Source organism: Streptomyces sodiiphilus (genome assembly GCF_039529215.1).
Taxonomy (GTDB): domain Bacteria; phylum Actinomycetota; class Actinomycetes; order Streptomycetales; family Streptomycetaceae; genus Streptomyces; species Streptomyces sodiiphilus.
In genome coordinates this window covers 1-57671 of the sequence record NZ_BAAAMJ010000012.1, presented here as the reverse complement: position 1 = coordinate 57671, position 57671 = coordinate 1, and the positions used below count along the sequence as shown (strand labels likewise).

Annotated in this window: 47 protein-coding genes and 1 tRNA gene (1 of these 48 running past the window's edge); 29 read left to right on the top strand and 19 right to left on the bottom strand. The window is 72.0% G+C overall.

Translation table 11 applies throughout. The annotated features are described in order from the left end of the window. Window positions 1–197 carry the start of an ABC transporter substrate-binding protein gene (locus tag ABD299_RS08140; protein WP_344259871.1) on the bottom strand. It extends 790 nt beyond the left edge of the window, so the window shows 197 of its 987 coding nt (coding positions 1–197); it begins with the start codon at window positions 195–197; its stop codon lies off the left edge, out of view. Between the two features lie 115 nt (window positions 198–312). Between ABD299_RS08140 and ABD299_RS08135 the strand changes: the two genes are divergently transcribed. Then, on the top strand, window positions 313–1578 hold the full coding sequence (locus ABD299_RS08135) for a hypothetical protein (RefSeq protein WP_425581283.1): 1266 nt from the start codon (window positions 313–315) through the stop codon (window positions 1576–1578). Between the two features lie 39 nt (window positions 1579–1617). Here the strand turns inward: ABD299_RS08135 and ABD299_RS08130 are convergent, their stop codons facing one another. From ABD299_RS08130 to ABD299_RS08120, 3 genes are all read right to left on the bottom strand, one after another. Next, window positions 1618–2046 carry a DUF7144 family membrane protein gene (locus ABD299_RS08130; protein WP_344259867.1) on the bottom strand — a complete coding sequence of 143 codons (429 nt, stop codon included), beginning with the start codon at window positions 2044–2046 and terminating at the stop codon, window positions 1618–1620. Between the two features lie 246 nt (window positions 2047–2292). Continuing rightward, window positions 2293–2889, bottom strand: coding sequence for a hypothetical protein (locus ABD299_RS08125; RefSeq protein ID WP_344259866.1), 597 nt, complete (start codon window positions 2887–2889; stop codon window positions 2293–2295). A 1155-nt stretch (window positions 2890–4044) separates the two neighbouring features. Beyond that, on the bottom strand, window positions 4045–4413 hold the full coding sequence (locus ABD299_RS08120; RefSeq protein ID WP_344259865.1) for an ArsR/SmtB family transcription factor: 369 nt from the start codon (window positions 4411–4413) through the stop codon (window positions 4045–4047). A 65-nt stretch (window positions 4414–4478) separates the two neighbouring features. Here ABD299_RS08120 and ABD299_RS08115 point away from each other — a divergent pair, with 65 nt between their 5' ends. The 3 genes from ABD299_RS08115 to ABD299_RS08105 all read left to right on the top strand — a co-directional run bounded on the left by ABD299_RS08115 (window position 4479) and on the right by ABD299_RS08105 (window position 10130). Then, a complete protein-coding gene (locus tag ABD299_RS08115) occupies window positions 4479–6440 on the top strand; it encodes a heavy metal translocating P-type ATPase (RefSeq protein ID WP_344259864.1) in 1962 nt (653 codons plus the stop codon). 103 nt (window positions 6441–6543) lie between these two features. Then, entirely contained in the window at window positions 6544–8352 is a 1809-nt protein-coding gene (locus ABD299_RS08110) for an ABC transporter transmembrane domain-containing protein (RefSeq protein WP_344259863.1), read from the top strand. After that, on the top strand, window positions 8349–10130 hold the full coding sequence (locus ABD299_RS08105) for an ABC transporter ATP-binding protein (RefSeq protein ID WP_344259862.1): 1782 nt from the start codon (window positions 8349–8351) through the stop codon (window positions 10128–10130). The genes ABD299_RS08110 and ABD299_RS08105 overlap by 4 nt, the downstream gene beginning before the upstream one ends. Window positions 10131–10203: 73 nt before the next feature. Here ABD299_RS08105 and ABD299_RS08100 read toward each other — a convergent pair whose 3' ends face one another. Further along, on the bottom strand, window positions 10204–10992 hold the full coding sequence (locus tag ABD299_RS08100; protein WP_344259861.1) for a metal-dependent hydrolase: 789 nt from the start codon (window positions 10990–10992) through the stop codon (window positions 10204–10206). 121 nt (window positions 10993–11113) lie between these two features. Between ABD299_RS08100 and ABD299_RS08095 the strand changes: the two genes are divergently transcribed. After that, window positions 11114–13627: a DEAD/DEAH box helicase gene (locus ABD299_RS08095; RefSeq protein ID WP_344259860.1), complete on the top strand. Its 2514-nt coding sequence runs from the start codon at window positions 11114–11116 to the stop codon at window positions 13625–13627. A gap of 69 nt (window positions 13628–13696) precedes the next feature. On the opposite strand, the gene ABD299_RS08090 is transcribed toward ABD299_RS08095, so the two are convergent. Then, window positions 13697–14089, bottom strand: coding sequence for a roadblock/LC7 domain-containing protein (locus tag ABD299_RS08090; protein ID WP_344259859.1), 393 nt, complete (start codon window positions 14087–14089; stop codon window positions 13697–13699). A gap of 137 nt (window positions 14090–14226) precedes the next feature. On the opposite strand from ABD299_RS08090, the gene ABD299_RS08085 reads away from it, so the two are divergent. Next, a complete protein-coding gene (locus tag ABD299_RS08085; protein WP_425581282.1) occupies window positions 14227–15060 on the top strand; it encodes a hypothetical protein in 834 nt (277 codons plus the stop codon). A gap of 42 nt (window positions 15061–15102) precedes the next feature. Here the strand turns inward: ABD299_RS08085 and ABD299_RS08080 are convergent, their stop codons facing one another. The 5 genes from ABD299_RS08080 to ABD299_RS08060 form a co-directional block, all read right to left on the bottom strand. Then, window positions 15103–15285: a hypothetical protein gene (locus tag ABD299_RS08080; RefSeq protein WP_344259858.1), complete on the bottom strand. Its 183-nt coding sequence runs from the start codon at window positions 15283–15285 to the stop codon at window positions 15103–15105. Window positions 15286–15538: 253 nt separating this feature from the next. After that, complete coding sequence (locus tag ABD299_RS08075; RefSeq protein ID WP_344259857.1) at window positions 15539–16339, bottom strand: SGNH/GDSL hydrolase family protein; 801 nt, start codon at window positions 16337–16339, stop codon at window positions 15539–15541. 355 nt (window positions 16340–16694) lie between these two features. Further along, window positions 16695–17504, bottom strand: coding sequence for an SAM-dependent methyltransferase (locus tag ABD299_RS08070; protein WP_344259856.1), 810 nt, complete (start codon window positions 17502–17504; stop codon window positions 16695–16697). Window positions 17505–17584: 80 nt separating this feature from the next. Then, window positions 17585–17821 (bottom strand): DUF397 domain-containing protein, encoded by a 237-nt coding sequence (locus ABD299_RS08065; protein WP_344259855.1) that lies wholly within the window; start codon window positions 17819–17821, stop codon window positions 17585–17587. A gap of 4 nt (window positions 17822–17825) precedes the next feature. After that, window positions 17826–18692, bottom strand: a complete 867-nt coding sequence (locus ABD299_RS08060) for a helix-turn-helix domain-containing protein (RefSeq protein WP_344259854.1) — start codon at window positions 18690–18692, stop codon at window positions 17826–17828. Between the two features lie 195 nt (window positions 18693–18887). Between ABD299_RS08060 and ABD299_RS08055 the strand changes: the two genes are divergently transcribed. From ABD299_RS08055 to ABD299_RS08045, 3 genes are all read left to right on the top strand, one after another. Further along, a complete protein-coding gene (locus tag ABD299_RS08055; RefSeq protein WP_344259853.1) occupies window positions 18888–19289 on the top strand; it encodes an ATP-binding protein in 402 nt (133 codons plus the stop codon). Between the two features lie 158 nt (window positions 19290–19447). Then, window positions 19448–21784 carry a glycoside hydrolase family 95 protein gene (locus ABD299_RS08050; protein WP_344259852.1) on the top strand — a complete coding sequence of 779 codons (2337 nt, stop codon included), beginning with the start codon at window positions 19448–19450 and terminating at the stop codon, window positions 21782–21784. Between the two features lie 251 nt (window positions 21785–22035). After that, entirely contained in the window at window positions 22036–22356 is a 321-nt protein-coding gene (locus tag ABD299_RS08045; RefSeq protein WP_344259851.1) for an SGM_3592 family protein, read from the top strand. Window positions 22357–22449: 93 nt separating this feature from the next. Here ABD299_RS08045 and xylA read toward each other — a convergent pair whose 3' ends face one another. Beyond that, entirely contained in the window at window positions 22450–23622 is a 1173-nt protein-coding gene (gene xylA, locus ABD299_RS08040) for a xylose isomerase (RefSeq protein ID WP_344259850.1), read from the bottom strand. Between the two features lie 110 nt (window positions 23623–23732). Between xylA and xylB the strand changes: the two genes are divergently transcribed. Genes xylB through ABD299_RS08020 form a run of 4 tightly spaced genes read left to right on the top strand, consistent with a single transcriptional unit; the run spans window position 23733 to window position 29205 of the window. Next, on the top strand, window positions 23733–25166 hold the full coding sequence (gene xylB / locus ABD299_RS08035) for a xylulokinase (RefSeq protein WP_344259849.1): 1434 nt from the start codon (window positions 23733–23735) through the stop codon (window positions 25164–25166). A 46-nt stretch (window positions 25167–25212) separates the two neighbouring features. Next, the gene (locus tag ABD299_RS08030) at window positions 25213–26382 is read left to right on the top strand and encodes an ROK family protein (protein WP_344260011.1); all 1170 of its coding nucleotides are present in this window, start codon (window positions 25213–25215) and stop codon (window positions 26380–26382) included. 31 nt (window positions 26383–26413) lie between these two features. Then, on the top strand, window positions 26414–27859 hold the full coding sequence (locus ABD299_RS08025; protein WP_344259848.1) for an acyl-CoA synthetase: 1446 nt from the start codon (window positions 26414–26416) through the stop codon (window positions 27857–27859). Further along, window positions 27856–29205 carry a carboxyl transferase domain-containing protein gene (locus ABD299_RS08020; RefSeq protein ID WP_344259847.1) on the top strand — a complete coding sequence of 450 codons (1350 nt, stop codon included), beginning with the start codon at window positions 27856–27858 and terminating at the stop codon, window positions 29203–29205. Before ABD299_RS08025 ends, ABD299_RS08020 begins: the two co-directional genes overlap by 4 nt. Here the strand turns inward: ABD299_RS08020 and ABD299_RS08015 are convergent. The 5 genes from ABD299_RS08015 to ABD299_RS07995 form a co-directional block, all read right to left on the bottom strand. Then, window positions 29195–29848, bottom strand: a complete 654-nt coding sequence (locus tag ABD299_RS08015; protein WP_344259846.1) for an ABC transporter ATP-binding protein — start codon at window positions 29846–29848, stop codon at window positions 29195–29197. The two genes, ABD299_RS08020 and ABD299_RS08015, sit on opposite strands and share 11 nt — an antisense overlap. Next, entirely contained in the window at window positions 29841–30743 is a 903-nt protein-coding gene (locus ABD299_RS08010) for an ABC transporter ATP-binding protein (RefSeq protein ID WP_344260009.1), read from the bottom strand. The genes ABD299_RS08015 and ABD299_RS08010 overlap by 8 nt, the downstream gene beginning before the upstream one ends. Before the next feature lie 77 nt (window positions 30744–30820). Further along, the gene (locus ABD299_RS08005) at window positions 30821–31693 is read right to left on the bottom strand and encodes an ABC transporter permease (RefSeq protein WP_344259845.1); all 873 of its coding nucleotides are present in this window, start codon (window positions 31691–31693) and stop codon (window positions 30821–30823) included. A 5-nt stretch (window positions 31694–31698) separates the two neighbouring features. Then, window positions 31699–32667, bottom strand: coding sequence for an ABC transporter permease (locus ABD299_RS08000; RefSeq protein WP_344260007.1), 969 nt, complete (start codon window positions 32665–32667; stop codon window positions 31699–31701). 44 nt (window positions 32668–32711) lie between these two features. Then, window positions 32712–34313 carry an ABC transporter substrate-binding protein gene (locus tag ABD299_RS07995; protein ID WP_344259844.1) on the bottom strand — a complete coding sequence of 534 codons (1602 nt, stop codon included), beginning with the start codon at window positions 34311–34313 and terminating at the stop codon, window positions 32712–32714. A 199-nt stretch (window positions 34314–34512) separates the two neighbouring features. Between ABD299_RS07995 and ABD299_RS07990 the strand changes: the two genes are divergently transcribed. Continuing rightward, window positions 34513–35781: an extracellular solute-binding protein gene (locus ABD299_RS07990; RefSeq protein WP_344259843.1), complete on the top strand. Its 1269-nt coding sequence runs from the start codon at window positions 34513–34515 to the stop codon at window positions 35779–35781. Window positions 35782–35808: 27 nt separating this feature from the next. Here the strand turns inward: ABD299_RS07990 and ABD299_RS07985 are convergent, their stop codons facing one another. After that, window positions 35809–36786, bottom strand: coding sequence for an acetylxylan esterase (locus ABD299_RS07985; RefSeq protein WP_344259842.1), 978 nt, complete (start codon window positions 36784–36786; stop codon window positions 35809–35811). Window positions 36787–36948: 162 nt separating this feature from the next. Between ABD299_RS07985 and ABD299_RS07980 the strand changes: the two genes are divergently transcribed. From ABD299_RS07980 to ABD299_RS07940, 9 genes are all read left to right on the top strand, one after another. Further along, window positions 36949–38148 (top strand): thiolase family protein, encoded by a 1200-nt coding sequence (locus tag ABD299_RS07980; RefSeq protein ID WP_344259841.1) that lies wholly within the window; start codon window positions 36949–36951, stop codon window positions 38146–38148. A 25-nt stretch (window positions 38149–38173) separates the two neighbouring features. Beyond that, window positions 38174–39610, top strand: a complete 1437-nt coding sequence (locus ABD299_RS07975; protein WP_344259840.1) for a lipase maturation factor family protein — start codon at window positions 38174–38176, stop codon at window positions 39608–39610. An 87-nt stretch (window positions 39611–39697) separates the two neighbouring features. Beyond that, window positions 39698–39771 (top strand) — tRNA-Pro (locus ABD299_RS07970). Window positions 39772–40311: 540 nt separating this feature from the next. After that, window positions 40312–41682 (top strand): helix-turn-helix domain-containing protein, encoded by a 1371-nt coding sequence (locus ABD299_RS07965; protein WP_486388909.1) that lies wholly within the window; start codon window positions 40312–40314, stop codon window positions 41680–41682. 13 nt (window positions 41683–41695) lie between these two features. Beyond that, window positions 41696–42451: a toll/interleukin-1 receptor domain-containing protein gene (locus ABD299_RS07960; protein WP_344259839.1), complete on the top strand. Its 756-nt coding sequence runs from the start codon at window positions 41696–41698 to the stop codon at window positions 42449–42451. Continuing rightward, window positions 42448–44448: a hypothetical protein gene (locus ABD299_RS07955; RefSeq protein WP_344259838.1), complete on the top strand. Its 2001-nt coding sequence runs from the start codon at window positions 42448–42450 to the stop codon at window positions 44446–44448. The genes ABD299_RS07960 and ABD299_RS07955 overlap by 4 nt, the downstream gene beginning before the upstream one ends. Beyond that, entirely contained in the window at window positions 44445–45536 is a 1092-nt protein-coding gene (locus ABD299_RS07950; RefSeq protein ID WP_344259837.1) for a hypothetical protein, read from the top strand. The genes ABD299_RS07955 and ABD299_RS07950 overlap by 4 nt, the downstream gene beginning before the upstream one ends. 9 nt (window positions 45537–45545) lie before the next feature. Then, window positions 45546–46049 carry a hypothetical protein gene (locus ABD299_RS07945; protein WP_344259836.1) on the top strand — a complete coding sequence of 168 codons (504 nt, stop codon included), beginning with the start codon at window positions 45546–45548 and terminating at the stop codon, window positions 46047–46049. 293 nt (window positions 46050–46342) lie between these two features. Continuing rightward, the gene (locus ABD299_RS07940; RefSeq protein WP_425581281.1) at window positions 46343–47131 is read left to right on the top strand and encodes an eCIS core domain-containing protein; all 789 of its coding nucleotides are present in this window, start codon (window positions 46343–46345) and stop codon (window positions 47129–47131) included. A 132-nt stretch (window positions 47132–47263) separates the two neighbouring features. Here ABD299_RS07940 and ABD299_RS07935 read toward each other — a convergent pair whose 3' ends face one another. Beyond that, window positions 47264–48610, bottom strand: coding sequence for a COG1470 family protein (locus ABD299_RS07935; RefSeq protein ID WP_344259835.1), 1347 nt, complete (start codon window positions 48608–48610; stop codon window positions 47264–47266). A gap of 206 nt (window positions 48611–48816) precedes the next feature. On the opposite strand from ABD299_RS07935, the gene ABD299_RS07930 reads away from it, so the two are divergent. From ABD299_RS07930 to ABD299_RS07905, 6 genes are all read left to right on the top strand, one after another. Then, entirely contained in the window at window positions 48817–49464 is a 648-nt protein-coding gene (locus ABD299_RS07930) for a helix-turn-helix transcriptional regulator (protein ID WP_344259834.1), read from the top strand. Between the two features lie 375 nt (window positions 49465–49839). After that, window positions 49840–52587 (top strand): HYR domain-containing protein, encoded by a 2748-nt coding sequence (locus tag ABD299_RS07925; protein WP_344259833.1) that lies wholly within the window; start codon window positions 49840–49842, stop codon window positions 52585–52587. A 51-nt stretch (window positions 52588–52638) separates the two neighbouring features. After that, window positions 52639–53400 (top strand): Pvc16 family protein, encoded by a 762-nt coding sequence (locus ABD299_RS07920; RefSeq protein WP_344259832.1) that lies wholly within the window; start codon window positions 52639–52641, stop codon window positions 53398–53400. Between the two features lie 56 nt (window positions 53401–53456). Further along, window positions 53457–55574, top strand: a complete 2118-nt coding sequence (locus ABD299_RS07915) for an AAA family ATPase (protein WP_344259831.1) — start codon at window positions 53457–53459, stop codon at window positions 55572–55574. 797 nt (window positions 55575–56371) lie between these two features. Beyond that, window positions 56372–57250 carry a helix-turn-helix domain-containing protein gene (locus tag ABD299_RS07910; RefSeq protein ID WP_344259830.1) on the top strand — a complete coding sequence of 293 codons (879 nt, stop codon included), beginning with the start codon at window positions 56372–56374 and terminating at the stop codon, window positions 57248–57250. Beyond that, on the top strand, window positions 57247–57432 hold the full coding sequence (locus tag ABD299_RS07905; RefSeq protein WP_344259829.1) for a DUF397 domain-containing protein: 186 nt from the start codon (window positions 57247–57249) through the stop codon (window positions 57430–57432). The genes ABD299_RS07910 and ABD299_RS07905 overlap by 4 nt, the downstream gene beginning before the upstream one ends. Window positions 57433–57671: the final 239 nt, after the last annotated feature.

Sequence of the window (57671 nt, the reverse complement as noted above, 5' to 3'; positions counted from 1 at the left end):
ACGCCCTTGGCGTCGGTGATCTCCCGGGCGGCACTGATCGGTTCGGCGGTCACCTCGGGGCCGGGCGAGGCGGCCTCCCCGCCGTCCGGGGCGGACTCCCCCGACGAGCCGGCGGCACCTGAGCACCCCACGAGGACGGCGGCCGCCAGCACGGCGGCGGTCACGCGCCGGACGGAGCGGAACGATGTGCGCGACATCGGCGACTCCCATTTCTGTGTCGGTGCCGGGGCGCGGTCAGGCACGTCGGAGGTCCCCCGGCTGTTCCCTCCGGCCGCAAATACTAGTCATGAAAACCGTTATCATTGCAATCCTTTGCCCTACTTCCCAGGGGAGACCGCCGTGCACCCGCCCCTCCGCCTCGTCGTCGCCGACCACGTCGCAGGCTCCGTGACCGTGCTCGAACCGGACGGCGGCACCGTCGTCCGCCTGACCGGCCGCCACCTGTCCGAACACGCGGGGCTCCTGCGGCTGCCCGGTGACCGGCTGGCTCTCGTCGACGACCGCGCCGGAGAACTCGTCGTCCTCGATGTCTTCGGTGACACCGCGGGCAGGCCCGCGGTGTCCGCGACCGTCCCGGTGGCGGTGCCCGCCGAGCAGCTGGCGGCCGACCCGGCGGGCCGCCGTCTGGCGGTCACCACGGGGCTGGGCGCCAATGCCGAGCCGTGGTCGGATGTGTGCACCGTGGTGGATCTGGAGGCACCGGGCGGCGCCGCGGCCGTCCGGTTCCGCACCCGGGCCGGGGAGCCCGGTGTGACACTGCCCGGCTCCGGCGACCCGCTGGTGGTCCTGCGGCACCGGGAGCCCGGCTTCTTCGAGTCGTACCGCTTCTCGGACCTGCTGGCCACCGCTCCGGGCTGTCCGCCCGCCGAGCCGCTGGAACGGCTCGCGCTTCCGGACGACGGTCACGGCGATGCCCACGACCCGGCCGGCGGACTGCTGTTCGCCGCCACGGGCGAGGGCGTGCACCGGGCCCGGCCGGAGGGCAGCGCGCTGCGCCCCGAACCTCCGCTGTCCTGGGACGCCTCCGGGCGCACCGGGGGGCGCGGGTACTTCCTGCGGCTCGATACCCGGCACCGCGTCCTGTGGTCCTGCCTGCGCGGCGGGCCCACGGATCCGGGGCAGTGGCCGCTGTGGACGAACGACGCCTGGTGGCACCGCCTGGACACCGGGGAGACCGGACGGCTGGAGATCGGCCCCGGCCTGGTCTTCCGGATGGGTCTGGCGGCCCGTCACGCGGCCTTCGCCCGCTGTCACCCGGACGGCGACGAACTGGTGCTGGTCTCCACGGACCTCGGCACCCCGGCCGTCAGCGCCCGGCTTCCCCTGCCGGCCATGGACGGCGCGCCCCGGCGCGGCGGCACGCCCTGGGACGGAGTGCAGCGCCGGGCTGTCGCCGCGTCACCGGCCGCCTCGCTGGTGGCGGTGACCAGGGGCGGTCACGGGGAGATCCAGCTCTTCGACGCCGGAACAGCCACCGTGACGGGCCTGTTGAGGCTGCCCACCCCGCTCGACGAGGGTGGCCGGCTGGCCGTCGTGGCCCAGGGCGACGACGGCCATCTGGACCCCGCCGGGCGCTGAGCACCCCCGGAGCCCACGGAGCCGGGGCGCGGCCACCTCTCAGAGCCCGGTGGCGCCCTCCGGCGGAACGGACAGGGCGTAGATCACCAGGACCGCCAGTCCGATCACGATCACCGACCAGAGCGGGAAGGCGGCGAGGAACGCCACGTGGGCCACCGCGGTGAGTACCGCCAGGGCGATGCCCGTCAGGCGGGCCCAGTCCCGGCCGGTGTACACCCCCGCGCCCACCGCCACCTGCAGAAGGCCGAGGAGGAAGAGGATCCAGCCCCACGCGGTGTAATCGAAGACCAGCAGGCCGTCGGAGGTGACCAGGTAGTAGTCGTCGCGGGTCCAGGCCGCCAGGCCGCCCACGATGTGGAAGATGCCGAGGGTGAGGATCAGGATGCCGGCGAAGGTGAGCCAGCCGGACAGCGGCCGGACCCGCGCTGCGGTGCCCGGCTGTCCTGCCCCTGCGGAGGGTCGGGTCATGACGCGGCCCCTTCCTGCGGTTCGGGCGTCGTTCCCGCTCACCGGCCGCGGCCGGTGAGGGCCGGCCGCAGGGCTTCCGGGTCACGGTGACCGTTCCCTCTCAGGATGGCACCGGCACCGGGCGCGCGCCTTCCGGCATCAGCGCGCGGAGCGGGGACCGGGCACTTCCCCGGTTCCCGCTCCGCGCATCCCCGCCGGCGCGGGGCGTCCCCGCGCACCGGCGGGCCCACGGTGGCCTGCGGCGGATCAGCGCAGCCAGCGGTGCGTGCTCACCACCGGCAGCCGCGACCAGTACCGGCCCAGCCCCCATACCCGCCCGGCGGAGCACAGCGCGAGCGCGATCATGGCCAGGGCATAGACGACGTGCTGGTCCAGCAGCGGGTTGGTGGACATGCTGGGCGACCCGTCGGACAGTTCACGCCCCGGCGGCCACTGACCGAGCCACATCATGGCCATCATCAGCGTGCCGGAGGCCGCGGTGACCCTCAGCGCCACCCCGGCGAGCAGGGCCAGCCCCAGACCGAGCATTCCGGCCATGTAGAGCCAGTCCACCCAGACCGCGCCCGCCCACCCGTGATAGGTGGAAGCCATCGGTCCGTCGACGTGAGCGAGATAGCCCCCGGCCGGGGAGCCGCCGTTGCCCCAGGCCGTCTCGGCCCGGGTGGCATAGCCGAGCCCGAAGGTCTTGTCCAGGAAGGCCCACAGGAAGATCCCCCCGAGGGCAATCCGTAAGGCGGCCAGCGCCTTCGCTCCGGCGTCGGCGGGCTCCGCCCCGTTCTCGCCCGCGGAGCGGGCCCGGGGGTGCGGCCCATGGGCGGCCTCTGGTTCGTGCCGGACACTCATGCCCGTCTCCCTTCGTCAGTAAAGGTCTATACCATTACTGCCATGCAGTGAACCCCCCGCACGCCTCGCCACAGGGGCGCCGCACCCCTCGGCCCGCCGCCCCCGGGCGGACCATTCGACGAAACCGCCGCCGGGTGGCGACCACCTCATCGCCCGAGCGATGCGGCAGTCTGGTTGGGAGCGCTCCCACCCGGCGGCGGCTCCACACATCCTGGCGGCCAGTCATGCGCACGTCAATACTTCGATGAGTTTCACTTCCGAACGGAAAAACCCCGCATCCCGGAGAGCCTCCCCGGACGACTCCATGGACTGTCGCCATGGGCCGGCCGGGGAGGCCTCGCCGCCCCGCCCTCCCGTCCCTGACAAGGCGGGGCGGCTCACGCTTCCCGTCCCCCGCCGGACTCCCCCACGACAGGGGTCCGGACAGGTCGGCGCCACCACGGACGACGGGAAGCGCAACGGCCGGCACGCCTCGACGGGCCGGCCGCGAACCGAAACCGGGGACCCTAACACTCCTCACCCCGGCTTCGACGGTTGAACGTACTGCGGCGGTTGGCCTCCCGGTTCCTCGCACGGAGCCTGAGGCGCCGGTCCGCGTCGCAGTCCGGGAGTTCTTCGGTCCGCCCGGCCGGGGCCGGACGTGCGGCAGAGGCTGACATGAGCGGCCCTTCCCGAGGCTGGCCATGGGCTGCGGAACCACCGCCGGGCGGAAGCGCCCCCACCCCCGGACACCGGAGGAGGGGCGCCGGAATGGGAGCGCTCCCACTCGACGGCCATGACCTTATGGTGGGAGCGCACCGGTCTCCCGTCAATCGCCTGGAGCGTTCCAACTTCGAACAAAAAACTGCACACTTCGGGCCTCCGTCCGCGTGCCGGCCTCGAATCCCGAAGGCTCGCCCCGCCGGAGAGAACCGCCCGGCCGCGGGCCGCGGCGATCCACCGACGGCGGCCCGCGCCCGATCACCCCAGGTGAAGGCGGGGCCCGACCGCCCCGCACGACACCCGTCCGGCGACAGCACTCACCCCCGGCGGGGCCGTGTCCGCCCTTCGAGCCCGGCGCTCACTTCGCGGCCGGAAGAATCCGCCGCACCCCGCCGGACGTCCACGACCACCCGTCTCAGGCGGGACCGACCGGGCGCGGCGCCCGGTGCCGGCTCAGGGCTCCCCGTCGCGGGCGGCACCGTCCCGGAGTCCGAGCTGCAGGTGCTCGACGTGATAGACGGCCTCGTCCAGGAGCTGGGCGACGTGGCTGTCGTGCAGCCGGTAGACGATCCGGCGCCCCTCGCGGCTGCCGCTCACCAGGCCGAGCGCCCGGAGCAGCCGCAGCTGATGGGAGACGGCGGACTGCTCCATTCCCACGTGGCGGGCCAGTTCGGTGACGGGCAGCGCCCCCTCGCGCAACCGGGCCAGGATCAGCAGCCGGGAGGGGGTCGCGAGCGCCTGGAGCGTGGCCGCGACCGTGACGGCGCTCTGCGCGTCCAGTTTCGCCGAGGGGGTGCCGTGGCTGCCTGCTCCGTGTCCCATTCCCGCATGGTACGGTGCCGCCCACACATGAAGAAGTATTCATTCATTCATATGGAGGTGGCGACATGACCCTGACCCCCCTCGACCGGGAATCCGGCTCGCCTGCCGCTCCGGCACCCGGTCCGCTGCCGCGGCGCACGCCCCTGCTGCGGCTGCCCGAGGCGCGGTGGGCCGCCGCGGCCCTCGCGGCACTGCTGACCGGACTGGTGCTGGATCTGGCCGGAGCGCCACCGGCCACATGGTGGTCCTGCTACGCCGTCTGCTACGCGGCAGGCGGCTGGCAGCCGGCCCGGGACGGGCTGGCTGCCCTGCGGGAGAAGTCCCTGGACGTGGACCTGCTGATGGTGGCCGCCGCGCTGGGCGCCGCCGCCATCGGGCAACCGCTGGAAGGGGCACTGCTCATCGTCATCTTCGCCACCTCCGGAGCACTGGAGGCCTACGCCACCCAGCGCACCGCCGACTCCGTGCGCGGCCTGCTGGATCTCGCTCCGCAAAGCGCCACCCGGCTGCGGCCCGGCGGCGGCGAGGAAACCGTGCCGGCCGTCGTCCTCGCCCCGGGCGATGTCGTCCTGGTGCGGCCCGGGGAGCGGATCGGGGCCGACGGCATCGTGACCGAGGGTTCCACCGAGGTGCAGCAGGCCTCCATCACCGGGGAACCGCTGCCGGTCCCCCGGGCAACGGGCGACGAGGTCTTCGCGGGCAGCCTCAACGGCACCGGCGCATTGCGCGTGCGCGTGAGCCGGGCTGCCCGGGAGTCCGTCATCGCCCGCATCGCGGCACTGGTGGAGGAGGCCAGCGAGGCCAAAGCACCCCGCCAGCTGTTCATCGAGCGGATCGAGCAGCGGTATGCCGTGGGCATGGTGGCGGCCACCCTGGCGGTGTTCACCGTCCCCCTGGCCCTCGGTGCCGACCTCTCCTCGGCACTGCTCCGCGCCATGACCTTCATGATCGTCGCATCGCCGTGTGCCGTGGTGCTCGCCACCATGCCGCCCCTGCTCGCGGCGATCGCCAACGCCGGACGCCACGGCGTGCTGATCAAGTCCGCAGCCGTGATGGAGCGGCTGGGGACCGTGGACCGGGTGGTCTTCGACAAGACCGGCACCCTGACCGAGGGGACGCCCCGGCTGGAGGAGATCCGGCCGCTGCCGGACGGCCCCGCTCGTGAGCGGCTGCTGGCACTGGCCGCCGCGGCGGAGCAGGCCAGTGAACACCCCCTGGGACGTGCGGTACGGGAGGCCGCCGAGGACCTCCCGCCCGCGGTCGCCACCGGATTCCGCTCCGCGCCGGGTCACGGGGTGTCGGCCCTGGTCGGCGGGGTGCTGGTGGAGGTCACCCGGCCGGGCCGGCAGCCGGCGGCAGAGGCCGCCGGGGCGGTGGCGGAACTGGAGGAGGCCGGTCTCACCACAGCGGTGGTGAGCCTGGACGGCACCCCCGCCGGAGTGCTCGGCTTCAGCGACCGGCTCCGTCCGGAGGCCCCGGACTCCGTCCGCCGGCTCACCGCGCTCACCGGCTCGGCCCCCGTACTGCTGACCGGCGACCACGCGCGCGCCGCCGCCGGCATCGCCTCCCGGACCGGCATCACCGAAGTACGCGCCGCCCTGCTGCCGCACGAGAAGGCGGAGACCGTGGCGGACCTGGAGCGCCGCGGACACCGGGTCCTGGCCGTGGGGGACGGAGTCAACGACGCCCCGGCGCTGGCCGCCGCGCACACGGGTCTGGCCATGGGACGCGGCGGGGCCGATCTGACCCTGGAGACCGCGGACGCGGTGCTGGTCAGGAACCGGCTGGATGCCGTGCCGGCAGTGGTGGAACTCTCCCGCAGGGCGCGGCGCCTGGTCACCCAGAATCTGGTCATCGCGGGCGGGGCCATCATTGTGCTGGTCACCTGGGACCTGGTGGGACACCTGCCGCTGCCGCTGGGAGTGGCGGGGCACGAGGGGTCCACCGTTCTGGTGGCGCTCAACGGTCTGCGGCTGCTCCGCCGGAGCGCGTGGCCGGAGCACGGACCGGACCGGGTCGGAAACTGAGCGGTTCTGTCCGACCACGGGAAAACCCGGTTGCCTCCCCGCGGGCGCGGCCTGGAGTCTGTGGGGGCTGTCCGGTTTCTCCTCGCACCGACCCTGGGATGTCATGCAGATTCGCGACCTTCCGCACGCCGATCCCGGCGATCCCGACGTGCGGTCCGGATTCCGTTTCCTGGTCTGGCTGTTCCGCCGCCAGCTCGGCGGCCAGGCCAGGGCACTGATGTGGGGCACCCTCCACATGAGCGGCGTCGCCGCCCTGCCGGTCGCCATGGGCCTGGCGGTCCAGGCCGTGGTGGACGGCTCCGGACGGCGGCTGGCCGCCGCCGGTCTGGTGATGCTGGGTGTCGCCGTCACCGTCGCGGTGGCCGACACCATGCTGCACCGGGCCGCCGTCACCAACTGGATCACCGCCGCGGCCCGGGTCCAGCAGCTCCTGGCCCGCCGCACCGCCGAGCTCGGCGCCCTGCTGACCCGGCGGGTGGCCGCCGGGGAAGTGGTCAAGGTGTCCACCGGGGACGTGGAGAAGATCGGCTGGTTCGTCGAGTCGTTCTCCCGGTTCGCCGCCGCCGCGGTGGCGACGCTGGGCGTGTGCGCCGGGCTGGTGGTCTTCGAGCCGGGACTGGGGCTGCTGGTCGGCGCCGGTGTCGCCGTGGTGGTGCTCACCGTCTTTCCGCTGCTTCCGGCCGCCACCCGGCGCGCCGACCGGGAACGGGCCCGGTCCGGCCGGGCCACGGAGCTGGCCTCGGACACCGTGGCGGGCCTGAGGGTGCTGCGCGGCATCGGCGGAGAGGAACTGTTCCTCGACCGCTACCGGAGGGCCTCGCAGGAAGTGCGGGCGGCGTCCGTGCACAGCGCCAGGATGTGGGCGCTGATCGACGCGCTCCAGGTGGTGGCCCCGGGCCTGCTGCTGCTGACGGTGGTCTGGCAGGGTGCCCAGCTCGCCCTGGCAGACCGGCTGAGCCCCGGCGAACTGGTCACCGTCTACGGGGCCGTGATGTTCCTGATGTTCCCGCTGCGACTGTTCCAGGAGGCCGCGATGGCCTTCACCTTCTCCCGCCCCTCGGCCCGGCGGGCCGTCCGGGTACTGAGCCTGCGCCGCGAATCCGGGGCCGCTCCGGCCGCGGGGTCCGCCGGACCGCCCCCGTCCGGGGATCTCACGGACCCGGCCAGCGGGCTGCGCGCGGCCCAGGGCCGGCTGACGGCTGTGGTGTGCGGTGACCCGGACGCCGCCGAGCGGCTGGCCGAGCGGCTGGGCGGCCATCCGGCCCGCGGCGGGGACGCCCCCTCCGCCGAACTGTGCGGGACCCCGCTGGACCTGCTGCCGCTGGAGACGGCCAGAGCCGCCGTGCTGGTCCAGGACAAGGACCCGGTGCTGCTGTCCGGCACCCTCACCGGACTCCTGGACGTCCCCCGCTCGGGCCGGGTCACGGTGAGCCAGGCCCTGGAGGCCGCCCGGTGCGGGGACGCGCTGGACGCCCTGGCCCGGGCCGCGGCCGGCCGGGACGGGGGCGACCCGATGCGCGCGCACATCACCGAGCGGGGCCGTTCGCTCTCCGGCGGCCAGCGGCAGCGGCTGGCGCTGGCCCGCTCGCTGATCACCGACCCGCAGGTGCTGGTGCTCGACGAACCGACCTCGGCGGTCGACTCGCACACCGAGGCGAGCATCGCCGAAGGGGTGCGTGAGCTGCGGGCCGGCCGGACCACCGTGGTGTTCACCTCCAGCCCGCTGCTGCTGGACCGCGCCGACGAGGTGGTGTTCCTCCAGGACGGTTCGGTGGCCGCCGCCGGCACCCACCAGGACCTGCTGGCCACCCACCCCGGGTACCGGGCCGTCGTCACCCGGGAGACCGGGGACGGCCCGGGCACGCCCCCCTCCCCCGCCGGCCCTCTCGCCTTCGCACAGGAGACCGCATGATCGGCGTCCGCCCTCCGGACCACGACCCCTCCGGCGCGGAGCACGCCACCACGCTTCCGGTCGCCGGCCGGGAGACCGTGCGCGCCTACGTGCGGGAGCTGCTGAGGCGGCACCGCCGGGCCTTCGTCCTCCTGGTCGTGGTCAACACGGTCGCGGTACTCGCCTCGATGGCCGGGCCCTACCTGCTCGGCGGTGTCGTGCAGGACCTGGCCGACGGCGTCCGGGAGCTGAACCTGGGGCAGACCGTGGCCCTCTTCGCAGCCGCCCTCGCCGTGCAGGCGTTCTTCGTCCGGCTGGTGCGGCTGCGCGGGGCGGGCCTCGGCGAGCGGATGCTGGCCGACCTGCGTGAGGACTTCCTGGTGCGCTCGGTGGCGCTGCCCCCCGGCGTGCTGGAACGGGCGGGCACCGGGGACCTGCTGGCCCGCATCAACACCGACATCGACCGGCTGGCCCAGGCCATGCGGGAGGCGGTGCCGCAGCTGGCCATCGCCACAGTGTGGGCGGCGCTGCTGCTGGGCGGCATCGTGCTGACCGCTCCCCCGCTCGCGCTGGGCGTGCTGATCGCGTTGCCCGTCCTGCTGGCGACCGCCCGGTGGTACTACCGCAGGGCGCCCGCCGGATACCGGGCGGAGGCCGCCGGGTACGCCGCGGTGGCCGGGGCTCTGGCCGAGACCGTGGACGCCGGGCGCACGATCGAGGTGCACCGGCTGGAACCGGCCCGGGTCCGGCTCTCCGAGCAGCGGATCCGGAACTGGACCGCGTGGGAACGGTACACGTTGTGGCTGCGCTCGGTCCTGATCCCCGCGGTCAACGTGTACCACTCCCTGATCATCGGCGGTGTGCTGCTGATCGGCGGCGCGTTCGTGCTCCAGGGCTGGTTGACGGTCGGCCAGCTGACCACCGGGGCTCTGCTGGCCCAGATGCTCGTCGAACCGGTCGGCATGATCCTGCGCTGGTTCGACGAGCTCCAGGTCGCCCGGGTCTCGCTGGCCCGGCTGGTGGGTGTCCGGGAGATCGAGGACGGGCCGGGCGACGGCGCCGCGGAGCCCCAGGGCCGCGAGGTGCTCGCACGGACGGTGCGGTTCGGCTATGCGCCGGGCTCCGACGTGCTGCACGGTGTCTCGCTGGACGTGCCGCCGGGCACCCGGGTCGCGCTGGTGGGGCCGTCGGGAGCGGGCAAGTCGACGCTGGGGCGGCTGCTGGCCGGCATCTACGCACCCCGGGCCGGCGCCGTCACCCTGGGAGGTGCCGAACTGGCCGCGATGTCCCCCGAGCGGGTGCGGCGACACGTGGCCCTGGTCAACCAGGAACACCATGTGTTCGTCGGACCGCTGCGCGACAATCTGCTGCTGGCAAGGACGGCCGCGACCGACGCCGAACTCCGAGCCTGTCTCGGCGCGGTGGGGGCCGACGGCTGGGTGCGGGCCCTCCCGCAGGGCCTGGACAGCGAGGTCGGCTCCGGCGGGCTGGCCGTCACCCCCGCTCAGGCCCAGCAGATCGCGCTGGCCCGGCTGGTGCTGGCGGACCCGCACACGCTGGTGCTGGACGAGGCGACATCGCTGCTGGACCCCCGGGCGGCACGGCACCTGGAGCGCTCACTGGCGCGGGTGCTGGAAGGCCGCACGGTGATCGCGATCGCCCACCGGCTGCACACCGCGCACGACGCGGACGTGATCGCGGTGGTCGAGGACGGACGGATCAGCGAGCTGGGCAGCCACGCCGAACTGGTGGCCGCGGGTGGGGCGTACGCCAGGCTGTGGCGCTCCTGGCACGGCTGAGGCCCTCCCGGGGCGCGCGACGGCTGCGGCTGCCGCCCCCGGGGCCCGGTGGGGCGGCAGCCGGACGTTCCCCTCAGGCGGCCATGACCAGGGCACCCACGCCGCTGGCCGCGCCGACCACCATGAAGACGGGCATGAGCACCTTGTTCTCCACCCAGGCACCGGCCCGGAACCGCATGAACCGCGGCGTGCCCAGCGGGTACCAGCGGCGCCCCTTGACCGGCAGCGGCCACAGCATCGGGCAGCCGGAGATCGTGAGTGAGTCCCCGATGGTGTGCACCACGGCGCCCAGCACGATCGGCAGCCCCAGCCAGAGATAGGCGTGGTCGGGGAAGAGCCAGTGCGATCCGTTGCCCGGCTGGTCGAGCACCGAGGCCAGGGTCCAGGCGCTGGTGGCGCCCAGGAGCCACACCAGGACGTCGCTGGAGGTGCGGGCGTGGCGCCACAGCAGCCCTTCGACGGCCAGCACCATGTGGATGAAGAGAATGACCAGAACCGCCCACCGGCCCCAGGCGACCGCCGCGGCCGAGAATCCGGCGCCGATCGCCACGGCCCACACCCAGGTGTGCGTGAGGGTCCGGTGTCCTCCGGTGCGCCGCCGCTCGCCCTTGCCGCGGGTCGCGTTGTAGACGGCGGCCGACAGTTTGTCGATGACACCGGCCAGCCAGCGGGAGACGGGCCCGAAGGCCCTGGATATGGTCGCCGACTTCTGGTCCAGGTCGGGAGCGAGCGCCGCGCCCGCGCAGATCAGCGTGCCGGCCAGCAGTACCGGCCACGGCATGGGGTTGCCGGCGGCCGCCACGGCCGCCCCCACCCCCAGCCAGGCCATCGCTCCGGACAGTGAGTGCGCCGGTCCCATCATGGCCTCGGCCCCCGTCTCATCCTCGTGTGCAGTTCTGTGTGACCGGCACAGCGTAGTGCCAATGATCTTCGTATCAACGGCCGGTTCCCCCTCCGGGCTTCCGGACGGGCAGTATGGGGGCGTGACCCTTATCGATCAGATGCCGAGCGACAGTGACCCGGACGCCCTCTTCGACGCCTTCTCGTCGTGGACCGAGCAGCGGGGCCTCACGCTCTACCCCGCGCAGGAGGAGGCACTGATCGAAGTGGTCTCGGGGGCGAACGTCATCCTGTCCACTCCCACCGGCTCGGGGAAGTCCCTGGTGGCGGCCGGCGCGCACTTCGCCGCGCTGGCGGCGGACAAGGTCACCTTCTATACCGCGCCGATCAAGGCGCTGGTGTCGGAGAAGTTCTTCGAGCTGTGCAAACTCTTCGGCACCGAGAACGTGGGCATGCTGACCGGTGACGCCTCGGTCAACGCCGACGCGCCCGTCATCTGCTGCACGGCCGAGGTGCTCGCCTCGATCGCCCTGCGCGACGGAGCGGACGCCGACATCGGCCAGGTCGTCATGGACGAGTTCCACTTCTACGCCGAGCCCGACCGCGGCTGGGCGTGGCAGATCCCCCTGCTGGAGCTTCCGCAGGCCCAGTTCGTCCTGATGTCGGCGACGCTCGGCGACATGTCGCGTTTCGAGGAGGACCTCACCCGGCGCACCGGACGCCCGACCACCGTGGTGCGCTCGGCGACGCGGCCGGTCCCGCTGAGCTACGAGTACCGCACGACCCCGCTGACCGAGACGCTGACGGAGTTGCTGGAGACCCGCCAGTCCCCGGTGTACATCGTCCACTTCACTCAGGCGCAGGCGGTGGAGCGGGCACAGGCGCTGATGAGCATCAACATGTGCACCCGGGCCGAGAAGGACGAGATCGCCTCGCTCATCGGCAACTTCCGGTTCACCACCCGGTTCGGCCGCAATCTCTCCCGGTACGTCCGGCACGGGATCGGCGTGCATCACGCCGGGATGCTGCCCAAGTACCGGCGGCTGGTGGAGAAGCTGGCCCAGGCCGGCCTGCTGAAGGTCATCTGCGGCACCGACACCCTGGGCGTCGGCGTCAATGTCCCCATCCGCACGGTGCTCTTCACGGCGCTGACCAAGTACGACGGCAGCCGGGTGCGCACGCTGCGGGCCCGGGAGTTCCACCAGATCGCCGGCCGGGCCGGCCGGGCCGGCTTCGACACATCCGGCTTCGTGGTGGCACAGGCGCCCGAGCATGTCGTGGAGAACGAGAAGGCACTGGCCAAGGCCGGCGACGACCCCAAGAAGCGCCGCAAGGTCGTCCGCAAGAAGGCGCCGGAGGGCTTCGTCAGCTGGAACGAGAACACCTTCCAGAAGCTGATCGCCTCCGACCCCGAGCCGCTGACCTCCCGCTTCCGGGTCACCCACGCCATGCTGCTGTCGGTCATCGCCCGGCCGGGCGACGCCTTCCAGGCGATGCGGCGCCTGCTGGAGGACAACCACGAGCCGCGCAAGCAGCAGCTGAAGCACATCCGCCGCGCCATCGCCATCTACCGCTCGCTGCTCGACGGAGGGGTGGTGGAGCAACTGGACGAACCGGACGCGCAGGGGCGGCGGGTGCGGCTGACCGTCGACCTCCAGTCGGACTTCGCGCTCAACCAGCCGCTGTCCACTTTCGCCCTTGCCGCCTTCGAACTGCTGGACCCCGAGTCCCCCTCCTATGCCCTGGACATGGTCTCGGTGGTCGAGTCCACGCTGGACGATCCGCGGCAGATCCTCGCCGCGCAGCAGAACAAGGCCCGCGGCGAGGCGGTCGCCGAGATGAAGGCCGACGGCGTGGAGTACGAGGAGCGCATGGAGCGGCTGATGGACATCAGCCACCCGCAGCCGCTGGCCGATCTGCTCTTCCACGCCTACGGGGTCTACCGCAAGAGCCACCCGTGGGTCGGTGACCATCCGGTCTCCCCCAAGTCCGTGGTCCGCGACATGTTCGAGCGGGCCATGACGTTCTCGGAGTTCGTCTCGCACTACGAGCTGGCACGGACCGAGGGGATCGTGCTGCGCTATCTGGCGAGCGCGTACAAGGCGCTGGAGCACACGGTTCCGGACGATCTCAAGTCGGAGGACTTCCAGGACATCACCGCGTGGCTGGGCGAGCTGGTACGCCAGGTCGACTCCAGCCTGCTGGACGAGTGGGAGCAGCTGGCGAATCCCGAGGAGGAGGACGCCACGCAGGCCCAGGACCGGGCCGACCAGGTGAAGCCGGTCACCTCCAACGCGCGGGCCTTCCGGGTGCTGGTCCGCAACGCCTTGTTCCGCCGGGTGGAGCTGGCGGCGCTGGACAAGGTGGAGGCGCTGGGCGAGCTGGACGACGCCTCGGGCTGGGACGCGGATGCCTGGGCGGAGGCGCTGGACGCCTATTGGGAGGAGTACGACGAGATCGGCACCGGCCCCGATGCCCGAGGTCCCAGGCTGCTGCGGATCGAGGAGCGGCCCGAGGACGCCCTGTGGCGGGTACGGCAGACCTTCGCCGACCCGCGGGGGGACCACGACTGGGGCATCTCCGCCGAGGTCGATCTCACCGCCTCGGACGCGGAGGGCCGAGCCGTGATCATGGTGACGGACGTCGGGCAGCTCTGAGGCCACGCGCCGTCCCCGGCCGCCCGAGGCGGCGGCCGGCCGGGGACGGCGCCACGGCGCCGCCGTCGCTCAGGAGGTCTCCCGGGCCGCCAGGCCCATGTGCTCGCCCACCTTGTTCACCAGCAGGGTCATCTCGTAGGCGACATGTCCCACCTCGGCCTCGGGCCCGGTGAGGACGCACAGGCAGCTGCCGTCACCGGCTGCGGTGACGAACAGGACTCCGTCGTCGAACTCGATCATCGTCTGGCGGACCGCGCCGCAGGCGAAGTGTTCTCCCACCCCCTTGGCCAGGCTGTGCAGACCGGAGGAGACCGCGGCGAGGTGCTCGGCGCTGCTCCGGTGGAGATCCTTGCTCGCCGCGGTGACCAGTCCGTCGCTCGACAGCAGCAGAACGTGCCGCACCCGCGGTACTCGTTGTGCCAGATCGTCCAGCAACCAGTCGAGTGTGGTGCTCAGTGCCATCCCCGGCTCCCCCTTCTCGTCAGACGACTGCGGTGTCAGCCTTCCCCACCGGGGCTCCGTCGGCAACCACCCGAGCGGTTCCGCGAACCTTCCGATGTCGCTACTCTTCGGTCACCTGGCCGAAAGAGGAGGTCCCCGTGGGCGCGACGGACCCGGACACCGGGGCGGAGGACGAGCTGTTCGTCCTGACCGCCCTGATGCTGACTCCCGAGCGTTTTCCCGCCGTGCTCGGGGACGACTATCCGCAGGCGTGCGCCGCACTGGGGCTCGCGCCCTACGCCGAGGGCTACGGCCTGCTGCTCGGCCAGGACGGCGAGGGCGCGCGGTGGACGGTGGCGACGGAGGACGTCCCGCTGACCGCCTGTGCGATCGCCGCCTGGGACTGCGGCATGCCGTACGACCTGTCGCCCGACGAGCGCACGGTGGCAGCCGTGCTCGCCGGCTGGCCGGTCGAACTGGAGGTGGCGGCCCCCGGGCTGCCCGCTCCGCACGATCCCCCGCTGCCGGAAGAGGCCGGCCCCCCGCTCCTGTCGGCTCCTGACCCCGAGGGCTGGGGCCCGGCCCAGCGCCGGCTGGGGGCCGACGAGATCGCCCTGCAATGGGCGCAGTGGCGGCGGCAGGTGGACGAGGACGTGGAGTTCACCGAGCCGGAGGACACGGCCGGCGAGGCGGCCGTCAGCGGTTCCGCGGAAGAACCCCGCGCGGCGGTGCACCGGGTCCTGGAAGCGGCGCGCGGCTACCTCGATACGCCCCCTCCGCCCGGACGGGTGCGCTCCTCCTTCGCCTCCGGTGAGGCCCGGACACTGCGGGTGGACGGGCCGGGGTGGAGCCTGGTGGCACGCACCGACGACATCGCGTTCGTGCTGGTGGACGACCAGCCGCGCGAGGTCCTTCCGGTCGGCCGGGGGCCCGAGCTGCCCGCGCTGCTGGAACGCCTGGACGCCCTGGCACGCCGGCCGGCCGACGGCTGACCCCGCCCGGACGGCGGAGTCAGCGGCGTGGTCGGAGGGCCGTCAGCGGCCCAGCTCCCGGCGGTTGATCCGGCGCAGCCTGCGGCGCTGCCCGGGGTCGAGCATCAGGTACGCGGCGGCCGGGATGCCGAACATCACCAGCGCGGCGATCCAGAAGTTGGTCAGCCACCACAGCAGCAGGCCGGCGGCCACACCGGCGACGGCGACCTTGGCTCCGTTGGACATCTGTCTACCTCCTCGCGGCGGCAGCCGCCGCCTCNCGGGGCCGCCCCCCCCCGCCTCACCTTGGGGACGTCGTACCCGCTTCCGGGGTTGCCTGCCCGGGCGGGCCGGGCACCCGCGGGAGGGTCTCCCCGGCAGCGTATGCCCTTCCCGGGGTCCCGTGCCCGTCCGGAACCGTATACGGCCGCCGCCCCCGCCGCTCCCGCGGCGGGGGCGGCGGCCGGGGCTCAGGGTGCCCGGTAGCGCGTGGTGCGGATCAGGCGAGGCTGCGCAGCACGGGGTAGTAGCCCCCGGACTGGCCGGCCTTCTTCGGGTGGTAGGAGTTGTCGAGCGGCCACGCGACGCTGTGAATCCACTCGGTGAGGTTCCCGCAGATCTCGTGGCCGGCGAAGGTGCCCCGGACATCGCCGTAGACGAAGCCGTGCGCCGCGGCGCGCTGGCTGGTGACCGCGTGGATGTTGTCCGCGGCGCCGTTGATGGCCGCCCGGGACGTCTCGCTGATGCCGACCCAGCACGAGCCGTTGAGCTTGTACATCCGCGGGTAGCCCAGGACCACGACGCGGGCGTTGGGGGCCTTGGCGCGGATCTGGGAGTACACCGCGTCCAGCCGGGCCGGCAGCTGGTTGGCGATGTAGGCGTTCGCCTGGTTGACCCGGTTCACGCAGGAGCTGGTGCCCTGCAGGACGCAGGTGATCATCGCGTCGGCGAAACCGGCGTCGTTGCCGCCGATGCTGATGCTGACCAGCGTGGTGCTGGAGTTCAGCGGGCCGAGCTGGTTGTTGATGACGTCGTTGGTCTTCGCACCGGAGCAGGCGGTGAAGTGGAACGCGGCGGGGTTGTTCGCGTTCGCCCACAGACGCGGGTAGGCGTTGTTGCTCCGCTTGCAGCTGCCGCTGCCGCTGTCGTAGCTCCCGGCTCCGACACCGGAGGAGTAGGAGTCGCCCAGGGCCACATAGACCTGGGACTGGGCCGCCGGGTCGGCCGCGGCCGTGCTGACGGAGATGCCGAGGAACAGTGCCGCGGCGGCGGCCACTGTCGCGAGTCGGCGCAACTTCATAGGTTCTCCCGAATGAGAGGTGGGGGACGGCTTTTACGCACCCATTACTTATCAGTAACCACGACCCAGGAGAAGTGTTCATGCCAAAGATTCCTGTATCGATCACGAGGTTGAACGACAAAGAACGTTTCAGGTGCCGGCCGGGCGGGAGATCCGACGGGATGTCACCCGATTTTGACCGCGACACCCCTGAAAGGACGGAAGAAGACTGCTATCAGCCGCCATGGGAAGCAGGCTCGCGGGAACAGCCGCGGCCGGCGCACAGCAGGCCGCCCCGGCCCGGTGGACACCGGACCGGGGCGGCATTCCGCACCGCCCCCTCCCCCGCGGGGCGCGGCGCGGACACCTCAGAGGGTCAGCGCTTGACGCCGACCGCGCCGTACAGAGCGACCTGACGCAGCTTCTCCCCCTCGGGGACAGGACCGTCCGGACGCCACAACGGGACCTGCACCACGCCCGGGTCCTGCACGTCGAAGCCCTCGAAGAGGCGCAGCACCTGGTCGCGGGAGCGCAGATTCATGGAGGCCGTGGCCCGCCGGTAGACCTCGGTGCCTTTGCGCAGGTCCTCGTCGTCGTGCAGGTCCCCGGTGGCGTGGGACAGCACCAGCCGGCTGCCGGCGGGCAGCCGCTCGGTGAGCGCCGCCACGAGCGCGGCGGGGTCCTCCTCGTCGCGGACGAAGTGCAGGACGGCGACGAGCAGAAGCGCGACCGGACGGCCGAAGTCGACGAGTTCGCGGAGGACGGGGTGACCGAGCAGCACGTCCGGCTCACGCAGGTCCCCGAGAATGAACCCCGTTTTCCCGGTGTTGGTGAGTTTCGCCCCCGCATAGGTGGCAACAATCGGATCATTGTCCACATACACCACACGCGCATCCGGTGTAACGGAACGGGCGATTTCGTGGGTGTTGGGGGACGTGGGGATACCGGTGCCGATGTCGATGAACTGGTCGATGCCGTCCTCGGCGACCGCGCGGACCGCCCGCTGCAGGAACTCGCGGTTGCCCCGGGCGCTGGCGACGACCCCGGGGCCGAGCTGGAGCAACTGCTCGGCTGCCTGCCGGTCGACCTCGTAGTTGTCCTGGCCCCCCAGGAAGTAGTCGTACATCCTGGCCGGGTGCGGCCTGCTGGTGTCGATCCGGTCGGCAGAGAAGCCCTGCTCGGTCACGACGGTCTCCGTTCGTGGGGGTCGTAGTGGTGGGGACGCCGGGGGGTGGACGAAAGAACGGGTGTGGGGGATCCCGGCGGTCAGACCAGCAGGAAGTCCGCGTCGCCCGACTTCACTCCGGCGATGAATCGTTCTATCTCGTGCCGGGTGTAGATGAGCGCGGGCCCGTCGGGGTCGGTGGACTGACGCAGCGCCACCCTGCCGTCCCGCAGCCGCATCGCCTCGACACAGCTGCCGCCGTTGCCGCCGCTCCAGGGCTTGCGCCAGCCCTCCGTCCCGAGCTGCGCGGCGGGCATGCCGTTGTATATGCGATCCATCGGTTCAGATCTCCTTGCGAATACCACCGAGGAGAGCCTCGGTGCGGTGCACTGGCGCTGCCTGGGCGCACATCCGGTCCAAAGCCTCCCGGAACGCCGACACATCGTCGCGCTGGTCGAAGTAGGCGGCGCCGACCAGGCTCTCGGCACACGCGACATCGGGCAGTTCGGGAAGCGGGAACCGGAAGAGATGGAAGGGCCCGTACATCGCCGGGTGCAGCCCGGCGGAGAACGGCATCACCTGCAGCCGCACGTCGGGGCAGGCACAGACCTCGATGAGCCGGGAGAGCTGGGCCCGCATCACGTTCGGGCGGCCGACGGGCCTGCGCAGTACCGTCTCGTCCATCACCACCCACAGCAGGGGTGGCTGCTTGCGGACGAGCAGGTCCTGCCGCGCCATGCGCAGCGCGACGAGCCGGTCGATCTCCTCCGACGGCGCGTTCGGCATCCCGGCCCTCAGCACCGCCGCCGCATACGCCTCGGTCTGCAACAGGCCCGGGACGTAGTGCGGTTCGTAGGCACGGATCTGGTCGGCCTCCGCCTCCAGGCTCACGAAGCCGCTGAACCAGTCCGGCAGCACGTCGCGGTAGCGGTGCCACCAGCCGGGCCGGTTGGCCTCGCGTACCAGCCCGAGGAAGCTGTCGATCTCCTGCTGCGGACTCACTCCGTAGAGCCGCAGCAGCTTCTCGACGTACGGCACCTTGAGGCCGACCTGCGCCTTCTCCATCCGCCGGACGGTGGCGTGGGTGACATCGAGCGCCCGGGCGGCCTGTTCGTAGGACAGCCCGGCCGACTCCCGCAGGTCCTGCAGCCTCCGTCCGAGGACGACACGCAGAGCGGTCGGCGCGCCGCCGGTCTGGCCAGTGGCCACGTCTCACCTCCAAGTGCCGCCCCCCGCACGAGAGTCTGCCATGTCACGGACAGAAGCAACAGAGTGAGACGAACGATTCTGCAAATGACAGAATGGCTCTTGCCGGATGTGAGGGACGGCACTCACAGTAGGGGGGTGGCTTCCTCCTCCCCCGCTCAGCCGATAGAGCGTCATGACAGTTCCGTACTGCGGAGCGTGCAGCACACCTTCCGCCTGCCCGCCGTGAGCACCTCGGCCGCGGAGGCCCGCAGACGTGTGCTGCGTCAGCTCGTGAAGTGGCGCACGCCCACCGAGACCTGTGACAACGCACAGCTCATCGTCTCCGAGCTGGTCACCAACGCCCTGCGCTACACCGACAGCGAAACCCTGGACTGTGAGCTGCACATGCTCGGTCCGCTGCTGCGGGTGGCCGTCTCCAGCAGCGGCCAGGGGCCGGCGTCCCGGCAGCCCTCGATGGCGGGGGAGGAGGACGAGAGGGGCCGCGGCCTGCTGCTGGTGTGCACCCTCGCGGAGGGCTGGGGAGTGCGTCCGGCCGATGCCGGCCGCGGGCACACCGTCTGGGCCGATCTCCCGCTGGGCGGCGCCGGCACCCGCTGACACCGCCGGCGGCGGCGGAGCCGGGAACAACGCCGTGAACCTCGGCGGACGCCATGGCGGGAGGAGTGGCAGGATCGGACCATGCGGCCGGATGACGTCCGGGATACCGGACGCCGCCGCCCGGTCCGTCCGCCCCTCCCCGAGAGGCCACACCTGTCATGACACCGCGTACCGCTCATCACCTCTGGTACCCAGCTCCGGCCCGGGAATGGCTCCAGGCCCTGCCGGTCGGCAACGGACGGCTGGGCGCGATGGTCCACGGCGGTACTGACACCGAGCAACTGCAGCTGAACGAGGACACCGTGTGGGCGGGCGGGCCGCACGTCTTCGACAACCCCCGCGCCGCGCAAGCCCTGCCGGAGATCCGCCGGCTGGTGCTGGCCGGGCAATGGGCGGAAGCCGCGCGTCTCATCGACTCCGACTTCATGGGTGTCCCGGTCCGGCAGCCTCAGTACCAGACCGTCGGCAGCCTCCGGCTGAGGTTCCCCGGCGCCGGTGAGGTCAGCGGGTACCGGCGCCTGCTGGACCTTGCCCAGGGAATTCACAGCGTGGAATACCGGCGCGAGGGGGTGCGCCACCGGCGGGAGGTCTTCGCGAGCGCTCCGGACCAGGTCATCGCGATGCGCCTGACCGCGGACCGGCCGGGGCAGATCTCCTTCACCGCCTCCTTCGACAGCCCGATGACGGCCTCGGCTGCCTCGGCCGGGCTGACGGCGATCGCGCTGGAGGGCCGGACATGGAGCACCGGCGGCGTGGAGGGGCGGGTCCGGTTCGCCGCGCTGGCCCGGGTACTGTCCGAAGGAGGCCGGGTGACCTCGCGGGAAGGCGAACTGCGGATCACCGGGGCGGACGCCGTGACCCTCCTGGTCTCGGCCGGCACCAACTACGTGAACTGGCGGGACCTGAGCGGCGATCCGGCCGGGCGCGCCGGACGCGACCTGGAGGCGGCAGCGTCCCGGCCCTGGGCCGAGCTGCGGCGCCGGCACGTGGTGGACCACGACGCGCTGTACTCCCGGGCGGTGCTCGACCTCCCCGCCACCGAGGCGGCCGCGCTGCCCACCGACCGCCGGGTGGCAGGCTTCGCGGCCGGCGGCGATCCCCAACTGGCGGCACTGTACTTTCACTACGGCCGCTACCTGCTGATCGCCAGCTCCCGCCCGGGCACCCAGCCGGCCAACCTGCAGGGGCTGTGGAACGATCTGACCGACCCGCCCTGGGGCTGCAAGTACACCATCAACATCAACACCCAGATGAACTACTGGCCGGCCGCCCCGGCCAACCTCCTGGAGTGCCGGCAGCCGCTGTTCGCCCTGCTGAGGGATCTGGCCGTGACCGGGGCCCGCACCGCCCGGGACTGCTACGGGGCCCGCGGGTGGGTGGCCCACCACAACGTGGACGCCTGGCGTGGCACCGCCCCGGCCGACGGCGCCTTCTGGGGGATGTGGCCGACCGGCGGCGCCTGGCTGTCGCTGGCCGTCTGGGAGCACTACCGGTTCACCGGTGACACCGCCGCCCTGCGCGAGCACTTCCCGGTGCTGGCCGGTGCCGCCCGCTTCTTCCTCGACACCCTGATCGAGGACCCGTCCGACGACCACCTGGTGACCTGCCCGTCCCTCTCCCCGGAGAACGCGCACCACCCCGGGCCGGGCGGCTCGCTGTGTGCGGGCCCCACCATGGACAACCAGATCCTGCGCGACCTGTTCGACGCCGTCGCCGCCTCCTGCGAGCTGCTGGGGACCGACCCGGAACTGCGCTCGGAGGTCCTGGCCGCCCGCCGGCGGCTGGCCCCCATGCGGATCGGCGCCGACGGCCGGCTGCAGGAGTGGCGCGAGGACTGGGACGCCCTTGCCCCGGAGCAGGACCACCGGCACGTCTCGCACCTCTACGGACTGCATCCGGGGAACCAGATCAACCGCGACCCCCCCGGTCTGCTGCAGGCCGCCCGCACCGCTCTGGAGCAGCGAGGCGATGCCGGGACCGGCTGGTCACTCGGCTGGAAGATCAACTTCTGGGCGCGGCTGGCGGACGGCGACCGCTCCTACAAGCTGCTGGCGGACCAGCTGACCGAACAGCGCACCGCTCCCAATCTGTTCGACCTGCATCCGCCGTTCCAGATCGACGGCAACTTCGGCGCGGCCGCCGGCATCACCGAGTGGCTGCTGCAGAGCCACCACGCGGACGAGCTCCAGCTGCTGCCCGCATTGCCGGGCGCCCTCCCGGAGGGCTCGGTCCGCGGACTGCTGGGGCGCGGCGGTTTCGTCGTGGACCTCTCGTGGTCCGGGGGCAGGCCGATCGGGGCCCGGATCGTCTCCCGTCTGGGCCGCCCGGCCCGGGTCCGCGCCTCCTGCCACTTCACGGTGACGACGGACTCCGGTGCGCAGGTCGCCGCGGAGCACCCCGAGCCCGGGGTCACCCGGTTCGCCACCGCTCCGGGGTCGGTTCTCCGTCTCGTGCCGGTGACTCCGGCAGGCGAGGGGGACGCAGCAGGCCGTTGACCGCTTGCCGGCCCGACCGCGACACGCGGGATGATCCCGGCGGGAGGGCGGGAAGGCATGGCGGGGCCCGGCCCCTTGCCCGGCACGCGGGCCCCTCCGTTACGGTGGCATCAGGCGGGCCGGGGGTATACAGCCTGTCAGTGCGGCCCGCGGTCACGCCAGGCAGCGGGGCCCGGCAGGAACCAATGCGGCATCCCGGGACGTTTCCCCAGTGACCCGGTGCTGCACCGACCGCGGACGGGAGAGTGACCATGGGCACCGAGCCGACAGGCCAGGGCGACCCGCACGGCCGGGGCGAGCCCCGGAACGACCCCTGGGACGACCTGGTCCTGGACGAGAGCTTCGTCAAGGGGGCGGAGGTGAGCGAGCCGACCGCCCGGACCCGCATGCTCAGCGAGCGCTGGAAGAACGAGGCGCCCGATCCGCAGCCCTGGCGCTCGGACGAGCCTCCGGCCGGCTGGATCTACAGCCAGTCGCCCAAGCGGCGCGAGAAGAAGGCCAAGAAGGCGAAGAAGACCGGCAAGCGGCGCTGGTTCCGCCGCAAGGGCGGCAAGGACGAATCGCCGGAGTGATCCCCGCGCCGGCCCTCCCGCGCTGCTGCGGGCAGGGCCGGCCGTACCGCCTGCGGCGCGATGCTGCGGTACGGCCTGCCGGTCCGGGGGGGGTCAGCCGCGCGCGCCCAGCAGGTGGTCCATCGCCAGCTGGTCCAGCTGCTCGAAGGCCATTCCGCGCTTGGCGGCGGCCTCCACGTCGAACTCCTCGAACGTGCTGCGGTCCGCCAGCAGCGCGGCCGGAGTCTCCCCCTCGGCGAGGGTCGGCCGGGCCAGTTCGTCGAGCCGGGAGGCCCTGAGCGCCTCCTGGACCTCCGGGTCCGCCCGGAAGGCCGCCGCGCGCTCCTTGAGGATCAGGTAGTTGCGCATGCAGCCGGCCGCCGAGGCCCAGACGCCATCGAAGTCCTCGGTGCGCGGCGGCTTGAAGTCGAAGTGCCGCGGGCCCTCGTAGCCGGCCGTCTCCAGCAGGTCCACCAGCCAGAAGGCGGCCCGCAGGTCACCGGCGCCGAACCGCAGGTCCTGGTCGTACTTGATCCCGTTCTGGCCGTTGAGGTCGATGTGGAACAGCTTGCCCGCCCACAGCGCCTGCGCGATGCCGTGCGGGAAGTTGAGCCCGGCCATCTGCTCGTGGCCGGTCTCGGGGTTGACCCCGAACAGCTCCGGCCGCTCCAGCCGCTCGATGAAGGCCAGGGCGTGGCCGACGGTGGGCAGCAGGATGTCGCCGCGCGGCTCGTTGGGCTTGGGCTCCAGCGCGAACCGCAGCGGGTACCCCTGGCCGGTGACGTACTCGGCCAGCAGGTCGAAGGCCTCCTTCAGCCGGTCCAGGGCCACCCGGACGTCCTTGGCCGCGCCTGACTCCGCGCCCTCCCGGCCGCCCCAGGCGACGTAGGTCTGCGCGCCGAGTTCGGCGGCGAGGTCGATGTTGCGCATGGTCTTGCGCAGGGCGTAGCGGCGCACGTCCCGGTCGTTGGCGGTGAAGGCGCCGTCCTTGAACACCGGGTGGGTGAACAGGTTGGTGGTGGCCATCGGCACCTTCATGCCGGTGGCGTCCAGTGCCTGACGGAACCGCTTGACGTGGCCCTCGCGCTCACCGGCCGAGGAGCCGGGCGGGATCAGGTCGTCGTCGTGGAAGGTCACGCCGTGCGCCCCGAGGGCCGCCAGTCGGTTGACGGTCTCCACGGGGTCCAGGGCCGGTCGGGTGGCGTCCCCGAACGGGTCGCGGCCCTGCCAGCCGACGGTCCACAGACCGAAGGTGAACCTGTCCGCGGGGGTGGGCTGGTAGTTCATGTCGGCTCCTCGGCTCCCCAGTATTTCGTCATGGCCGTTTACAAATTAGTATGCACGAGCCCGGGCCCTGTGCGAAAGCCCCTGGGCCCCGACAGGAGAGGACCGTTGTGATGGCCGCACCCGAAGGCCCCCTCGTCATCGGCGTGGACAGCTCCACGCAGTCCGCCAAGGCGCTGGTCGTGGACGCCGCGACCGGCACGGTGGTCGCCCGCGGACAAGCCCCGCACCACCTCACCCCCGAGCACGACAGCGATCCCGAGCAGTGGTGGGAGGCCCTGGGCGAAGCGCTGCGGCAGTGCGGGGAGCACGTCCGCCGGGCGTCGGCCGTCGCCGTCGCCGGGCAGCAGCACGGCCTGGTCACGCTGGACGCGGCGGGCCGCCCGGTGCGCAACGCGCTGCTGTGGAACGACACCCGCTCCGCTCCTCAGCGCGACCGGCTGCTGGCCGAACTGGGCGGAGCCGAGGCCTGGGCGCAGCGGACCGGCAGCGTTCCCGCGGCCTCCTTCACGGTGACCAAGTGGGCCTGGCTGCGGGAGAACGAGCCCGAGGCCGCCGCCGCGACGACGGCCGTACGGCTGCCGCACGACTTCCTCACCGGCCGGCTCACCGGCCAGGAGGCCGTCGGCGGCACGACCGACCGCGGCGACGCCTCGGGCACCGGCTGGTGGTCCTCGGCCGACGAGTCCTACGACGTCGGCATCCTGGAGCACGTCGGCCTGGATCCCGCGCTGCTGCCGCGGGTGGTGCCCGCCGGCGAGGCGGCCGGCACCGTACGGTCCGGGCTGCCGCTGCCGGAGGGCATCCCGGTCGCGGCCGGCACCGGGGACAACATGGCCGGCGCGCTGGGGCTCGGCCTCACCCCGGGCCGGCCGGTGCTGAGCCTGGGCACCTCCGGCACCGTCTACGCGGTCGCCCGGCAGCGGACCACCGACCCCACCGGCACCGTCGCCGGCTTCGCCGACGCCCTCGGCGGCTGGCTCCCGCTCGCCTGCACGCTCAACTGCACCCTGGCCGTCGACCGGATCGCCGCCCTGCTGGGCCGGGACCGGGAGGCCGTCGAGGCCGGCGGAAGCGCCGTCGTCCTGCCCTTCCTGGACGGCGAGCGGACCCCCGACCTGCCCTACGCCTCCGGCCTGCTGAACGGCCTGCGGCACGACACCACGGGCGGCCAGATCCTCCAGTCCGCCTACGACGGCGCCGTCTTCGCCCTGCTCCAGGCGCTGGACCGGGTCCTGGAGGAGGACGCCGACCCGCGGGAGCCGATCCTGCTCATCGGCGGCGGCGCACGCGGCACCGCCTGGCGGGAGACCGTGCGACGGCTGTCGGGCCGGCCCGTGCAGGTGCCGCGCGCCCAGGAACTCGTGGCGCTGGGCGCCGCGGCCCAGGCCGCCGGACTGCTGCTGGAGAAGGACCCGGCCGCCGTGGCCCGCGACTGGGACACCGCCGCGGGCCCCGCCCACCCGGCGCTCCCCCGTGACGAGGCCGCCCTGGAGCGGATCGCGAAGACCCTGTCGGACGCCGCGCCGCTGCTGCGGCAGCGATGAGCGGCGGCCCCCCGTGAACCGGCTCGTTCCCCAGTCGCAGGCCGCGATGCGGCAGCGCAATCTCTCCCGGGTCCTGCACACCCTGGCCGCCGAGGGCCCGCTCTCCCGGGCGGCGGTGGCCTCCCGGATCGGCCTGACCCGCGCCGCGGTGTCCACGCTCGTCGACGAACTGCTGCGCGGCGGCCTGCTCGTCGAGCAGGGGCCCGGGCGCTCCGGGGCCGTCGGCCGTCCGGGAACGGCCCTGTTGCCGACCGACCGAGGACCGTGCGGTGTCGGGGCCGAGATCGGCGTGGACCATCTGGCCGTCTGCGTCATGGACCTGCGCGGAACCGTGCGGGCCCGGCTGACCGCGCGCACCCGCAACCGGGACAGCGACCCCGGCCAGGTGCTGGACCGGCTGGCCGGACTGCTGGAGCGGCTCGCCGCCGAGGCGGACGGGATGGGACTGCTGCCGGCCGGGCTGGCCGTGGCCGTGCCCGGCCTCGTCGCACGCGACGCCACCACGGTGGTGCGCGCCCCCAATCTGGGCTGGCGCGGCGTCGACCTGGCCGGCCGGCTCCCGCAGGACCTGGGGCCGCTGACCGTCGACAACGAGGCGAGTCTGGGCGCGCTGGCCGAACTGTGGGCCGGCGGGCTGTCCCCCGTACCCGACAGCTTCGTGCACGTCTCGGCGGAGATCGGCATCGGCGCCGCGGTGGTCGTCGAGGGGCAGCTGCTGCGCGGCGTACACGGTTTCGCCGGGGAACTGGGGCATGTGCCGGTGCGGCCCGACGGCCGCCGGTGCACCTGCGGCGCCCGCGGCTGCCTGGAGGCCTATGCCGGTGAGGAGGCGGTGCTGCGCGCGGCCGGCCTGGACCCCGGCCCCGGGGTGCGGGTGGACGCGCTGACGGTCCGCTGCGAGTCGGGGGACCGGGCCGCGCTGCAGGCCGTCCGGCAGGCCGGATCGGCCCTGGGCATCGCGCTGGCCGGGGCGGTCAACCTGCTGGACCCCTCCCGGGTGGTGCTCGGCGGGGCGCTGGCCGGGCTCGCTCCCTGGCTGTTGCCGCCGCTGAGCCGGGAGCTGGCCCGCCGCACGGCGGTGGCCGCCGAGGGCCGGCCCACGCCGGTGCCGGTGACCGTCTCCCGGATCGGCCCGGACGGCCCGCTGCTGGGCGCCGCCAGCTCGGTGGTGCGCACCGCCCTGGACACCCCCGGCACCTTCCTGAACGGCCGCTGACCGGGCCGTGGGCAGCGCTTAGCATGAGGCGATGAGTCTGCTGCTCACGACACCAGGACCTGACGACGGCAAGGCCGCGCTGCGCTTCGGCGGGGCGGAGCTGAGCCGGTCCGCGCTGATGGCGGCGGCCGGCGCCCTGGCCGGGAGGGTCGCCCCGCACCGCCGGGTGGCGGTGTGGGCCACCCCGACCGCGGACACCGTCGTCGCGGTCACCGCGGCCCTGCTGGCAGGTGTCCCGGCGGTGCCGGTCAACCCCGGCAGCGGGGAGCGCGAACTGACACACGTGGTCTCCGACAGCGCGCCCACACTGGTGCTGGCCGGACCGGACGCCGTGCTGCCGCCCCCGCTGGCCGCTCTCCCCCGCACGGCCCCGGTTCTCCCCTCCCCCGGCCCCGGCGAGAGCCGGCCGGAGCCCTGGCCGGAACCGGACCCGGAGACCCCCGCCCTGATCGTCTACACCTCCGGCACCACCGGTCCGCCCAAAGGCGTGGTGCTCTCCCGGCGGGCGATCGCCGCCACACTGGACGCCCTGGCCGACGCCTGGCAGTGGACCGCGGACGACGTCGTGGTCCACGCCCTGCCACTGTTCCACGTCCACGGCCTGGTCCTGGGGGTCCTGGGGCCGCTGCGGCTGGGCGGAACCGTGCACCACCTGGGCCGGTTCTCCGCCCAGGCCGTCACCCGGGCGCTGACGGGTGACGGCACCATGCTGTTCGGCGTGCCGACGATGTACCACCGGCTCGCCGAGGCCGCCGGGGACGACCCGGAGCTCGCCGCCGCACTGGCGGGGGCGCGGCTGCTGGTGTCCGGCTCGGCCCCACTGCCGCTGCCGGACCACCGGCGGCTGGAGGCCGCCACCGGGCGCCGGGTCATCGAGCGGTACGGCATGACCGAGACCCTCATGAACACCAGCGTCCGCGCCGACGGACCCCCGGCTGCCGGCACCGTCGGCGTCCCCCTGCCGGGTGTGCGGCTGCGGCTGGTCGACGACGCGGGGCATCAGGTGCCGGCCGACGGCGAGACGGTGGGCGAGGTGCAGGTGCGCGGGCCGAACCTGTTCACCGAGTATCTGAACCAGCCCCGCGCCACCGCCGAGGCGTTCACCGACGGGTGGTTCCGGACCGGCGACATGGCCGTGGCCGACGCGGCGGGCCACTACCGTCTCGTCGGACGGCGTTCCACCGATCTCATCAAGAGCGGCGGGTACCGGATCGGCGCCGGCGAGATCGAGAACGCGCTGCTGGACCACCCGGGTATCGCCGAGGCCGCCGTCACCGGGGCTCCCGACCCCGACCTCGGGGAGCGGATCATCGCCTGGATCGTGTGCCGGGAGGGTGTCGAGCCGCCCACCGACCGGGAGCTGACCGATCATGTTTCCGCGCAGCTGACTCCGCACAAGCGGCCCCGTGAGATCCGGCGGCTGCCCGCACTGCCGCGCAACCATATGGGAAAGATCCTCAAACGGGAGCTGGCATGACCTCACCTCCGCCCTCCTCCCGGGTCCCGGCCCGTGAGCTGATCGCGCGGGTCGCCGAGGAGTTCACCGAGCTGCCCTCCCCGGCCGGACGGCCCGGTGCCGACGGCGACGGCCCGCTGGGCTGGCCCGGTTACGGTCGCGCCCGCGCCGCGGCCGCCGAGCGGAGCGGGGAGAGCGAGTCGGTGGTGTGCGGGACGGGCCGCGCGGGCGGCACCGAGGCGGTGCTGATCGCCTTCGAGTTCTCCTTCCTCGGCGGGTCCATCGGGGAGCACACCGGGGACCGCATCGAAAGCGCCTTCACCACCGCCCGGGAGCTCTCCCTGCCGGTGGTCTCGCTGATCGCCACCGGGGGCAGCCGCATGCAGGAGGGCATGCGGGCCCTCGTCCAGCTGCAGCGCATCGCCCGGCAGGCCGTGCTGCTGCGCACCGCGGGCCTGCCGCACCTCTCCGTCCTGCACGGCCCGGTCACCGGCGGCGGCTGGGCCGCGCTGGGCGCCGGGGCGGATGTCCGCCTGGCGCTGCCCGGCGCGCAGATCGGCTTCGCCGGCTCCCGGGTGCGGCCGGCCGGCGCGGACCCGGACGCCTACACGGCCGAGGGGCAGCTCGCGGCGGGGCACGTGGACGCGGTGGTGCCGCCCGCCGGACTTCGCGCGGCCGTCAGGCGGTGGCTGTCGATGCTCACCACGCCCGCCCGTGGCCCCGCCGTCCCTCCGCACGCCCTGGGCGCGCCGTCCGAGCCGGGCACCGGCTGGGAGGCGGTCCTGCGGGCGCGTGCGCCGGACCGTCCGCGCGCCGGCACCTACCTGGACTCCTGGTTCTCCGAACGCCTGGAGCTGGCCTGCACCGACCCGGGCATCCGCTGCGGCTTCGGCCGGAGGGAGGGCCGGAGCGTGGCCTACGTCGCCCAGCTGGGCAACGCGACCCGGCCCGCCGGGTACCGGGCGGCCGGGCGGCTGCTGCGCCTGGCCGACCGGCTGTCCGTCCCGGCCCTGACCCTGGTGGACACCCCCGGTGCCGCCAACGACGCGGAGGCAGAGCGGGACGGTGTGGGCGCGGCGATCTCCGAGGTGTTCGGCGCGGTCGCCGCCTCCCGCATCCCGGTGACGACACTGCTGGTGGGCGAGGGCGGCTCGGGCGGGGCCCTCGCCCTCACGGCACCCGGCCGCACCTGGGCGGCCCCGGACAGCTACTACTCGGTGATCGCCCCCGAGCTGGCCGTCGCCATACTCAAGCGCCGCCCCGAGGAGGTCCGGGAGACCGCGGACCGGCTCCGGCTGCGCCCGCAGGACCTGGTCGAACTGGGCGTGGCGCGGGGCATCGCGGCCCCCGCGGGCGTCACCCGGTGACCGGGTACTCCAGTACCCGGTCGCACCAGCGCCGCAGCAGCACCCGGTCGTGACCGACGGCCAGCAGCGCGGCGCCGGTCCGTCGCCGGTACTCCTCGACGACGGCGACCAGCGCAGCGGTGGTCGAGGCATCGAGCATGGCGGTCATCTCGTCGCAGATGAGCAGCCCCGGGCGCAGGCTCAGGGCCCGGGCCAGACAGGCACGCTGCAGCTGCCCGTCGCTCACCTCGTGGGGCCGGCGGGCCAGGAGGCCTCCGCCCAGGCCGACGGCGGCGGCCAGTTCGCCGGTCTCCCGGTCCGCCGCACGGGCGCGGCCGGTGGCCCGCAGCGGCTCGGCGATCAGGTCACGCAGCGTGAGGCGGGGATCGGCGGCGAGCCGGGGCTGCTGGAAGACGACCCCGACCCGGGTGCGCTGTTCCCGCGGGGCCCGGTGGCGGAAACCGCGCGCGGGCTCCCCGGCGAGGTGCACCGTGCCCGACCAGGGCCGGTGCAGCAGGGCGGCGACCTTCGCGAGGGTGGACTTGCCGCAGCCGCTGGGGCCCAGCAGTCCGACGGCCTCGCCGTCCCCCACCCTCAGGGAGACGTCGCGGACGACGGGATGGTGGCGGTCGTAGCCGGCGGTGATGCCACGCAGCTCAAGCATGCGGGGCCGCCTGCGGAACGTGGTGGCACGCGATGCCGCCGGCGAACGGGGGGAGGGTGCCGCACCGTGCGGTGGCGTTTCCGCAGCGGGGGGCGAAGGCACACCCCTCGGGGAGGGCGTCGAGTTCCGGGGGGAGCCCGGGTATGGGGGTGAAGGACCGTTCGGGGAGAGCGTCCAGCAGTCCGCGGGCGTAGGGGTGGCGCGGTCCGGCGGTGCCGAAGAAGTCCCCGGAGTCCGCCAGTTCGACGACGCGTCCGGCGTACATGACGGCGACGCGGTCGGCGATGCGCCCGGCCGCCGCGAGGTCGTGGGTGATGACCAGCAGTCCCCGGCCGTCGTCGGCGTGCCGGCGCAGTTCGTCGACGGTGCGGTCCACCAGGTCGCGGTCCAGGCCGGTGGTCGGTTCGTCGGCGATGAGCAGCGGGGCGTCGCCGACCAGGGCGAGCGCGGTGGCTGCGCGCTGGGCGAGGCCGCCGGAGAGCTGGTGCGGGTAGCGGTCGAGGTGGTCGGCGGGGAACACGGCACGGGCCGCGGCGCGTTCGGTCGCCTCGCGCATTCCGGCGCGCCTCGCCCCGGTGAGCTCGCGCAGGGTCTCCGCCAGTTGGGAACGTACGGTGCGGACCGGGGTGAGATGGGCGGCCGGACTCTGCGGGACGAGGCCGACGCGACGGCCGCGGACGGTGCGGGCCAGGGTGCGTTCACCGGCCGCGAGCAGGTCCAGTCCGTCCATCCTGGCGGTGCCGGCGGTGCGGGCGTTGCCCGGCAACAGCCCGAGCAGCGCCGAGGCCAGCACGGACTTGCCGCAGCCGCTCTCCCCGACCAGTACCAGGCATTCCCCGGCGGCCAGGTCGAAGGAGACGTCACTGACGGCGGGGATGTCGCGGCCCGCGCGCATGCGGAAGAGCACGGACAGGTTCCGCACCGCCAGCAGGGGCGCGGGGGTTTGCCCGGGGGCGGTGGTGCCCACGTGGTTCACAGCATGAGCTCCGATCGGCGGCGGGGGTTGATGCGTTCCCGCCAGGCTCCGGCGAGCCCGGCGATGGCCAGGGTGGGAACGATGATGAACAGGCCGGGGAAGAGAGCGGGCCACCACTCCCCTGCCAGCAGCGCGCCCCGCGCCCCGTTGATCATGGTGCCGAGGCTCGCCTGGTGTGCGGGGATGCCCAGGCCCAGGAAGGACAGCGCGGACTCGTGCCAGATGGCGTGCGGCACCATCAGGACGGCGGCCAGGCCCGCCTGCGGCAGCACACCCGGCAGCAGGTGGCGGGTGGCCAGCCGCAGCCGGGAGGCGCCGCCGGAGACCGCGGCGTCGATGTAGGGGCGGGTTCGCAGCGACAGGATCTCGGCCCGCACGATGCGGGCGGTGGACACCCAGTGGGTGACGCCCACGGAGATGATCACCGGCCAGATGCCGGGCCGGACCATGGCCACGATGAAGATGCCCATCAGCAGGTGCGGCACCGAGGTGAAGATGTCGACCAGGCGCATCACCACCCGGTCCGTGCGGCCGCCCAGGGTTCCCGCCAGGCAGCCGATGACCAGGCCGAGGCAGGCGGCGACCAGCGCGGCGACGACGCCGACGGTCAGCGAGACCCGCAGCCCGTAGACGCAGCGGTGCAGCAGGTCACGGCCCAGGTCGTCGGTGCCGAAGGGATGCTCCCAGGAGGGCGCCAGCAGCTTGGCCGACAGGTTGACCGCCTGCTGGTCCAGCGGGAACAGCCAGGGCACCAGCAGCACGGAGAGCACGGCGGCGCCGGTCAGCGCGGCCGAGGTCCGTACCCGCAGGGTCCGGGTTCCTGCCCGGGGGGTGGTCCGGCGCTGCCGGACGGTCCGTTCCAGGTCCATGGCGGTCACATCCCGTCGTGGTCGACGCGCGGGTCGGCCAGCCCGTACAGCAGGTCGGCGAGCAGGTTCCCGGCCAGCACCGCGAGTGCGGACAGCACGGTGAGCGCGGCCAGCAGCGGGAAGTCGGAGGCGGTGGCGGCCCGGACGGTGGCCGAGGCGATGCCGGGCCAGCTGAAGACGGTCTCGACCAGCAGCGCGCCGGTGATGAGTTCGGGGACGCGGGTGCCGATCAGGGTCAGCACCGGCAGCAGCCCGGAGCGCAGCGCGTGCCCGAGCAGCACGGTCCGTTCGCGCAGGCCCCGGGCACGGGCCCCGCGCACCGGGTCCTCGCGCAGCGCGTCCCCCACCCCCTGCCGCACGTAGAGCACGAACCAGGGCAGCTGGGAGGCGGCCAGCACGGCGGCGGGCAGCGCGAGATGGCGCAGCAGCGATCCGGCGGTGACGGTGTCGTCGCCGGTTCCGGTGAGCCCGCCGGCCGGCAGGACGCCGAGTTGCAGGGCGAACAGCCAGATGGCCAGCAGCCCGACCCAGAACGGCGGGGCGGCCTCCAGTACGTAGGCCAGTGAGGTCACGCAGCGGTCCACGAGCCCGCCGGGGCGGCGGGCGGCGGCCACGCCCAGCGTCGTGCCGAGGACCACCGCGACGGCGAAGGCGACCGCGCACAGCAGGACGGACCAGCCGAGGCGTTCGGTGATGACCTGGGCGACCGGCTGCCGCATCGTCTGGCTGTGACCGAGTTCGCCGGTGACGGCGGAGCCGAGCCACAGCCACCACTGGTCCACGAAGGAGCCCGCCTGGGCGAGGTTGGCCCGCAGCTGGTCGAGGGTTTCCTGGGAGGCGCCGACCGCGTCGCCCCCCACGTACTGGCGCACCGGGTCGAACGGCGAGGCGGCGGCCACGGCGAAGACCCCGAAGGTGACGGTGAGGAGTACCGGGACGGCGGCCAGCAGCCGCCGTCCGGTGAGCCGGGCCATGGCGGCCCATGGCAGGCCGCCGCCGGGCGCCGGTGTCGTCGCGCTCACTGCTTGGGCTGCCAGTCCTCCACGTTCCACCAGGGGCCCGCGCCCAGCCCGTGGTCGTGGGGTTCCAGCTGGGTGGTGACGCCGTCCCAGGCGTCGGCCAGCACGTAGACGTGGTCGATGTGGGTGAGGAAGGTGTAGCCGGGGTCGTCGGCCAGTTCGCGCTGCACGGCGGCGTAGGCGGCCTCGCGTTCGGCCCGGTCCGCGGTGCGGCGGGCGGTCTCCAGGAGTTCGTCGACGGCAGGGTTGTCGTAGCGGCCCATGTTGTTCCAGCCGTCGCCGGCCAGTTCGGAGTGGAGCAGCCCGTACAGATCGAAGTCGGGGTCGGCGGGGCTGCCGCCGCCGATGAGCACGGCGTCGTGGTCCAGGCGGGGCTCGATGATCTCCCATCCGGCGGACTCCACGACGGCTTCGATGCCGGCCTTCTTGGCGTCGGAGGCGTAGGCGAGGGCGAGTTCCTGGCGGAGCCGGTCGCCGGAGGGGTAGTAGAGGGTGAAGGAGGCGCGCTGTCCGTCCTTCACGGCGATGCCGTCCTCGCCGGGTTCCCAGCCCGCGGCCTTCAGGACGTCCCGTGCTCCGTCGGGGTCGTGGGTCCGCTCGGTGCCCTCGGCGAACCATTCGCTCGCGGTGGGAACCGGCCCGTGGGCGACCGCTCCGGCTCCGTCCAGCACGGCCTCGACGAGGGCCTCGCGGTCCACGGCGATGTCCAGGGCGCGGCGGATGTCGCGGTCGCCGGTGACCGGGTTGCCGGTGGGCAGGCTGACGGCGCGGAAGTCGGCGCTGGCCGCGCTGTGGGTGACCTTGTCCTCGTCGCCGGCGAAGGTGGCCGCGAGGTTGGGGGGCAGCACGGCGCCGTCCAGGTCACCGGAACGCAGCCGGGTGGCGCGCACGTCGTCGTCGGGGACCACGGCCATGGTGAGGCGCTTGACCTGCGGCTCGCCGCCCCAGTAGCGGGGGTTGGCCTCCAGGGTGATCTTCTCTCCCCGGCTCCAGCCGGCCAGCACGTAGGGGCCGGTGCCCACCGGGGCGGTGTTGTACGGGCCGGTGTTGACGTCCTGGTCCCCTGCCGCGGCTGCCGAGGCGATGGGCAGGACAGTGCGGTCGGCGAAGGGCACGTAGGGGTAGTCGAGGGTGAAGACGACGGTGTGGTCGTCCCGCGCGCTCACTTCGGAGAGGGCGTCCAGCTCGTCCTTGTAGGGGTTGTTGGTTCCCGGGTCGAGGATGGTCTCGTAGGTGAAGACCACGTCCTCGGCGGTGAACGGCTCACCGTCGCTGAACTCCACGTCCTCCCGGAGGGTGAAGGTGTAGGTGAGCCCGTCGCCGCTGATCTCCGGGAGTGCGGTGGCCAGCGCGGGGGTGAGGTTCAGTTCGGCGTCGTGGCGCAGCAGGCCGTCGAATATCTTCGCGTTGCCGTCCTTGCCGTAACCGAGCAGCGGGCTGAGCGTCTCCGGCTCGTTGCCGATGCCGACGACCAGTGCGTCGCGCCCGGCGCCGCCTCCGCCGTCCCCTTCACCGGAGGGGGCGGAACAGCCTGCCGCTGACGCGAGTATCGCGGCGGCGGCCGTCCATGCCGCCGCTGTCCGTGCCGCTGTGGCCCTCATGCCGTCACGCTCCCGCCCGGTCATTATTGCGAACGATGCGCAATTAAACACCATCCGCAAAGAGGTGCGACAGGCGGGGGTCACTCACCCTCCCTTCACCGGACAACCAAAGGTATGGTCATCACACCCACAAAGGTCCAGGCCATTCGTCACCGGATGTGTCCGGCACGCCTGCACGCCGTTTTCCTCAGGGGGTCCTATGAAGGTCCTGGCCCACCGCCGGCTTCTCGCTCTCGCTCTCGCCGGCTCGCTGCTCGGTGCCTGCGGCCTGCTGCCGTCCTCCGGTGACGAGGAGCAGGTGCTGGACGTCTGGCTCATGCAGTACAGCGCGCCCGACGACTTCGTCGACGCCGTGGTGCGGGATTTCGAGTCCCGTCACGAAGGGGTCTCGGTGCGGGTGACCGTCCAGGAGTGGGGCGGCATCGGCGAGAAGGTCACCGAGGTGCTCACCAGCGGCGAGGGCCCGGATGTCATCGAGGTGGGCAACACCCAGGTCGCCCAGTACGTCGATCTCGGCGGGGTCAAGGACCTCACCGCCCAGGTCGTCGCCCTGGACGGCGACGACTGGATACCCGGCCTCGCCGAGGCCGGCAAGGTCTACGGCCACCAGTACGGCATCCCGTACTACGCGGCCAACCGCGTGGTCATCCATCGCACGGACTTCTTCGAGGAAGCCGGGATCACCGGGCCGCCGGCCGACCGGCAGGAGTGGCTGGCCGTCACCGAGGCGCTGAACGGCGACGGCCGTCAGGGCATCTATCTGGCCGGCCAGAACTGGTACGTACTGGCGGGCTTCCTCTGGGACGAGGGCGGCGACCTCGCGGTGGAGAGCGCCGGCCGGTGGCACGGCGCACTGGACACCGACGAGGCCCGCGCGGCCATGGAGTTCTACTCCGAACTCCAGGCCCTCGGCAACGGCCCGAAGAACTCCGACGAGGCAACGCCGAACCAGGACGAGGTCTTCGCCGCCGGCGATGTCGCGCAGATCATCGCACCGCCCGGAGCCGCCCAGGCCATCATCGAGTCGAACCCGACGCTGGAGGGCCGTCTCGGCTTCTTCCCCGTCCCCGGAAAGGAGACAGGCACCCCCGGTGCGGTGTTCACCGGCGGCTCGAACCTGATCATCCCCAGCGCCACCGGTGAACCGGTGCTCGCCTACGAGTTCGTCAAGCTCCTCACCGGCGACGAGTGGCAGACCGAACTCGCCCGCACCATGAGCTACGTCCCCAACCGCACCACCCTCACCGAGGCCGTCGAGGGCGACCCGGGCTGGACCGCCATGGTCGAGGGAGCGCGCAACGGCCACTCCGCCCCGCGCTCCCCTCGCTGGGGGGATGTCGAGGCCGACAACCCGGTCAAGGACTTCCAGACCGCGGTCCTCACCGGCGCCGACCCCGTCCAGGCGGGCAAGGAGGCGTCCGACGCGCTCACCGCGCTGCTGGGCGGCTATCCCCGCCCGTCCGGCTGACCTCCGCGGCCGGCCCGGCGCCGGGCGTCAGCCGCCCCGCAGCCCCCGGGCGGCCAGCCACCTCAGTTGCCCGGCAGGCTGCGAGGCCAGTCCCCCGCCGTGGTCGCCGAACTCCCACACCGTCATGTCCTTCTCCCCCGCGTAGCGGTGGTAGGCGGCGAAGACCGTGGAGGGCGGGCAGACGGGGTCCATCAGCCCCACGCTGAACAGCGCCGGAGCCGTCGCGCGCGGCGCGAAGTGCAGCCCGTCGAAGTAGCTCAGGGTCTCGAAAGCCCGGTCGGGGTCGTGCCGCCGGTGCGTGCCCAGGTACTGGACGATCTCCGTGTACGGCGGCATGGCAGCGATCTCGGTGCCGCGCCGGAAGTGGCACAGGAACGGCACGTCGATCAGCGCCGCCGCCACCGCGTCCCCCGCAAGCCCCGCCGTCGCCAGGGCCAGTCCGCCGCCCTGGCTGGCTCCGGAGACGACGATCCGCGCCGGGTCGACCGCCGGATGCCCGCGCAGCGCGTCCACCGACCGCACGCAGTCCGTCATCAGCCGCCGGTAGTAGTAGTGCTCCCGGTCCTGGATGCCCCGCGTCATGAACCCGGCGAAGTACTGCGGGGTGGGCACCGGGTCGGGATCGGGGGTGTCGTGGCCTTGGCCCCGGGTGTCCACCACCAGGTGGGCGTAACCGGCGGCGCTCCACAGCAGGTGCTCGGTGTACAGGCCCCGGCCGCCGGTGTAGCCGATGTACGTCACCACCGCCGGCAGCGGCCCCTCCGCCCCGCGCGGCAGCAGCAGCCAGGCCGCCACCGGCTGACCGCCCCAGCCCGGGAACCGCACGTCGAAGACGTCCACCGAGATCAGCGGCGAGTCCGCCACCCGCCGGTACTCGGCAGGGCCGGACGCGGCCGACCGGGCCGAGGCCAGCGTCTCCTCCCAGAACGCGCCGAACCCCGCCGGCTCTGGGACCTCGGGCCGGAAATCGCGCAACTGCGCGAGCGGCAGATCGGTCAGGGCCATGTGATGTCCCTCTCGTCGGTGAACCGTACGGGTGCCCCCAGCACGGAAAACGCTCCCGGCCGAAAGCTACGGACGCTTTCCGCCCTGGTCAACGCGGTTCCGCGCTGTCATCATCGGCCTGACCGAGCCACCGGTCCGACTGCACGACCTGATGGGAGCCGCATGTCCTCCGCCGCGCTGCGAGATGTCTACATCGTGGACGCCGTCCGTACCCCCGTCGGCAAGTACGGAGGCGCTCTGGCCGCCGTACGCCCCGACGACCTGGCCGCCCACGTGGTCAGGTCACTGGCGGACCGCACCCCCGACCTGGACCCCGCGCGGATCGACGACGTGATCTTCGGCAACGCCAACGGTGCCGGTGAGGAGAACCGGAACGTGGCCCGGATGGCCGTGCTGCTGGCCGGTCTCCCGCTGACCGTGCCCGGCACCACCGTCAACCGGCTGTGCGCCTCCGGCCTGGAGGCCGTCGTCCAGGCCTTCCGCGCCATCGCGGTCGGCGACGCCACCGCCGTCATCGCCGGGGGCGTGGAATCGATGAGCCGCGCCCCCTGGGTGATGCCCAAGCCGGAGCGCGCTTTTCCCGCGGGCGCCCCGCAGACCTACTCCACCACCCTCGGCTGGCGCATGGTGAACAAGCGCATGCAGCCGGAGTGGACCGTCCCGCTCGGCGAGGGCGCCGAGCTGATAGCCGACAAGCACACCATCACCCGCGAGCAGCAGGACACCTTCGCGCTCGCCAGCCACGCCAAGGCCTCCAAGGCCTGGAGCGAGGGCCTCTACGACGCCGAGGTCGTGCCCTACCCCGGCACCGACATGCCCCGCGACGAGGCCGTCCGCGACGGCGGCACGCTGGAGTCCATGGCGAAGCTGCGGCCCTCCTTCCGCCCGGCGGACACCGGAACCGTCACCGCGGGCAACGCCTCCCCGCTCAGCGACGGGGCCGCCGCGCTGCTGCTGGTGAACGAGGAAGGCCTCAAGGCCACCGGCCGCGAACCGCTCGCCCGGGTCCGCGCCACCGCCGTCACCGCCCTGGAACCGCAGCTGTTCGGTCTCGGGCCGGTCGAAGCCATGCGCAAGGCGCTGGAGAAGGCCGGCCGCGGCTTCTCCGACCTGCACACCGTCGAGCTCAACGAGGCGTTCGCCGCGCAGGTGCTCGGCTGCCTGGCCGAATCCCCCGGCCTCGACCCGGAGATCGTCAACCCGCGCGGCGGCGCGGTGGCCATCGGCCACCCGCTGGGTGCCTCCGGCGCCCGGCTGGCCGGCTCCGTCGCCCACCAGCTGACCGCCGCCGGCTCCGGCGTCGGCATGGCGACCCTGTGCATCGGCGTCGGCCAGGGCCAGGCCGTCGTCCTGGAACGCTGACCCTCCCGGTGATACCCATGACCGCATGGAGTGGTTCGCGAGCCCCGACGCCTGGCTGAGCAGGCTGGCACTGCAGCGCGGGCTGGCCGTCATCTACGTCATCGCGTTCGTGACGGCCGCCCGCCAGTTCCGCCCGCTCGCCGGGGAACACGGGCTCACCCCCGCCCCCCTCTTCCTGCGGTCGGTGCCCTTCCGGCACGCACCCAGCCTCTTCCAGTGGCACTACTCCGACCGGTTCTTCCAGGCCGTCGCCTGGCTGGGTGCCGTCCTCGCCGCGGCCGTCGCCGCCGGAGCGGCCGACGCCCTCCCCCTGTGGGCCTCGATGCTGGTCTGGACGGCGCTGTGGGTGCTCTACCTCTCCATCGTCAACATCGGACAGCTCTGGTACGCCTTCGGCTGGGAGTCCCTGCTGCTGGAGGCCGGATTCCTCGCCATCTTCCTCGGCAACGGCGACATCGCCCCGCCCACCGTGACCCTGCTCCTCTTCGTCTGGCTGGTGTTCCGCGTCGAATTCGGCGCGGGACTGATCAAGTGGCGCGGCGACGAGTGCTGGCGGAAGCTGACCTGCCTGGAGCACCACCACGAGACCCAGCCCATGCCGGGCCCGCTGAGCTGGTTCTTCCACCACCTGCCGCGCCCCCTGCACCGGGTGGAGGCCGCCGCCAACCACATCACGCAGCTCGTCGTGCCGTTCGCGCTCTTCCTCCCCCAGCCCGTGGCGACCTGGGCTGCGGCCGTCGTCATTGTCACCCAGCTCTGGCTCGTGGCCTCCGGCAACTTCGCCTGGCTCAACTGGATCACCATGATCCTCGCGCTGGCCGCCGTCGACGGCGCCCTCCTCGCCCGCCACCTCCCCCTGCCCGCCCCGCCCGCGGACCAGCCGGACGCACCCCTCTGGTTCCAGGCCCTGGTGCTCGCCGCCGCCGCACTCGTCGCCGTCCTCAGCTACTGGCCCGTCCGCAACCTGCTCTCCGCCGGCCAGCAGATGAACCGCTCCTTCAACAGACTCCACCTGGTCAACACCTACGGCGCCTTCGGCAGCGTGACCCGCGTCCGGCACGAGATCGTCCTGGAGGGCACCACCGACCGCGAGATCACCGAGGACACCCGCTGGCGGGAGTACTCCTTCCGCGGCAAGCCCGGCGACGTGCGCCGCCTCCCCCGCCAGTTCGCCCCCTACCACCTGCGCCTGGACTGGCAGATGTGGTTCGCCGCCCTCTCCCCCGCCTACGCCCGCCCCTGGCTGCGACCGCTGATCGACCGGCTGCTCCGCAACGACGGGCCCACCCTCCGCCTGCTGCGCACCAACCCGTTCCCCGGCACACCGCCCCGCCACATCCGCGCCCGGATCTACCGCTACCGCTTCACCACCTGGCGGGAGCTGCGCGCCACCGGCGCCTGGTGGCACCGCACCCCGGTCGGCGAGTACCTCCCCCCGGTCCAGGGCCCCGACCTGCACTGACCCCCACCTCGCGCACCCACCCTCCGGGATGCGGTATGGTTTCTCATGCACGGCGGCCGAGGGGAAAACCCCAGGCCACACGGGCACCGGGACGTGGCGCAGCTTGGTAGCGCACTTGACTGGGGGTCAAGGGGTCGCAGGTTCAAATCCTGTCGTCCCGACACTGATCAGAGGGCCTTTGCGGATTCCGCAAGGGCCCTCTGACATCAGCGGGTGACATCATCCCCACTACCCGTGGACTGTCATCCCCCCCTCTTCGGAGCCCAGCTCCCCTTCCTCGTTCTCCTCGGGCCCCAGTGCCTCACTGATCCGCTCGGGTGTTGCTCTCAGCGTCGTGTCCAATCACGTGTGCGCAGGTGTCGAGCGTCACCGTGATGGTGCTGTGCCCGAAGGTTTCCATGATGGTCCGCGCGTCGCCCCCCCTCTGCGAGCAGTGAGTGAAGCGCAGGTGTGCCGCACGTCGTGCACACGGACGCGGCGCACATTGGCATGCGGCAATGCACACCGTGAGCATCCGTTGAACCTTCCCCTTGCTGTAGGACACCTGGAGCCTCCACCTCACCTCGAACGGCTCACTTTGTGGCTGGGCACCAGCCTGGTAGGGCATGGCCCACCAGGCTCTGTGACTGGCGCAAGTTCCCACCTCCGCGAATGTTGCGTCCCGCCACCGGAGAAGGAAACGGGAAACAGCATCGATCGCCTTGTCCGTCCGGCACAGGTTGTCGCACTCTTTTGTGCAGCACCGCCTCGACCTGGACGAATGGGCTTGGGAGGTTTCCGTGCCACAGCCGTCCACCGGGTTCGGCGAAGAGTTGAGGAAGCGGCGTCTGGAGGCCGGGCTGAGCCTCACGGCCTTGTCCGGCGCCGTGCACTACAGCAAAGCGCAGTTGAGCAAAGTTGAGCGAGGCATCAAAGCTCCCAGCCGTGACCTCGTTCGACTGTGTGACGCCGCCCTCGGCGCCGACGGAGCACTGATCGCCCTGGTCGTCCAGGACGATGCTGACACACTCGCCGAGCCGACTGCGAGCCAAGTCGCTGAGGAGAACTGGATCATGCAACTGTCGCCGGACGGCCAGAACCACTTCCAGCCCGTAGGCCGACGGGAGGTGTTGGGCACCGGCGTCGCATCGCTGATGACATGGCGGTCGGACAGAACGGGATCGCCCTCCCCAGCTACAGGTGCCGGCATGCTGGAAGCATCTCGCTCATTATTCACGCACTACCGGAAACTGGGTCAGACCGTGGAACCCGGTCTGCTCTTGCCTGTCCTGATCGCGCAGACGCACACTCTGCGGGAACTGTCTGCTCAAACCGACACTGGTACCCGTCGGCAACTGTTGGCGCTCGGCTCCCGGTACGCAGAGTATGTCGGTTGGCTGGTGCAGGAGACCGGGGACGAACGCGCGGCACTGTGGTGGACACAGCGCGCGGTCGATCTGGCAGCTGCTGGTGGAGACCAGGCACTGGCAAGCTACGCATTGGTCCGCAGGGCTCTGGTCACGTTGTACCGGGAAGACGCCAAGCAGACGGTTGCCCTGGCCCGTCGCGCACAGAGCAGCACGCTGCCACCGCGGATCCGCGGGCTGGCGGCCCAACGAGAAGCACAAGGACACGCACTCGCAGGTGACCTCAATGCTTGCCTGCATGCCCTGGACCGCGCTCGGGCACTCCTCGCTCGTCAGGAGGACGGCTCCGGCGAGCCGGTGATCGGCACCATGCACCTCCCCGACCCAGTCAGCATGGTCACAGGCTGGTGCCTGGTGGATCTCGGTCGACCGCGAGAAGCGTGCGAGGAACTGGATCGGCAGCTCGCCTTGGTCGGCCAAGAGGCGGTGCGTACGCAGGTGCGGTACGGCGTGCGCCGTGCCCTCGCCTATGCCGCAGCAGGAGAAATCGACCACGCGTGTGCACTGACGTCGCCCCTGCTCGACGGTTTGGCGGCAGTGCGCTCAGCGACTGTCACGATCGATCTACAACGCCTGGCTCGAGTCCTGGCTCGCCATTCGGACCACCCTTCGGTACGTCTGCTGGGGCCGCGGCTCGGCACTTTGTCGCGCTTGCCCACTTTCTGAGAAAGGGATCACCATGAACGAGGTCTTCATCAACTACCGCACAGGTGACGGAGAAAAAACCGCCGCCCTTATCGACCAGGAGCTGTCACGTCGCTTCGGCCCGAATCGCATCTTCCGCGCGTCGAAGTCCATCACCCCTGGCGAGGCCTACCCTGACGCCCTGCTGGCCGCACTGCGACGCAGTTCTCTCCTGCTGACCGTCATCGGACCGAACTGGACGAAATTCCAGACCCGCCTGCACGAACCGGAGGACTGGGTGCGCAGGGAGATCAAGGAAGCATTCGCCTGTGAACTTCCGGTCGTTCCTATCCTGGACGGCCGGAAGACGGACCGGCTGAGCAAGGCCGACCTACCACCCGAGCTGGCACGACTCGCCGACCTTCAGTCCATTCCGTTCGATACCCACGACACCGAAACAGGTATCAGGCGCATTGGTGATCTGGTGGCCGAGTTGATCCCCGGGATAAGCGACCTGGACCGAGTCAATGAGACCTTGCCCGCATCGGACACTGTGGCCAACTCGATTGGGGCCGTGAGTGGGACAGCCGTACAGAGCCGTGACTTCACCGGAGACGTCGGTGGCATCGTCGTCAAGGGCTCCCACGGCCCGGTCCACACGGGCAACGGCCATATCTACCAGAACTCCCGCCACGTGTCGGGCGACCGGCACATCTCGGGGAACGGAATGACGTACTTCGAGGGCGATAATCACGGCACGATCCAGCATCGGTTCGGTGGGCCGGAGCGAGGCGAGGACAACGTCCGGTGAACCAGCACAGCAGCACGCAGGTCGAGAACCTGCAAGGTTTCACGCACACGGGCCCCGGCAACATCTACGTCAACGTCGGCTCCCAACTGCAGGACTCGGACAAGCCGGCCTTCCGGCAGATCGCGGAAGACCAACTTCGCTGGCTGAAGCGCGTTCTGGTCGATCCCTTCAACATGGGCAGGGCCCGCGCCATACTCGCCGACACCGGCACCGTCATCCTGGACGGTGCCCCTGGCAGCGGCCGCACCTCCGCGGCCCGCGTACTGTTGCGTGAGTACCGCCGGGATGGCGGCGTCTTCCACGAGCTCCTGCCCGGTGAGGAAGATGAACTGTCTCTCCACGACCCGGCTCTGGTGGAGACCGGTGACCAGTTGCTGCTGGATCTGGCCACTGCCGACAGCCGTCAGTGGTCCGCGGCCCGGGCCGGCCTGTCGGCTCTTCGCAAGGCCGTCGACAAACGGCATGCACATCTTGTCATCGTCATGCCGCACGGCAGCACCCTCGAGCCGGACCTCCAGCACTACCGGGTGGAAATCCGGCGGCCTCGCGGCCTGAGCGTTCTCCGGCGACATCTCCGCGTGCACGGCATCCCGCATGAGCAGTACCTCCGCCCCGACGACACCGTCACTGAATTCCTGCGCGACGAGCAAAGACCGATGCGGGAGATCGCGGACTTCGCTGATCTGGTGCGCCGTGCCCGTGAGACCGCCCGGTCGGACGAGGGGTTCGCGCAGTGGTGCGCGACGGCCAGCAGGGCACGGAACGACCGACGCGAGGAAGTCGCCGCGCTGGTCACCGGATTACCCGAGGTTCCTCAGCGGGCACTGCTCATCGCTGTCTCCATGCTCCACGGGGCGCACGCCGATGTGGTCCACCGTGCGGCTCAGCTTCTGCTGCGGACTCTCGGCTGCCCGCCGGAAGAGGGGCCGCTGCTCCAGCACAAGGACCTCGCTGAGCGGCTGACGGAGATAGCAGCCAATGCCGATGTGGACGGATACGTTCGTTTCGCTGATCTGGACTATGACTCCGCAGTCCGCGCACACTTCTGGGACCACATGCCTGACCTGCGGCCCCACCTGGGCACGTGGGTCACGCGTGTCGTGGATCTGAACGATCCCCACGTCACCTCTGCTGTTCGTGATGGCCTGGTGGCCGGCGTGGCCGGTCAGTATCTGCGGACCGGGCGCGAGGACGGTCTGGCGTCTCTCGCCGAGGGCTGGAGCTCTGAGACGGTGAGCAGGGCGCGGCTCGAAGCCGCTGTCCATGCGCTCACCTGCGGCCTGAACGACCCGGCTCACGGCAGATATTTCCGCGAGCGGATCTATCAGTGGTGTGCCCAGCGACGCCTCAGGGGAGAGTTCGCACAGGTACTTGTCCGAATTTGCGCCGACGTCCTAGCGGCGAGCCATCCGGACCAGGCCCTCCTCAGGCTGTACTACCTGGCCCGGCGTGAGCGCGATACCACGCGTGCCGTGCAAGCGTTGTGCGACTTGGCGGAGAGCAGTCGCCGACTGCGCCGAAGGCTGCTCGTCCGCCTCGCACGATCCGAGCTCTCACCCTCCGACCTGGGCATCTTCCTGCGCGTCTCTGCTCCGGTGCCACTGATGGATATCTCCGCCACCTCACGCGCGCTGGCGGAGGAGAACGCCGTCCAGCGCTCATTGACCACCTGCTGGCGTGCGGCACTGACCACGCTGCCCCGGGCGATATGGCAACCATTCGCGGAACGCTGGCTTTGCCAGGCAGCCGACGACACAGGACACCTCGGCGAGCTTCTGCTGGACCTCCTCGTCAACGCGGCCGAGCGATGCGGGGAAAGACGGGGTGAGGTCTTCGCCGCGCTGTACGAAAGTGCCCGCAAAGCCGAGCGCACCGTCCCAGGAGGCCCCGCGCGCCCTACTGAAACCGCCGAACGGCTACTTCACAAGATCAGCGTGGCCCAGGGGCTCTGTCCAGCCACCCCGCCGCCTCGCGCTGCCAAAAGGACTCAACCGTGACGACTGCGCAAAAGACGACAACTGTATTTCTCAGCGTCCTGAGCGGCCTGCTGCTGGCCATCATGGGGCTGACGCAGAAGTGGCCCACGTGGGTATGGCCGATACTTGCCATCCTCCTCCTCATTGTCCCCGCAGCAGCCTTCCGGATCGCTGCGCTGCGCCGCGGCCCCATGCCGGCCAGCTTCGAAGAACAACTCACGGCCCCTCCCGTGGAACGCACGGAATACCACCTCCGCCAAGTAGCGCTGCCCAGCCTCTGGGACGATTACCACTTCGTCTTCTCGGCCACCGTGCGGTGGTACCCGGTCGAATCACTCGGACATACCCCTGTTCTCAATCCGGCAGGACTCGCCGCCGAGGCGGTCCTGAACCGTGCCCGCACCATCACCGAGAAACGGGAGCCTGGCCAGGCCTCACTCGTCCAGCACGAGCTCAGCGGCGCCCTCAGCTGTCTGTGTCCGGACCCCACAGGACATCTCCAGGTCATGGCGGAGAGTATCGATCTCACCCTGCTCCGGCAGGACCAGGAACGCCTGGACAGACTCGCTGATGTACGCAAGGACGAGGCAGTCTGGGAGCACCAACGCAAGTACGAGCAGAGCAAGCGTCAGTACCTGGGCGAGGATGTGTTGAGGGACACCGGCAGCGCAGTGGTCTGGTGGCTCGCCAAGAACAACGAGCATGTGGAAAGGACCGTGGCAGACCTCGCTCTGCTGGCACAGCTCACATCCGCAGCCAACGACACCGACGTTCCCGAACGACTTCAGAGCCTGTTGCCGCAGCAGAACGGTGAGCCGCCTGCTCCAGATTTCCTCGAAGAGGACACTGCCTCCGCGCCACGAGAACGGACAGCTGCGGATCATCTCTCGGATCTCTTCGACACCATGGGATTCGCGGAAGGAGACGCCCGGCGGACGATGCTGGCCAAGCAGTTCTCCAACCTCATCAAGGAACAGAACCGTCACGAGACGGCCGAGATTCTTCTGCGCAGTTTCGACCCACCGGCAGCCTTCACGCCGAAGGACGAAGAGGAGTCGAACCTCGGCGCTCAAGCGTCCGATGAGACATCCGGGGCCCCTCTCATTTAGGAGAAGACAATGGACAGCGAATTGGCTGCCCTTGCGGCAACGGGAGCAACCACACTGGTCTCCCTCATGGTCACCGACTCCTGGGCGCACGCCCGAGGACTTGTCGGACGCCTCTTGGCACGTACCGGTTCGGGCACTGCCGCAATCGCCGAGCTGGACGACGCAAGAAGCCAGCTACTCACCCTCGATGACACAGAGGATGAGCAGACCACCTCGGATATCAGAGACCAGTGGCACGCCCGCCTGCAACAGCTCGTTGAAGCCGGAGACATCACAAGCGACGACCTGCGTTCTCTGCTCACCTCGTTGCAGCGGCTCGCCGCTGCTTCAACAACACGTCAGGGCACCGTACACAACAACATCAACGACGTCGTTCAACACGGCCCCGTCATCCAATCAGGCCGAATCACCGGGCTCACCTTTCACGTCCACCAATTCCCAGCTTCCGACAGGGAGAGAACGGAGCCCACTGATTGCTCAACACCGCACGGAGCCACCAGGGACCGTTCCTGAGAGGCGGAAAGCTTGCAGTGGTGTTTGGCGGTGTACTGGCTGGCGGGAGACCATCCCCGGGTGGCACGTGAAGGGTCTGCAGGTTCACCCGCCTGGAACGCGATTCCCAAGCTGTTCCGAAAACACGCAGCACCGGGTCGCCGTCGCCGGTCGCCGCGCAGCCCGTCCTGCCCGAAAGGGCAGGGCGGTGTGTACGCGGGCGGCAAGGGCCGTCCTGGACCTCGGTGCACCGGGCCGGTCAGGCTGGAGGCGGCCGGAACAGCTGTCCGGGACGGGTGCGAGGGGAGCCGCGGATGCATGCGCACAGCCATGAGCACGAGGACACCGAGATGGGCCGTCCGGAGGCCTCGCGGCAGCCGGAAGAGATGTCCCATATGGTCCGGGCCGCGGTGGCCGGCCGACCGGATGTCCTCGGCACGTCGGGGGTGGGCACGCTGCAAAGGGCAGTGGGCAACGGTGCCATGGGCAGGGTGCTGCAGCGCCAGGGCGCCGATGGCCACGGCGGTACGGAGAACGCGGAGGAGGAAGAGTCCCGGTCTTCCGTGCACCAGGTGGTGGCCTCGGGCGGGGAGCCGCTGGACACCGAGACCCGGGTCGACATGGAGGCCCGTCTCGGCGCCGACTTCTCCGGGGTCCGGATCCATACCGGTTCCGAGGCCGGCGACTCGGCGAAGGAGCTGGGGGCACGCGCATACACCGCGGGCGACCACGTGGTCTTCCAGCGCGACGCCTACGAGCCGTCCACCGAGGCGGGCCGCACCCTGATCGCCCATGAGCTGACCCATGTCATTCAGCAGCGCAGCGGCCCGGTCGACGGGACCGAGACGGCCGACGGGGTCCGGGTCAGTGATCCCTCGGACCGCTTCGAGCGCGAGGCCGCGGCCAACGCCGAGCGGGTGATGGCCGAGCCCGCCCCCGCCCCCGCCGCCCCAGCCGCTGCCACGGCCGCCGCCCCGTCTGCCGCCGTGCAGCGGATGACGGAGGACGGCGAGGGCGAGGACGAGGAGCCCGCCGATGTCCAGGGCTCGTTCGTCCAGCGGGCGGAAGAGGGCGAGGAGGAAGCGGAGGAGACCTCCGGCTGACCGCCGTGGGCCTCAGGAGAGCGAGCCCTCTGACGGACCGGCCCGCTGAGGCGCCGCCCGGACCCCCGAGGAGCCCGGGCGGCGCGGCGCGTGCCCGGCGGGGAGCCCCGCAGGCGCGCGGCTCTCCTCCGGTCAGCTCTCCTCCTCCACCAGCAGTCCGCTGATGAAGACCGCCTCATTGCACTGGGACGGGGTGGAGGCCCCTACCGGCCGACCGACCTCCCGGCAGTTGAGGGTGACCGTGATCTCGCCGCCGGCCGGTACCAGGATCGGGGTGACGAAGTGGTAGTCGGAGTCCCGGAAGTTCTCCAGGGCCAGGCTGAGCAGCGACTCCCCCCGGCTGGAGAGCGTCAGGCTGCCCGCGTCGCCCTGCGGGTTCTGGACCACGATGTCCGTCAGGTGGAAGACACTGGCGCCCGGCACTGTGTAGACCGTCACGGTCTCGGTGCCGCCGCCGGCCCGGGACTGCACCTCTGCGCGGGCGCTCGCCGGGGCCGCGGGGCCGCCGGGTCCGCCCGGAGCGCCGGGGTCCGTCCCGCTGCTGTCGCCTCCGCCGCCGGGCCCGCTGCCGCTGCCGTCCGGGTCCTCCCCTGCGGGCACGCCGTCGGTCCCCGCCCCGTCGCCGCCGGGGCCGCCGGTCTCTCCCCCGTCCCTCCGCTCCCGCTCCCGCTCCGCCTCATCGAGGGCCTCCGGCGTGATGGCCTCGCGGGCCGCGGACTCCACGGTGGGCCGCAGTACCGCAAACCAGAGACCGACCAGCAGCGCGATCGCCAGCAAGGCGGCGATCAGCGCCCGGGGCAGCCAGCTCGGCAGGATGGGCTGCTGCTGGTAGGAGCCGTCGAGGACCAGCGGCGGGGGCGAGGGCTCTCCTTCCGGCGTCTGCGGCGCCACCACGGCCTGAAACGGATGGGTGACCGGCGCGCCGCGCCAGCGGCGCTTGGCCGGTTTGATGGCGACCTTGGCGAACTTGGTCTCGCCCGGCGGAATGGTCAGCTCGGCGGGCTCGACGAGGATGCGGGCGCCTTCTCCGCTCTGCTGACCGCTGAGCCGCACGGTGACAGGGGTGTTGCCCCGGCTGTCCACCGCGGCCTCGTGCCGTCCTCGCCACGCGCCGTGCGTGCTGCGCGGCACCAACTCGGCGGTGACCTCGGAGAAGGGCAGCACGGTCACCGTGCCCTCCGGCACGGTGACCTCGCTCTTGTCGCTGGTGGGCACCACACGGACACCGATGGGCAGTTCCCCGGCGGCCAGGGACGGCTCCCGGGGCGGGCGCAGCCGAAGCGTCGCCGAGGCGGAGGCTCCCGGATAGAGCGAGAGGCTCTCCGGCTCCACGGTGGCCCAGTCGGCACACGGCCCGGCCACCTCGAACCTGACCTCCTCCACCGTGTCGCCCGAGTTGAGCACGCGCACGGTGAGTTCGGCCTCACCACCGGGCTCCACGACCACAGAGGACGCGTCAAAGCTCGCCGTAACAGTCATGCGACGAACCGTAGGGGCGGCCGGAAGCGAGGACACCGGCCGGTCAGGAACACTTTCGGGCAGGGGCATATTCCCTCTCAGTCTTTGGCGGATGCCCGGCCGCCTCGTGTGGTTTTTGTGGAAATCCCTGCGCGCAGGAGTGATCGGACTCGCTGCGTGACAGTTACTCAACGGAGGGTGGGGCTCCACGGGAGGGGAGGGGCACGATGAATGCCATTCAGGAAAGGCCCTCGGGCCGGGTACGGGTGGAACTGCGCGCAGCGGATCCCATCTCACAGGCCGGGGCGGCCAACCACTTGCGGTCCCGCCCCGAGATCCAGCTGCTGACTCAGGACTCCCCCGATCCTCCCGAGGTCGTCGTGGTGGTCGTGGACTCCGTCGACGACGAGGTGCTGCGCACCCTGCGGAAGATCCAGCGCGCCGGATCGGCTCGCGGCGTCCTGGTGCTCACCGAGGTGGACGCGCAGCAACTGGTCTCCGCCGCCGAGTGCGGCTTCACCGGCGTGGTCCGCCGGCACGAAGCGACCGCGGAGCGGATGGTCCAGGTCATCTCGGCGGTGGCCCGCGGCGAGGGCTACGTGCCGCCCGATCTGCTGGGCAGCCTGCTGGTTCAGGTGGGCCAGGTGCAGGGCCAGGTGCTCAGCCCTCGCGGCCTGAACTTCACGGGCCTCGCCAACCGCGAGATCGAAGTGCTGCGTCTGGTCGCCGAGGGATACGACACAGCGGATATCGCCGTGAAGCTCGCCTACTCCGAACGCACGATCAAGAATGTGCTTCATGCTGTCATGACCAGGCTAAATCTGCGCAACCGCTCGCATGCCGTGGCCTATGCCCTGCGCCAGGGACTTATCTGATCAGATTTCAGCAGTCCCGGAACGCGCTCGATCCACGCCGGATCAACCCACGGGGCCGGATACGGTCAACTGCACCGCGGCGGGCCGTCCCCGTGCCGCGGCATATGAGGGCGATCCCGGCAACGCGGCAGATGGCCGCAGCCCATCCCGTGGGCCCGGCGGTGACCCGGACACGCTCCGCGCCGAGTGCCCGCATCGAACCGCCCGGACGGACCCGGCGCCGTCGGGGCCTTTGGGGCACGCCGCGCTTCCCGAAGGTCTGGCTCGGGCACCGCTGCGCCCGCCACGCACCCGCGCGAGGGTGGAGACCGGCTCCACCGATCTAGAATGGGGTGTTCTGTGCGGGGGATTCAGCGCTTCCACCGGAAGGTTGGAGTGGGGATCAGCGGGCTCGGTGCGCTGCTGGCCATCGCACTCCTGCTCGCCGTCCTCTCCCCGCCCGGCGGCGTCGGCCCCACTGCGGCCATTCCGCCCGGCACGGTCACCCCCGACCGGGTCACGGCGGAGCTGGACCCCGGCGACTCGCTGACCGGCGACAAAGAGGTCACCACCCCGGTGGTGCCCGCGCGTCCGGACGTGGTGCTGCTGGTCGATGGCACGGGCAGCATGGGGCCCGTCATCGACGGCATTCAGCGGGATCTGAGCGACATCACCCGCCGGGTGCGCGAGGAACAGCCCGACTCCCGGTTCGCGGTGGCCACCTTCGGCGACGCCGAGGTGGACGGGGACCGGACCTTCGAGGTGTTCACCCGCCTCACCTATGACCTGGACGAGGTGCGGGACGGTGTCGATCAGCTGACCGCCGACCGGGGCTTCGGGAGCGAAGGCCCCGCCGAGGACTGGATCCATGCCCTCTGGCAGATCGTCTCCGGAGCCGCAGGGACGTTCCGGAGCGATTCCAGCCCCATCGTCGTCCTGGTCGGCGACGCCTCGAGCCACGACCCCAGTGTCGCCATCACCATGGACGACGCCATGGAGGCGCTGCAGGACGCGGACGCCAGGGTCGTGGCCGTGGACATCGAGACCGAGGTCGGCGACGGCCTCGACGGCGAACGCGAGGTCGACTGGAGCGATGTTCCCTCGATCCGCGGCCAGGCCACGGCGGTCGTGGAGGCCACCAACGGCACGCTGCTGAGCGGCATCGAGGAGGACGAGGTCGCCGAGGCCATCGGGGACGGCCTCACCAACTTGCCCACCACGGTCGGCTATGAGACCCGCGGCTGCCATCCCGCTCTCACCGTCACCCTGGAGCCGCCGAGCCGGACCGTGGTCAGCGGCGGCACCGCCCGTTTCGAGGAGACGATCGAGGTCGCCGAAGACGCGCCGCAGGGCGTCCGTCTCGACTGCACGGTCCAGTTTCTGATCGACGGCCAAGCCCCGGAGGAGAGCCCGCCGGGTCCCCCTCCCCTGGGATGGGGCATGGGCCGTGGCCACGGTGGCTCCTGGGGGACCGGCGGAACGGTGGGAGGCGGGACGGCCATCGGAGGAACGGCGGTGGGGGGCACCGTGAAGGGCGCGGACGGCGGGGGCACGTCCGACGGCACCTCTGCCGGGACCAGCGACGGTGCCACCGGAGGCAGCGCGGGCGCCGTCGCCGGGGCCGTCGGCGGCGGTATCGGCGGTCCCGGCGAGGGCCAGGTGGGCGGCGTCGTCGGAGGTACCGTCGCCGGCGGCGGCACAGGCGGCCCGGAAGGCTGCCACGGCCGGGCGGTCGCCGGACTGATCGGCGGCGTCCTCGGCGGCCACGACGGCGGCCACAGCTTCGGCGCCGTCGCGGGCCTGATCGGTGGCCTGATCGGCGGGCCCGGCGACGGCTGCGGGGGCGGCCCGGAGGGCGGTTCCGAGGGAGGACCCGAGGGCGGACCGGAAGGCGGACCCGAAGGGGGCCCGGAAGGAGGACCCGAGGGCGGACCCGAGGGCGGGCCCGAAGGGGGCCCCGGAGGCGGACCCGAAGGAGGACCCGAAGGGGGCCCGGAAGGAGGACCGGAGGGAGGACCCGAAGGGGGCCCGGAAGGAGGACCCGAAGGAGGACCCGAAGGCGGACCCGAGGGCGGACCCGAAGGGGGCCCCGAAGGCGGACCCGAAGGAGGCCCGGGTGGGGACGATCCGCCGGATCCCGATGACCCCGTGCCGCCGTACCAGCAGCGCATCAGCATCATCGTGGGCGATGTCGAGCCCCCGGTCGTCACCGTCGATGACCTCACCGTCCGCGCCGAGGACGAGAACGGTGCCGTGATCGAGTACACGGCCACGGCCGAGGACGCCGTGGACGGGCCGCTCCCCGTGGAATGCGCGCCGCCCTCCGGTTCCCGCTTCCCTGTCGGAACCACCGAGGTCACCTGCACCGCCACCGACACCTCCGGCAACACCGGCAGTGACACCGCGACCTTCACCGTGCTGGCACCCCCGCCAGGGGACGAGGATCCCCCGGACGACCCGCCCGAGCCGCCCGACCCGGAAGCTGACCTGGCGGTAACCGCGGTCATCGATCCCGACCCCAGCTACACCGGTCTCTCCACCACCACCCGGTTCGTCATCACCAACGCCGGGCCCGACACCGCCGAGGACGTCGTGCTCAGCACCGCCTGGCCCCGGGTCGCCGGAGCACCGGCCGCCGCACGGGAGATCTCCGAGCTGGCCGACTGCACTGAAGACGCCCCCTGCACAGTCCCGGCCGGCGGTCGTCTGGAGATCGCCCAATCCGCGATCTATGACTATCCGATCAGCAGCGTGGTGCGTGCCCGCGTCACGGCCGCGACCCCGGACCCGGACCGCGACAACAACACCGCCAACGCCCGGCTCACCATCCTCCAGCCGGAACTGACGGTCACACCGACCGTCGCACCACCCGGAGGAGTGGTCATCGCACGCGGCGAGAACTTCCCCCCGCGCAGCACGGTGAAGCTCACCTGGCAGCCGGGCATCACGGCCGCCCGCTCCCCGGTCACAGTCGGCCGCGACGGCACCTTCGAGGCGCAGGTGATCGTGCTGCGCCGCGACCAGCTCGGCCCCCGCATGCTCCAGGCGACGGTGTCGGGGCTGCGCCTCGCCGAGGATCTGGAGGAAGAGGTCCTGGTCGTTCAGCGCAACCTCCAGCCACCGGACTTCGCGGGCCGCGGCTGACCGGCCGGACGATGACACACGACTGCCCGACGAGGAGGGACGGAGCCAGCGGTGATCCATGAGGTCGACGAGGCCCTGCGCGGCCTGTTCCGCGCCGAGGCACTCGCCGGTTCGCAGGTGACCGTCGTCTTTGACGCGCCCACCCGGGAGTGGGCGGCCAAGGTCAGCGCCCCCACCATCAACCTCTACCTCTACGACATCCGGGAGGACATGCGGCGGCGCCAGCGCGGACTGCACAACGAGTACAACGAGGAGGGCGTGGTGGTGGCCCGTGTCCGCCCGCCCCGCTTCTTCAAGCTCTCCTATCTCATCACCGCCTGGACCAGGCGGCCCGAGGACGAACACCGGCTGCTCTCCGCCCTGCTGGTCTGCCTGATGGGTCACGATGTACTGCCCGAGGAGCGCCTCGGTGGCGAACTCGCCGCGCTCGGCGTGCCCGTCCCCATGACCATCGCGCTGCCCCCGCCCACCGACCGGTCCTTCGCCGACGTCTGGAACGCGCTCGGCGGGGAGCTGAAGCCCTCCCTCGACCTGGTGGTCAGCGTGCCCGTCACCGCCTCGCCGCGCTACCCGGCCGGGCCACCGGTCGGCGACGAGGGACTGCGCGTCGGCTTCTCCGGCCTGCCCGGCGCCGAGGCCGAGTCCCGCGCGCCCGCCGGAAACGGCGGCCTGCCGCTGTACGGCACCCTCCCCGACGGGCCCAGCCCCGAGCGGCGCCGCGCCGAGGAGGCCGCCGCCCGGGAGGAGCGGGGCGGCACCGGCGGCGGGCGCCGCTCCGGCATCGCCTCCCGGGTCTCCGAGGAGGAATCGTGACCGGTACCGGCCCCGAAGGGCCCAATGTCCCACCTCCCCCATCGGCCCCACCCGTCGTGCCCGACCCACCCGCCCCCGATCCGCACGACCCGAGCCTGCGCCACCTCCTGGACCGCGCCCTGCTCGTGGAGGCACGCGTGCGGCGCGCCGTCGACGCCCGGCAGCGCACCGACCCGGCTCCCGACGACGCGTTCCGCGGCCTCTACCTCAGCGACGAGACCGTCCGCCGCCTCCTCGACCACGGCAGGTCCCTCGACCCCGCCCCCGACGAGGCCGACGCGGCCCGCCTCGCCGAGGCCGAGGAACGAGCCTCCGCAGCCCGGCCGCCCACCCGGCTGCACGCCCTCGCCACCGCCTTCGGCCTCACCAGCCTCGACATCGAAATCCTGCTCATCGCGCTCCTCCCCGATCTCGACGACCGCTTCGAGCAGTTCTACGGCTATCTCAACGACGACGTGACCCGTCGTCGCCCCGCCATCGGCCTCGCACTCGGCCTCTGCGGCCTCTCCCCCGCCGACGCGTCCGCCCGCGCCCGCTTCGACCCGCAGGCGCCGCTGCTCGACGGCGGGCTGCTGCTGGTGGAGGAACCGGATCGGCCGTTTCTCGGCCGCTCGCTGCGCGTCCCCGACCGGGTCGCCGCCCATCTGCTCGGCGAGGACACTCCCGACCCCCGGCTGGCCGGCCTGCTGGCCCCGCCCCACGCCCACCAGCTGTGGCGGGACCTGGCCGGGGCCGGCGACCCGGCACCGCTCGCCCGCACCCTCGCCGACGGGCTGCCGCTGGTATATCTGCGGGAGGAGCAGGGCGGCGCGGGCGGCGCCCTGGCCGCCGCCGCGCTGACGGCCGCCGGGCGCACCGTTCTCGCCGTGGACCTGGAACGGCTCGGCGGTGACCCGCGCCCGCCGGAGGCCGTGCGCACCCTTGCCCGGGAGGCCCGGCTCACCGGCGCCGGACTGGTCTGCGGGCCGGTCGACGCACTCGTCGGGGCGCAGAGCCCCCGCACCGAGGTGCTGCGGGCGCTCGCCGACGCCGCGCTGCCGTCGCTGCCGGTGCTGCTCACCGGCCGTGTCCCGTGGGACGCCACCTGGTCGGCCCGCCCCCCGCTGCTGCTGCCCACCCCACGCGTGGAACCGGCCTCCCGCGCCGCCCTGTGGTCCCGCTGCTACGACGGCCCACCAGCCCAGGGCCTCGAGCTGGACCACCTCCTGTCGCCCTTCCTCCTCACTCCCGACCAGCTCGCCCGCGCCGCACGCGCCGCCGAGCAGTCCGCCGCGCTGGACGGCGGCCCGCTCCGCCCGGAGCACGTGCGCGCCGGGGCCCGCGCCCAGAACGCGGCCGGTCTCGACCGTCTCGCCCGCCGCATCGAACCGGCCGTCGGCTGGCCCGACCTGGTGCTGCCCCCGGACGCCCTCGCCCAGCTCCAGGAGTTGGCTGCCCGCGCCCGGCACCGGGACCTCGTCCTGGGCGAGTGGGGCATGCGCCCCGGCGGCGGCCGGGGCCGCGGCGTCACCGCCCTCTTCGCGGGAGACTCCGGCACGGGCAAGACCATGTCCGCCGAGGTCATCGCCGCCGATCTGGGCCTGGACCTCTACACCGTCGATCTCGCCACCGTCATCGACAAGTACGTCGGCGAGACGGAGAAGAACCTGGAGCGGATCTTCTCCGAGGCCGCCGGAATCAACGGCGTCCTCCTCTTCGACGAGGCCGACGCGATCTTCGGCAAGCGCTCCGAGGTCAAGGACGCCCACGACCGCTACGCCAACGTGGAGAGCGCCTACCTGCTCCAGCGCATGGAGACCTTCGACGGCCTGGCCATCCTCGCCACCAACCTCCGCGCCAATCTCGACGACGCCTTCACCCGCCGCCTGGACCTCGTCATCGACTTCCCCCTCCCCGACGCCGACCACCGCCGCGTCCTGTGGGAACGCTGCCTGGGCCCGGTACTCCCCCGCGGCACCGATCTGGACCTCGACTTCTGCGCCGAGTCCTTCGAGCTGGCCGGCGGCAACATCCGCTCCATCGCCGTCACCGCCGCCTACCTGGCGGCCGAGTCCGGCAAACCGGTCTCCATGGCCGACCTGATCCACGCCATCCAGCGCGAGTACCAGAAGCTGGGCCGCCTCACCCTCGACTCCGAGTTCGGCCCGTATCTGGTCCTCCTCACCAGCCCTTGATCCGACCGGACGTACGTAACGTACGTGGCCTCCTCGCGACAATGGCTGGCCTCACAGAGGGGAAGGAGGTGCCACCATGTCCGTCGTGCACTGCGACAGCTACAGCGAGGCTCGCGCCCATCTCAAGGATTGCTTGACGCCCCGGAGCGAGGCCACGTCGCGACCGTGCACCGCGAGAAGTCGCCGGCGGCTTTCGTCATGGGGTCGGGTCAAAGCCCTGTCGGCGAACCAGTCGGTGACGCACCGTACGTCGCCCTCGCCAAGTCCCTGACACACCACTGATCACCAGCGACGACCACATCAGGAAGCAGAGCGGAGCGGCCCGTTGCCGCGTCGATGTCATCGCCGTCGACGCCTAACCCGGTTCCGACGGCCACGCGGACCCGTACTGGAAGGGGCAACATGACGGCGGCAGCCGGGTAAAGGGCTGCGGGCGCCGCAACGAGGCGGGCGCGGTCAGGGCCATAAGCTGCACCGAGCGGACGACGCCTGTGCGGTGAGGGCTATGGACCCCCAGGTCTGTTGCCCTACCGGATCGCTCGTGCTGGCCGGGTTCATCGCCGGGCACCGCTCGAAGCCGGCGCTCCAGCAGGTTGGCGGTTTCGGCGTCGGGGGCGTACCCCCGTGGGGTGGAGATTGGGCTGTTCATGTGGCCCACGCTGCCGCTGCCGTCCTAGCGTGACCAGATACGGCGCGGGCACGGAGGGTCGCTGTAGGTGTCCGGAGTGCGGGTGTCTGCGAGGTGGAGCGTGACTGCCGGCGCGGGGGCCGCGTTGGCCGTGAGAGGTGGTGCGGAGATGAGTGAACCGGCGGGACTGGTGGACGTGACGTCCGCGAGCGGCGACGACGGTGGCGGGGAACGGCAGCTCGGGCCGGAGGTCGGGTCCGGTGTCCTGCGCGCCTTCGGGCGGCAGTTGAAACGGTTCCGGATGCGGGCGGGTATGGAACGGCCCGAGTTCGGCGCCCGGACGGGCTACTCGGCGTCGACCATCGCCGCGTACGAGCAGGGGCGCCGTGTGCCGCCGCCGAGGTTCATCGACCAGGCGGACGAGGTGCTGGACGCGGCCGGGGTACTCCTGGAGATGAAGGAGGAGGTGGCTCGGGCCCAGTATCCGGCGTTCTTCCGGGACGCGGCCCGGTTGGAGGCAGAGGCCGTCGGGCTGCACGTGTACGAGATGTATGCCGTCCCCGGCTTGTTGCAGACCGAGGACTACGCCCGAGCAGTGTTCTCGGTCCGCCGCCCCCTGCTCGATCACGACCGGATCGAGCAAGGGCTGAATGCACGTCTGGCGAGGCAGGAGATCTATGCCCGGACGCCCGCGCCGTTGGTGAGCTTCGTCCTGGAAGAATGCGTCCTCCAGAGGCCTCTTGGGGGTAGAGACGTACTGCGGCACCAGTTGGAGCAGGTACTGCTCATCGGCCACAAGCGGAACGTCGAGATCCAGATTATGCCGATCAGTCGAGAGGACCACGGGGCGCTGGGCGGCCCGTTCACCCTGATCGACACATCTGAAGGTCGGAGGATCGCCTACGCGGAGGTGCAAGGCGACAGCCGCCTCTACTCAGAGCAGTCGAAGGTCCGGGAGCTGGAAGCCCGTTATGGGATCCTCCGAGCGCAGGCCCTCACACCGAGTGAGTCACTTTCATACGTAGAGAAGTTGCTGGGAGAGACATGAGTGTTGAGTCCGAACTGGCTTGGTTCAAGAGCAGCTACAGCACTGGGGACGGGGGGCAGTGCGTCGAGGTCGCCGTCCGCTCTCACGTCGTCCATGTACGGGACTCCAAGGACATAGCCCGCCGTGGACTTGCGGTCGATGCGGCAGCATGGACAGTGTTTGTGGGCTTCGCTGCCCGGTAGGACGTTGGGGCTGCCCCTGACAAACACGCCAGGGACAGCCCTCGTCCGGGCTCGGCCCGTCAGCTACCCCGATGCGGCTTCGCGGGCAGGTGACGTCCAGCGGCCGGCGGCGATCTCGGCTTCCAGCCGCGCCCGGAAACGGGCGTGTGCCGCCCGCATCTCCGGCCTCGCGGTCAGCCTTGCAGAAGGGGCCTCTAGTGCTCCAGTTGCAGTTCGCTATCGCTGCTGGTCAGGAGCCG

What these genes read in the sequence shown, in the direction of transcription:
- xylA (WP_344259850.1), bottom strand. Translation starts at nt 23,622, where the DNA reads ATGAACTACCAGCCCACCCCCGCGGACAGGTTCACCTTCGGTCTGTGG.
- ABD299_RS08090 (WP_344259859.1), bottom strand. Translation starts at nt 14,089, where the DNA reads ATGGCACTGAGCACCACACTCGACTGGTTGCTGGACGATCTGGCACAA.
- ABD299_RS08130 (WP_344259867.1), bottom strand. Translation starts at nt 2,046, where the DNA reads ATGACCCGACCCTCCGCAGGGGCAGGACAGCCGGGCACCGCAGCGCGG.
- ABD299_RS08115 (WP_344259864.1), top strand. Translation starts at nt 4,479, where the DNA reads ATGACCCTGACCCCCCTCGACCGGGAATCCGGCTCGCCTGCCGCTCCG.
- ABD299_RS07905 (WP_344259829.1), top strand. Translation starts at nt 57,247, where the DNA reads ATGAGTGTTGAGTCCGAACTGGCTTGGTTCAAGAGCAGCTACAGCACT.
- ABD299_RS08080 (WP_344259858.1), bottom strand. Translation starts at nt 15,285, where the DNA reads ATGTCCAACGGAGCCAAGGTCGCCGTCGCCGGTGTGGCCGCCGGCCTG.
- ABD299_RS07985 (WP_344259842.1), bottom strand. Translation starts at nt 36,786, where the DNA reads ATGGCCCTGACCGATCTGCCGCTCGCGCAGTTGCGCGATTTCCGGCCC.
- ABD299_RS08045 (WP_344259851.1), top strand. Translation starts at nt 22,036, where the DNA reads ATGGGCACCGAGCCGACAGGCCAGGGCGACCCGCACGGCCGGGGCGAG.
- ABD299_RS08015 (WP_344259846.1), bottom strand. Translation starts at nt 29,848, where the DNA reads ATGCTTGAGCTGCGTGGCATCACCGCCGGCTACGACCGCCACCATCCC.
- ABD299_RS08000 (WP_344260007.1), bottom strand. Translation starts at nt 32,667, where the DNA reads ATGGCCCGGCTCACCGGACGGCGGCTGCTGGCCGCCGTCCCGGTACTC.
- ABD299_RS08110 (WP_344259863.1), top strand. Translation starts at nt 6,544, where the DNA reads ATGCAGATTCGCGACCTTCCGCACGCCGATCCCGGCGATCCCGACGTG.
- ABD299_RS07990 (WP_344259843.1), top strand. Translation starts at nt 34,513, where the DNA reads ATGAAGGTCCTGGCCCACCGCCGGCTTCTCGCTCTCGCTCTCGCCGGC.
- ABD299_RS08010 (WP_344260009.1), bottom strand. Translation starts at nt 30,743, where the DNA reads ATGCGCGCGGGCCGCGACATCCCCGCCGTCAGTGACGTCTCCTTCGAC.
- ABD299_RS08005 (WP_344259845.1), bottom strand. Translation starts at nt 31,693, where the DNA reads ATGGACCTGGAACGGACCGTCCGGCAGCGCCGGACCACCCCCCGGGCA.
- ABD299_RS08105 (WP_344259862.1), top strand. Translation starts at nt 8,349, where the DNA reads ATGATCGGCGTCCGCCCTCCGGACCACGACCCCTCCGGCGCGGAGCAC.
- ABD299_RS07945 (WP_344259836.1), top strand. Translation starts at nt 45,546, where the DNA reads ATGGACAGCGAATTGGCTGCCCTTGCGGCAACGGGAGCAACCACACTG.
- ABD299_RS08075 (WP_344259857.1), bottom strand. Translation starts at nt 16,339, where the DNA reads ATGAAGTTGCGCCGACTCGCGACAGTGGCCGCCGCCGCGGCACTGTTC.
- ABD299_RS07930 (WP_344259834.1), top strand. Translation starts at nt 48,817, where the DNA reads ATGAATGCCATTCAGGAAAGGCCCTCGGGCCGGGTACGGGTGGAACTG.
- ABD299_RS07960 (WP_344259839.1), top strand. Translation starts at nt 41,696, where the DNA reads ATGAACGAGGTCTTCATCAACTACCGCACAGGTGACGGAGAAAAAACC.
- ABD299_RS07975 (WP_344259840.1), top strand. Translation starts at nt 38,174, where the DNA reads ATGGAGTGGTTCGCGAGCCCCGACGCCTGGCTGAGCAGGCTGGCACTG.
- ABD299_RS07935 (WP_344259835.1), bottom strand. Translation starts at nt 48,610, where the DNA reads ATGACTGTTACGGCGAGCTTTGACGCGTCCTCTGTGGTCGTGGAGCCC.
- xylB (WP_344259849.1), top strand. Translation starts at nt 23,733, where the DNA reads ATGGCCGCACCCGAAGGCCCCCTCGTCATCGGCGTGGACAGCTCCACG.
- ABD299_RS08125 (WP_344259866.1), bottom strand. Translation starts at nt 2,889, where the DNA reads ATGAGTGTCCGGCACGAACCAGAGGCCGCCCATGGGCCGCACCCCCGG.
- ABD299_RS08120 (WP_344259865.1), bottom strand. Translation starts at nt 4,413, where the DNA reads ATGGGACACGGAGCAGGCAGCCACGGCACCCCCTCGGCGAAACTGGAC.
- ABD299_RS07910 (WP_344259830.1), top strand. Translation starts at nt 56,372, where the DNA reads ATGAGTGAACCGGCGGGACTGGTGGACGTGACGTCCGCGAGCGGCGAC.
- ABD299_RS08020 (WP_344259847.1), top strand. Translation starts at nt 27,856, where the DNA reads ATGACCTCACCTCCGCCCTCCTCCCGGGTCCCGGCCCGTGAGCTGATC.
- ABD299_RS08050 (WP_344259852.1), top strand. Translation starts at nt 19,448, where the DNA reads ATGACACCGCGTACCGCTCATCACCTCTGGTACCCAGCTCCGGCCCGG.
- ABD299_RS08065 (WP_344259855.1), bottom strand. Translation starts at nt 17,821, where the DNA reads ATGGATCGCATATACAACGGCATGCCCGCCGCGCAGCTCGGGACGGAG.
- ABD299_RS08030 (WP_344260011.1), top strand. Translation starts at nt 25,213, where the DNA reads ATGCGGCAGCGCAATCTCTCCCGGGTCCTGCACACCCTGGCCGCCGAG.
- ABD299_RS07980 (WP_344259841.1), top strand. Translation starts at nt 36,949, where the DNA reads ATGTCCTCCGCCGCGCTGCGAGATGTCTACATCGTGGACGCCGTCCGT.
- ABD299_RS07940 (WP_425581281.1), top strand. Translation starts at nt 46,343, where the DNA reads ATGCATGCGCACAGCCATGAGCACGAGGACACCGAGATGGGCCGTCCG.
- ABD299_RS07995 (WP_344259844.1), bottom strand. Translation starts at nt 34,313, where the DNA reads ATGAGGGCCACAGCGGCACGGACAGCGGCGGCATGGACGGCCGCCGCC.
- ABD299_RS08025 (WP_344259848.1), top strand. Translation starts at nt 26,414, where the DNA reads ATGAGTCTGCTGCTCACGACACCAGGACCTGACGACGGCAAGGCCGCG.
- ABD299_RS08100 (WP_344259861.1), bottom strand. Translation starts at nt 10,992, where the DNA reads ATGATGGGACCGGCGCACTCACTGTCCGGAGCGATGGCCTGGCTGGGG.